Source organism: Mycobacterium sp. (genome assembly GCF_008709575.1).
Lineage (GTDB): Bacteria > Actinomycetota > Actinomycetes > Mycobacteriales > Mycobacteriaceae > Mycobacterium.
In genome coordinates this window covers 1-57,671 of the sequence record NZ_VYIK01000005.1, presented here as the reverse complement: position 1 = coordinate 57,671, position 57,671 = coordinate 1, and the positions used below count along the sequence as shown (strand labels likewise).

At 67.6% G+C, this 57,671-nt stretch carries 53 protein-coding genes, 1 tRNA gene and 1 pseudogene (1 of these 55 running past the window's edge); 18 read left to right on the top strand and 37 right to left on the bottom strand.

Going from position 1 to position 57,671, the window contains the following annotated elements; translation table 11 throughout:
- Positions 1 to 343 carry the final stretch of an oxygenase MpaB family protein gene (locus F6Q13_RS02160; RefSeq protein WP_293051574.1) on the top strand. 695 nt of this gene lie to the left of the window's left edge, so 343 of the gene's 1,038 nt are visible here — the last part of the coding sequence; its start codon lies beyond the left edge, outside the window; the stop codon is at positions 341 to 343.
- A gap of 1 nt (position 344) precedes the next feature.
- Here F6Q13_RS02160 and F6Q13_RS02155 read toward each other — a convergent pair whose 3' ends face one another.
- From F6Q13_RS02155 to infC, 4 genes are all read right to left on the bottom strand, one after another.
- Positions 345 to 1,127 (bottom strand): RNA methyltransferase, encoded by a 783-nt coding sequence (locus F6Q13_RS02155; protein WP_293051572.1) that lies wholly within the window; start codon positions 1,125 to 1,127, stop codon positions 345 to 347.
- 15 nt (positions 1,128 to 1,142) lie between these two features.
- Entirely contained in the window at positions 1,143 to 1,532 is a 390-nt protein-coding gene (gene rplT / locus F6Q13_RS02150; protein WP_293051569.1) for a 50S ribosomal protein L20, read from the bottom strand.
- Between the two features lie 92 nt (positions 1,533 to 1,624).
- Positions 1,625 to 1,819 (bottom strand): 50S ribosomal protein L35, encoded by a 195-nt coding sequence (gene rpmI / locus F6Q13_RS02145; protein WP_293051566.1) that lies wholly within the window; start codon positions 1,817 to 1,819, stop codon positions 1,625 to 1,627.
- A 20-nt stretch (positions 1,820 to 1,839) separates the two neighbouring features.
- Positions 1,840 to 2,436: a translation initiation factor IF-3 gene (gene infC, locus F6Q13_RS02140; RefSeq protein WP_293051637.1), complete on the bottom strand. Its 597-nt coding sequence runs from the start codon at positions 2,434 to 2,436 to the stop codon at positions 1,840 to 1,842.
- A gap of 413 nt (positions 2,437 to 2,849) precedes the next feature.
- Between infC and lysX the strand changes: the two genes are divergently transcribed.
- Positions 2,850 to 6,170, top strand: coding sequence for a bifunctional lysylphosphatidylglycerol synthetase/lysine--tRNA ligase LysX (gene lysX, locus F6Q13_RS02135; protein ID WP_293051563.1), 3,321 nt, complete (start codon positions 2,850 to 2,852; stop codon positions 6,168 to 6,170).
- Between the two features lie 59 nt (positions 6,171 to 6,229).
- Here the strand turns inward: lysX and uvrA are convergent, their stop codons facing one another.
- The gene (gene uvrA / locus F6Q13_RS02130) at positions 6,230 to 9,136 is read right to left on the bottom strand and encodes an excinuclease ABC subunit UvrA (protein WP_293051560.1); all 2,907 of its coding nucleotides are present in this window, start codon (positions 9,134 to 9,136) and stop codon (positions 6,230 to 6,232) included.
- A 64-nt stretch (positions 9,137 to 9,200) separates the two neighbouring features.
- Here uvrA and F6Q13_RS02125 point away from each other — a divergent pair, with 64 nt between their 5' ends.
- Positions 9,201 to 9,881 (top strand): MBL fold metallo-hydrolase, encoded by a 681-nt coding sequence (locus F6Q13_RS02125; RefSeq protein ID WP_293051557.1) that lies wholly within the window; start codon positions 9,201 to 9,203, stop codon positions 9,879 to 9,881.
- 60 nt (positions 9,882 to 9,941) lie between these two features.
- On the opposite strand, the gene F6Q13_RS02120 is transcribed toward F6Q13_RS02125, so the two are convergent.
- On the bottom strand, positions 9,942 to 10,385 hold the full coding sequence (locus F6Q13_RS02120; protein WP_293051554.1) for a universal stress protein: 444 nt from the start codon (positions 10,383 to 10,385) through the stop codon (positions 9,942 to 9,944).
- Between the two features lie 156 nt (positions 10,386 to 10,541).
- Between F6Q13_RS02120 and F6Q13_RS02115 the strand changes: the two genes are divergently transcribed.
- Positions 10,542 to 12,104 (top strand): hypothetical protein, encoded by a 1,563-nt coding sequence (locus tag F6Q13_RS02115; protein WP_293051551.1) that lies wholly within the window; start codon positions 10,542 to 10,544, stop codon positions 12,102 to 12,104.
- A gap of 12 nt (positions 12,105 to 12,116) precedes the next feature.
- On the opposite strand, the gene F6Q13_RS02110 is transcribed toward F6Q13_RS02115, so the two are convergent.
- From F6Q13_RS02110 to F6Q13_RS02100, 3 genes are all read right to left on the bottom strand, one after another.
- Positions 12,117 to 12,986: a hypothetical protein gene (locus F6Q13_RS02110; RefSeq protein WP_293051548.1), complete on the bottom strand. Its 870-nt coding sequence runs from the start codon at positions 12,984 to 12,986 to the stop codon at positions 12,117 to 12,119.
- 82 nt (positions 12,987 to 13,068) lie between these two features.
- Complete coding sequence (gene uvrB / locus F6Q13_RS02105) at positions 13,069 to 15,234, bottom strand: excinuclease ABC subunit UvrB (protein ID WP_293051545.1); 2,166 nt, start codon at positions 15,232 to 15,234, stop codon at positions 13,069 to 13,071.
- Between the two features lie 30 nt (positions 15,235 to 15,264).
- Positions 15,265 to 15,762, bottom strand: a complete 498-nt coding sequence (locus F6Q13_RS02100; RefSeq protein ID WP_293051542.1) for a DinB family protein — start codon at positions 15,760 to 15,762, stop codon at positions 15,265 to 15,267.
- A 121-nt stretch (positions 15,763 to 15,883) separates the two neighbouring features.
- On the opposite strand from F6Q13_RS02100, the gene F6Q13_RS02095 reads away from it, so the two are divergent.
- The gene (locus F6Q13_RS02095; protein WP_293051539.1) at positions 15,884 to 16,324 is read left to right on the top strand and encodes a DUF402 domain-containing protein; all 441 of its coding nucleotides are present in this window, start codon (positions 15,884 to 15,886) and stop codon (positions 16,322 to 16,324) included.
- A gap of 187 nt (positions 16,325 to 16,511) precedes the next feature.
- Positions 16,512 to 16,922: a hypothetical protein gene (locus tag F6Q13_RS02090; RefSeq protein WP_293051536.1), complete on the top strand. Its 411-nt coding sequence runs from the start codon at positions 16,512 to 16,514 to the stop codon at positions 16,920 to 16,922.
- Between the two features lie 49 nt (positions 16,923 to 16,971).
- On the opposite strand, the gene coaE is transcribed toward F6Q13_RS02090, so the two are convergent.
- The 3 genes from coaE to polA form a co-directional block, all read right to left on the bottom strand.
- The gene (gene coaE / locus F6Q13_RS02085) at positions 16,972 to 18,147 is read right to left on the bottom strand and encodes a dephospho-CoA kinase (RefSeq protein WP_293051534.1); all 1,176 of its coding nucleotides are present in this window, start codon (positions 18,145 to 18,147) and stop codon (positions 16,972 to 16,974) included.
- Positions 18,148 to 18,166: 19 nt separating this feature from the next.
- A complete protein-coding gene (gene rpsA / locus F6Q13_RS02080) occupies positions 18,167 to 19,609 on the bottom strand; it encodes a 30S ribosomal protein S1 (protein WP_293051532.1) in 1,443 nt (480 codons plus the stop codon).
- A 179-nt stretch (positions 19,610 to 19,788) separates the two neighbouring features.
- Entirely contained in the window at positions 19,789 to 22,548 is a 2,760-nt protein-coding gene (gene polA, locus F6Q13_RS02075) for a DNA polymerase I (protein WP_293051530.1), read from the bottom strand.
- A gap of 38 nt (positions 22,549 to 22,586) precedes the next feature.
- Here polA and F6Q13_RS02070 point away from each other — a divergent pair, with 38 nt between their 5' ends.
- Positions 22,587 to 23,027 (top strand): OB-fold domain-containing protein, encoded by a 441-nt coding sequence (locus F6Q13_RS02070; RefSeq protein ID WP_293051527.1) that lies wholly within the window; start codon positions 22,587 to 22,589, stop codon positions 23,025 to 23,027.
- A gap of 35 nt (positions 23,028 to 23,062) precedes the next feature.
- The gene (locus tag F6Q13_RS02065; protein ID WP_293051634.1) at positions 23,063 to 24,226 is read left to right on the top strand and encodes a lipid-transfer protein; all 1,164 of its coding nucleotides are present in this window, start codon (positions 23,063 to 23,065) and stop codon (positions 24,224 to 24,226) included.
- Positions 24,227 to 24,317: 91 nt separating this feature from the next.
- Here the strand turns inward: F6Q13_RS02065 and F6Q13_RS02060 are convergent, their stop codons facing one another.
- Complete coding sequence (locus tag F6Q13_RS02060; RefSeq protein WP_293051525.1) at positions 24,318 to 24,938, bottom strand: ANTAR domain-containing response regulator; 621 nt, start codon at positions 24,936 to 24,938, stop codon at positions 24,318 to 24,320.
- A 108-nt stretch (positions 24,939 to 25,046) separates the two neighbouring features.
- Here F6Q13_RS02060 and F6Q13_RS02055 point away from each other — a divergent pair.
- From F6Q13_RS02055 to F6Q13_RS02020, 8 genes are all read left to right on the top strand, one after another.
- A tRNA-Leu gene (locus F6Q13_RS02055) sits at positions 25,047 to 25,120 on the top strand.
- Positions 25,121 to 25,188: 68 nt separating this feature from the next.
- A complete protein-coding gene (locus tag F6Q13_RS02050) occupies positions 25,189 to 26,529 on the top strand; it encodes an adenylate/guanylate cyclase domain-containing protein (RefSeq protein WP_293051523.1) in 1,341 nt (446 codons plus the stop codon).
- 50 nt (positions 26,530 to 26,579) lie between these two features.
- Positions 26,580 to 27,179, top strand: coding sequence for an HdeD family acid-resistance protein (locus F6Q13_RS02045; RefSeq protein ID WP_293051520.1), 600 nt, complete (start codon positions 26,580 to 26,582; stop codon positions 27,177 to 27,179).
- Between the two features lie 113 nt (positions 27,180 to 27,292).
- Positions 27,293 to 28,741, top strand: coding sequence for a cytochrome ubiquinol oxidase subunit I (locus F6Q13_RS02040; RefSeq protein ID WP_293051517.1), 1,449 nt, complete (start codon positions 27,293 to 27,295; stop codon positions 28,739 to 28,741).
- 25 nt (positions 28,742 to 28,766) lie between these two features.
- The gene (gene cydB, locus F6Q13_RS02035; protein ID WP_293051514.1) at positions 28,767 to 29,807 is read left to right on the top strand and encodes a cytochrome d ubiquinol oxidase subunit II; all 1,041 of its coding nucleotides are present in this window, start codon (positions 28,767 to 28,769) and stop codon (positions 29,805 to 29,807) included.
- A 53-nt stretch (positions 29,808 to 29,860) separates the two neighbouring features.
- Positions 29,861 to 31,465: a thiol reductant ABC exporter subunit CydD gene (gene cydD / locus F6Q13_RS02030; protein ID WP_293051631.1), complete on the top strand. Its 1,605-nt coding sequence runs from the start codon at positions 29,861 to 29,863 to the stop codon at positions 31,463 to 31,465.
- Positions 31,458 to 33,113, top strand: coding sequence for a thiol reductant ABC exporter subunit CydC (gene cydC, locus F6Q13_RS02025; RefSeq protein ID WP_293051512.1), 1,656 nt, complete (start codon positions 31,458 to 31,460; stop codon positions 33,111 to 33,113). The genes cydD and cydC overlap by 8 nt, the downstream gene beginning before the upstream one ends.
- A gap of 44 nt (positions 33,114 to 33,157) precedes the next feature.
- Positions 33,158 to 33,661 (top strand): DUF4190 domain-containing protein, encoded by a 504-nt coding sequence (locus F6Q13_RS02020; protein ID WP_293051509.1) that lies wholly within the window; start codon positions 33,158 to 33,160, stop codon positions 33,659 to 33,661.
- Here the strand turns inward: F6Q13_RS02020 and F6Q13_RS02015 are convergent.
- From F6Q13_RS02015 to F6Q13_RS01970, 10 genes are all read right to left on the bottom strand, one after another.
- Positions 33,600 to 35,030, bottom strand: coding sequence for a phosphatidylglycerol lysyltransferase domain-containing protein (locus tag F6Q13_RS02015; RefSeq protein ID WP_293051507.1), 1,431 nt, complete (start codon positions 35,028 to 35,030; stop codon positions 33,600 to 33,602). The genes F6Q13_RS02020 and F6Q13_RS02015 overlap by 62 nt on opposite strands.
- 117 nt (positions 35,031 to 35,147) lie before the next feature.
- Positions 35,148 to 35,990 carry an acyl-CoA thioesterase II gene (locus F6Q13_RS02010; protein ID WP_293051629.1) on the bottom strand — a complete coding sequence of 281 codons (843 nt, stop codon included), beginning with the start codon at positions 35,988 to 35,990 and terminating at the stop codon, positions 35,148 to 35,150.
- A 23-nt stretch (positions 35,991 to 36,013) separates the two neighbouring features.
- A complete protein-coding gene (gene pyk, locus F6Q13_RS02005) occupies positions 36,014 to 37,432 on the bottom strand; it encodes a pyruvate kinase (RefSeq protein ID WP_293051504.1) in 1,419 nt (472 codons plus the stop codon).
- Positions 37,433 to 37,461: 29 nt separating this feature from the next.
- Entirely contained in the window at positions 37,462 to 37,845 is a 384-nt protein-coding gene (locus tag F6Q13_RS02000; protein WP_293051627.1) for a DUF2752 domain-containing protein, read from the bottom strand.
- 82 nt (positions 37,846 to 37,927) lie between these two features.
- Positions 37,928 to 39,046: a prolipoprotein diacylglyceryl transferase gene (gene lgt / locus F6Q13_RS01995; RefSeq protein ID WP_367140843.1), complete on the bottom strand. Its 1,119-nt coding sequence runs from the start codon at positions 39,044 to 39,046 to the stop codon at positions 37,928 to 37,930.
- Positions 39,046 to 39,861: a tryptophan synthase subunit alpha gene (trpA, locus tag F6Q13_RS01990; RefSeq protein ID WP_293051502.1), complete on the bottom strand. Its 816-nt coding sequence runs from the start codon at positions 39,859 to 39,861 to the stop codon at positions 39,046 to 39,048. The genes lgt and trpA overlap by 1 nt, the downstream gene beginning before the upstream one ends.
- Entirely contained in the window at positions 39,858 to 41,120 is a 1,263-nt protein-coding gene (trpB, locus tag F6Q13_RS01985) for a tryptophan synthase subunit beta (protein ID WP_293051500.1), read from the bottom strand. The genes trpA and trpB overlap by 4 nt, the downstream gene beginning before the upstream one ends.
- 22 nt (positions 41,121 to 41,142) lie before the next feature.
- A complete protein-coding gene (gene trpC / locus F6Q13_RS01980) occupies positions 41,143 to 41,961 on the bottom strand; it encodes an indole-3-glycerol phosphate synthase TrpC (RefSeq protein ID WP_293051496.1) in 819 nt (272 codons plus the stop codon).
- Between the two features lie 78 nt (positions 41,962 to 42,039).
- Positions 42,040 to 42,666: a TIGR02234 family membrane protein gene (locus F6Q13_RS01975; RefSeq protein WP_293051493.1), complete on the bottom strand. Its 627-nt coding sequence runs from the start codon at positions 42,664 to 42,666 to the stop codon at positions 42,040 to 42,042.
- Positions 42,663 to 44,195, bottom strand: coding sequence for an anthranilate synthase component I (locus tag F6Q13_RS01970; RefSeq protein WP_293051491.1), 1,533 nt, complete (start codon positions 44,193 to 44,195; stop codon positions 42,663 to 42,665). The genes F6Q13_RS01975 and F6Q13_RS01970 overlap by 4 nt, the downstream gene beginning before the upstream one ends.
- A gap of 55 nt (positions 44,196 to 44,250) precedes the next feature.
- Here F6Q13_RS01970 and F6Q13_RS01965 point away from each other — a divergent pair, with 55 nt between their 5' ends.
- Together F6Q13_RS01965 and F6Q13_RS01960 are read left to right on the top strand one after the other, a co-directional pair.
- Positions 44,251 to 44,715, top strand: a complete 465-nt coding sequence (locus tag F6Q13_RS01965; protein WP_293051489.1) for a peroxiredoxin — start codon at positions 44,251 to 44,253, stop codon at positions 44,713 to 44,715.
- Positions 44,716 to 44,872: 157 nt separating this feature from the next.
- On the top strand, positions 44,873 to 46,036 hold the full coding sequence (locus F6Q13_RS01960) for a histidine phosphatase family protein (protein ID WP_293051487.1): 1,164 nt from the start codon (positions 44,873 to 44,875) through the stop codon (positions 46,034 to 46,036).
- A 14-nt stretch (positions 46,037 to 46,050) separates the two neighbouring features.
- Here the strand turns inward: F6Q13_RS01960 and F6Q13_RS01955 are convergent, their stop codons facing one another.
- The 14 genes and pseudogenes from F6Q13_RS01955 to F6Q13_RS01890 all read right to left on the bottom strand — a co-directional run.
- The gene (locus tag F6Q13_RS01955) at positions 46,051 to 47,157 is read right to left on the bottom strand and encodes a histidine phosphatase family protein (RefSeq protein WP_293051484.1); all 1,107 of its coding nucleotides are present in this window, start codon (positions 47,155 to 47,157) and stop codon (positions 46,051 to 46,053) included.
- A gap of 129 nt (positions 47,158 to 47,286) precedes the next feature.
- Positions 47,287 to 47,445, bottom strand: a pseudogene (locus F6Q13_RS01950) (phosphoribosyl-AMP cyclohydrolase); the annotation flags it as partial.
- A gap of 358 nt (positions 47,446 to 47,803) precedes the next feature.
- A complete protein-coding gene (locus F6Q13_RS01945; RefSeq protein WP_293051481.1) occupies positions 47,804 to 48,004 on the bottom strand; it encodes a hypothetical protein in 201 nt (66 codons plus the stop codon).
- 1,254 nt (positions 48,005 to 49,258) lie between these two features.
- Positions 49,259 to 49,636: a phosphoribosyl-AMP cyclohydrolase gene (gene hisI, locus F6Q13_RS01940; RefSeq protein ID WP_293051478.1), complete on the bottom strand. Its 378-nt coding sequence runs from the start codon at positions 49,634 to 49,636 to the stop codon at positions 49,259 to 49,261.
- The gene (gene hisF, locus F6Q13_RS01935) at positions 49,633 to 50,478 is read right to left on the bottom strand and encodes an imidazole glycerol phosphate synthase subunit HisF (protein WP_293051475.1); all 846 of its coding nucleotides are present in this window, start codon (positions 50,476 to 50,478) and stop codon (positions 49,633 to 49,635) included. Before hisF ends, hisI begins: the two co-directional genes overlap by 4 nt.
- Positions 50,426 to 51,226, bottom strand: coding sequence for an inositol monophosphatase family protein (locus F6Q13_RS01930; protein ID WP_293051472.1), 801 nt, complete (start codon positions 51,224 to 51,226; stop codon positions 50,426 to 50,428). Before F6Q13_RS01930 ends, hisF begins: the two co-directional genes overlap by 53 nt.
- A 7-nt stretch (positions 51,227 to 51,233) precedes the next feature.
- Positions 51,234 to 51,968: a bifunctional 1-(5-phosphoribosyl)-5-((5-phosphoribosylamino)methylideneamino)imidazole-4-carboxamide isomerase/phosphoribosylanthranilate isomerase PriA gene (gene priA, locus F6Q13_RS01925; RefSeq protein ID WP_293051469.1), complete on the bottom strand. Its 735-nt coding sequence runs from the start codon at positions 51,966 to 51,968 to the stop codon at positions 51,234 to 51,236.
- A gap of 2 nt (positions 51,969 to 51,970) precedes the next feature.
- Entirely contained in the window at positions 51,971 to 52,585 is a 615-nt protein-coding gene (gene hisH / locus F6Q13_RS01920; protein WP_293051466.1) for an imidazole glycerol phosphate synthase subunit HisH, read from the bottom strand.
- Positions 52,582 to 53,196: an imidazoleglycerol-phosphate dehydratase HisB gene (hisB, locus tag F6Q13_RS01915; RefSeq protein ID WP_293051463.1), complete on the bottom strand. Its 615-nt coding sequence runs from the start codon at positions 53,194 to 53,196 to the stop codon at positions 52,582 to 52,584. Before hisB ends, hisH begins: the two co-directional genes overlap by 4 nt.
- Positions 53,193 to 54,362, bottom strand: a complete 1,170-nt coding sequence (locus F6Q13_RS01910) for a histidinol-phosphate transaminase (RefSeq protein ID WP_293051460.1) — start codon at positions 54,360 to 54,362, stop codon at positions 53,193 to 53,195. Before F6Q13_RS01910 ends, hisB begins: the two co-directional genes overlap by 4 nt.
- Positions 54,359 to 55,675, bottom strand: a complete 1,317-nt coding sequence (hisD, locus tag F6Q13_RS01905; protein ID WP_293051624.1) for a histidinol dehydrogenase — start codon at positions 55,673 to 55,675, stop codon at positions 54,359 to 54,361. Before hisD ends, F6Q13_RS01910 begins: the two co-directional genes overlap by 4 nt.
- A 164-nt stretch (positions 55,676 to 55,839) precedes the next feature.
- A complete protein-coding gene (locus F6Q13_RS01900; RefSeq protein WP_293051457.1) occupies positions 55,840 to 56,700 on the bottom strand; it encodes an NHL repeat-containing protein in 861 nt (286 codons plus the stop codon).
- A 26-nt stretch (positions 56,701 to 56,726) separates the two neighbouring features.
- Entirely contained in the window at positions 56,727 to 57,383 is a 657-nt protein-coding gene (locus F6Q13_RS01895; RefSeq protein ID WP_293051454.1) for a hypothetical protein, read from the bottom strand.
- 3 nt (positions 57,384 to 57,386) lie between these two features.
- Positions 57,387 to 57,671, bottom strand: a 285-nt coding sequence (locus F6Q13_RS01890) for a hypothetical protein (protein ID WP_293051451.1), incomplete at its 5' end; no start/stop codon positions are given.

Genomic DNA, 57,671 nt, shown 5'->3' with positions numbered 1-57,671 from the left:
AGAAAAGGCAGGACTGCGGTGGACTCCCGGCGACGAGGTGTTACTGCGGCTCTTCGGCAAAGCGGTCGAGCTGGCGTTTTTGGCCGTGCCCGACGAGATCCGGCTGCATCCCCGTGCGCTGGCCGCCTACCGCCGCGCGGCGGGCCGGATTCCGGCCGACGCTCCGTTGGTGGAGGCGCCCCGATTCGTGGCGCCGCCGCGGGACCGCCGTGGGCTGCCGATGCACTACTTTCCGCCCCGCAGAACGATCATCGAACGTGCCGGGTCGCTGGTGCACAATACCTTTGCGCTGGCCGGCCTGAGGCCCGCCGGCAGGCGGCCGGGTCACGGCACGGCAGCGTGAGCTATCCCGGCAACCGTCGTTGTGCCCGCGAACTCTGATATAGACAGATGGCTGCGGCCGCAGTGACGTTGAGGCTTTGCGCCCCGCCCGACATCGGGATCTGGACTCGGTGATCGGCCCGCCCGGCCAGCTCCTCGGGTAGTCCGCGGGATTCGGAGCCGAACAGCCACGCCGTGGCACGGCCCAACTCTGCGTCCTCCAGGCACAGCTCGCCATCCACGGTGGCGGCCAGCACCTGCAACCCGACGGCTTGCAGCGCGCCCACCGTCGCCAAGATCTCAGCCACCACCACGACCGGGACGGCGAAGATGCTGCCCGCGGAGGCGCGCACGCATTTGCCGTTGTAGGGGTCGACACTGTCCCCGTCGAATATCACCGCCCCGGCGCCCATCGCGTCGGCGGTGCGAATCAGGGTGCCCGCGTTGCCGGGTTCGCCGATCGTCGCCGCGACCGCGACCAGTCGGGGTGATCCGGCCAGTACCTCGGCCAAACGGGTCGTGGGCAGGTCGCATACTGCCACCAGGCCGGCCGGGGTCACGGTGTCTGACAATGCTTTCGCGGCTTGCTCGGTCACCAGATGCAGCGGTGCGTTCAGCTCGGCGAGCAGAGGGGCGTAGCGGCGCGACGCCGATTCGGTGACGAACAGATCCCGGATCAGTCCGCGCTCGGCTGCAGCTTCCACAAGATGGGCGCCCTCCACCAGAAACCGTCGGGCGCGCCGACGGCCCACCTGCCGATGCAATTTCACCGCCGCGGCCACCCGGGCCGAGCGCTGAGTGAGCACCGCCGCGAGCCTGGACTAGGCGGCCTCTGGGGAGGGTGCGTTGACGTCCTCGGGCAGTGCGGCCTTGGCGGCTTCGACCAAAGCGGTGAACGCTGCGGGATCGGTCACCGCGATGTCGGCGAGGTTTTTACGGTCGACCTCGACACCGGCCATTTTGAGCCCCTGGATCAACCGGTTGTAAGTGATGTCGTGGGCGCGGGCTGCAGCGTTGATCCGGGAGATCCACAGCCGGCGGAATTCGCCCTTGCGCGCTCGCCGGTCGCGGTAGGCATAGTTGAGCGAATGCAGTTGCTGCTCTTTAGCCTTGCGGTAGAGGCGGGAGCGTTGACCGCGATAGCCTCGCGAGGCTTTCAGGATGGTGCGCCGCTTCTTCTGGGCGTTGACCGCCCGCTTCACGCGTGCCATTGGATGTTCCTATCCTCGCTTGTCCTCGTTTGTCCTCGTTTGTCCCCATGGTGCCGGGTTGCGCCTGACCCGGACCCGGCCCGGGGCTTCGGTCACCCGTTCAGCAGTTTCTTGACCCGCTTGGCGTCGTTGGCCGACACCCCGGTGCGCCCCTCCAGCCGACGCGTGCGGGTGCTCGGCTTGTGCTCGAAGAGGTGCCGGCGATTGGCCTGCTCGCGCACCAGCTTGCCGGTTCCGGTGCGCCGGAACCGCTTAGAGGCTCCGCTGTGAGTCTTGGCTTTGGGCATCTGTCCTCAGTTCTGCGGTGTCACTTCGATGATTGGGTCTCGCCGGCGGGCGCGGGCACGGCCGCCGGACTCCCGGCTTGCTGTGCCGCTCTGGCCCGAGTCTTCGCACCGCGGTGCGGCGCCAACACCATGGTCATGTTGCGGCCGTCCTGCTTGGCCGCGGTCTCGATGAATCCGTAGTCGGCGACGTCGGCGCCCAGGCGCTGCAACAGCCGATAGCCCAACTCGGGCCGCGACTGCTCACGTCCGCGGAACATGATTGTCACCTTGACCTTAGATCCCGCCTCCAAAAACCGGATCACGTGACCCTTTTTCGTCTCGTAGTCGTGATCGTCAATCTTGGGGCGCAGCTTTTGTTCCTTGACAACGGTCTGCTGCTGGTGTTTGCGAGACTCCCGCGCTTTCTGCGCCGCCTCGTATTTGAACTTGCCGTAATCCATGATCTTGCAGACCGGTGGCCTGGCGTTCGGTGCAACTTCAACGAGGTCGAGGTCGGCGTCGGCGGCAACGCGGAGGGCGTCTTCGATACGCACGATGCCTACCTGCTCGCCTCCTGGGCCGATCAGCCGGACTTCAGGTACGCGAATGCGCTCGTTGACGCGGGTCTCAGTGCTGATGGGACCTCCCTGATGTCGGTGGCCCGACTCCTTTGCGGACCGCGGCGCGGCCCGTATCGTCGCCGGGCAGGTTTTTCCGGTCGCGACCGGCCGGGTCGGATCCAGCGGTGATACCACGCCATCAGCAAAAAAGCCCTGCATAAGCAGGGCCCTGTGCCGACCGGTCGCAGCCGAAGCCGCCTGCGCGTGCGCAAAACCGGCACCGCACGGTGCCGGTGACCGGACCGTTGAGGCCTGCGGAAAGGTCCCGCGGCCAACGGTGGGAGTGGGACTCCACTTGCTATCCCTGGCTTTCGCCGGGACGGTCGCACCAATGAGTGTAGCAGTGTTGATGCCGCGGCCAATACCCGGCCGATCTTGTCCCCTGCGTGCTCACGGGCAATTCCCCGATTGAGCGAATATCCTCGCCACCTGTGATAGTTACTACCGGCCGGCCGGCGTCCCGGTACTCCTGGCTGCCTGCGGCCGCCGGTTGGACGGTCGGCGTCATCGCGACCCTGTCGCTGGTCGCCAGCGTGTTGCCGCCGGTTCGGTGGGTCATCAAGGTGCCAAGGGAGTTCATCAACGACTACCTGTTCAACTTCCCCGACACCAGCATCGCCTGGTCGTTCGTGCTGGCGTTGCTGGCCGCGGCGCTGACTGCACGCAAACGCATCGCCTGGTGGCTGTTGACCGGCAACTTGCTCATTGCCGCGGTGCTGAATATCGAAGATCTGGTCGCCAGCGATCGCACCTCGATGGACGTCGTCGGCGGAGTCCTGGGGCTGGCGCTGCACACGGCCGCCATCGCGCTGCTGGTCGTGGGCTACCCGCAATTTTGGGCCAAGGTCCGCCGCGGCGCACCCTACAAGGCAGCGGCGGTCCTCATCGCCGGGTGGGTAGTCGGAATCCTGCTGTCCTGGGGGTTGGTCGAGCTGTTCCCGGGGTCGCTGGAACGGCCGGACCGGCTGCCCTACGTGGCAAACCGGGTGGTGGGCTTCGCCGTCTTCGGCCAAAACTTTTTCGCGGGCCGACCCGAGTTCGTCCTCAACGCGGTCTTCGGGCTCTTCGGTGCGCTCGCGCTGACTGCCGCAGCCATCGTACTGTTTCAATCTCAGCGCGCTGAGAACGCGCTGACCGGAGAGGATGAATCGGCCATCCGTGGCTTGCTCGAGCTGTTCGGGAAAAACGACTCGTTGGGCTACTTCGCCACCCGCCGCGACAAATCGGTGATTTTCGCGCCCAGCGGCCGCGCCGCGATCACCTACCGCGTCGAGGTCGGGGTCTGCCTGGCCAGCGGCGACCCGGTCGGCGACCCGAGAGCGTGGCCGGCGGCCATCGACGCGTGGCTGCGGCTGTGCCAGACCTACGGCTGGGCGCCGGGGGTGATGGGCGCCAGCGCGCAAGCGGCCAAAGCATTTCGGGACGCCGGCTTGAACGCTTTGGAGCTGGGCGACGAGGCCATCCTGCACACCGCTGAATTCAAACTCTCGGGCCCCGACATGCGGGCAGTACGTCAGGCGGTCACCCGGGCCCGCCGCGCCGGGCTGACGATACGTATCCGTCGTCACGGCGAAATTGCTGCCGAGGAGATGGAACAACTGATCACGCTTGCCGATGCCTGGCGAGACACCCAAACCGAGCGGGGCTTCTCGATGGCGCTGGGGCGACTCGGTGACCCGGCTGACGCCGACTGCCTGCTGGTCGAGGCCATAGGTCGGGACAATCAGGTGGCGGCGATGCTGTCCCTGGTGCCCTGGGGTCCTAACGGGGTCTCGCTGGATCTGATGCGCCGATCCCCCGACTCACCCAACGGCACCATCGAGCTCATGGTCAGCGAGCTCGCTTTACAAGCGGAAAAGCTTGGGCTGAGCCGTATTTCACTGAACTTTGCCATGTTCCGCTCTGCGTTCGAGCAGGGCGCCCAGCTCGGCGCCGGACCGATCGCCCGGCTGTGGCGCGGGTTGCTGGTGTTCTTCTCGCGCTGGTGGCAACTGGAGACGCTGTACCGCTCGAACATGAAATACCAGCCCGAATGGCTGCCCCGCTACGCCTGCTACGAGGACGCCCGGCTGATTCCACGGGTAGGGGTCGCGTCGGTGATCGCAGAAGGTTTCCTGGTACTGCCGTTCAGCCGCCGCAACAGACACCACACCGGCCATCACTCGGCCGTGCCGCAAGTGCTGATGAACACCGGACTTTTGCACCCCGACGGCACAGCGCCGGACATCTCCGGACTGGAGCAGGCCCGGCTTTCCGAGGGCGACGTCCCCCGTCGGCTTCCCCAACAAATGCGCGTCCGACTCCACAAGCTGCAGACTCTGCAAAACCACGGTGTTGACGCCTATCCGGTAGGAGTCCCGCCCAGTCACACGATCGCGCAGGCGCTGACGGCCAACGACCAGGTGACTCTGTCGGTGTCCGGCCGCGTGCTGCGCATCCGCGACTTCGGCGGTGTGCTGTTTGCTCAGCTGCGCGATTGGTCCGGGGAACTGCAGGTGTTGCTGGACAATGCGGTGCTCGAACACAGCCGTGCCGCAGATTTCAGGCGCGCCATCGATTTGGGTGACCTGATCGAGGTGACCGGTCAGATGGGATTCAGCAAGCGGGGCACCCGATCGCTGATCGTGCACGGCTGGCGGCTCATTGGTAAGTGTCTGCGGCCCTTGCCCGACAAGTGGAAGGGTTTGGCCGATCCTGAGGCCCGGGTGCGCAGTCGTTACGTCGACCTGGCGATCAACGCCGATTCCCGGCAGCTGATCGTCGCCCGCAGCAGCGTGCTGCGCTCGATTCGCGAGACGCTGACCGCCAAGGGTTTCCTCGAAGTCGAGACGCCGATCCTGCAGCAAGTCCACGGCGGTGCCACGGCACGCCCGTTCGTCACCCACATCAACGCCTACGACCTGGACCTGTACCTGCGGATCGCGCCGGAGCTGTACCTCAAACGACTGTGCGTCGGCGGGGTGGAGCGGATATTCGAGCTGGGCCGCGCGTTTCGCAACGAGGGCGTCGACTTCAGCCACAATCCGGAATTCACTCTGCTGGAGGCCTATCAGGCGCACGCCGACTACCTGAGTTGGATCGACGGTTGCCGGGAACTGATTCAGAATGCCGCGCGAGCGGCCAACGGCGCGGCCGTGGTGATGCGTCCCCGAACGTCGAACGGCCTAACCGACACTGACGCCAACCTGGAACCGGTCGACATCTCGGGGCGCTGGCCGGTGAAAACTGTCCACGACGCGGTCTCCGAGGCGCTCGGCGAGCACGTCGACCCCGGAACGGGCCTGGCCACCTTGCGCAAACTGTGCGACGCCGCGCGAATCCCGTACCCGACCCGGTGGGATACCGGCGCGCTGGTGCTGGAGCTCTACGAGCATCTGGTCGAGGCACGCACCGAACAGCCCACCTTCTACATCGACTTCCCGACATCGGTGTCGCCGCTGACCCGGCCGCACCGCAGTAAGCGCGGCGTGGCCGAACGGTGGGACCTGGTGGCCTGGGGTATCGAGTTGGGCACCGCCTACAGCGAGCTGACCGATCCGGTCGAGCAGCGGCGCCGGCTGCAGGAGCAATCGCTGCTGGCCGCCGGCGGGGACCCGGAGGCCATGGAACTCGACGAGGACTTTCTGCAGGCCATGGACTACGCGATGCCGCCCACCGGCGGTCTCGGGATGGGCGTCGACCGGGTGATCATGCTCATCACCGGTCGCAGCATCCGCGAGACGCTGCCCTTCCCGCTGGCCAAACCGCGATAACCGATCGTCGCCCGGGCCGGCAGGTCAGCACACGTCGCCCGCGGCAGTATCCCCCGCCGTCAGGCGCTGACCCGGCGCCGCGGTCCCGGCGGGACGCTGACCGGCATCCCCAGCGCTTCGGCAAGAAATTTGCCGGTGTAACTTTCCGGCACCGCAGCGATATCCTCCGGCGTGCCGACTGCCACCACGGTTCCGCCCTCGGCGCCCCCCTCGGGTCCCATGTCGATGATCCAGTCCGACGTCTTGATCACGTCCAGGTTGTGTTCGATGACGATCACCGTATTACCTTTGTCGACAAGGCCGTTGATCACATCGAGCAGCCTGCGGATATCGTCGAAATGCAAACCGGTGGTGGGTTCGTCGAGGATGTAGACCGTCCGACCGGTGGAGCGCTTCTGCAATTCCGAGGCCAACTTCACCCGCTGTGCCTCGCCGCCGGACAACGTCGGGGCGGGCTGACCCAGCCGGACATAGCCTAAGCCGACATCGACCAGAGTGCGCAGGTAGCGATGAATCCCGGTGATCGGCGCGAAGAACTCCGCGGCCTCCTCGATCGACATGTCCAGCACTGCGGCGATGGTCTTGCCCTTGTAATGCACTTCGAGGGTTTCCCGGTTGTAGCGGGCGCCGTGGCAGACTTCGCAGGGCACGTAGACGTCGGGCAGGAAGTTCATCTCGATCTTGATGGTTCCGTCACCCGAACACGCCTCGCAGCGACCGCCTTTGACGTTGAACGAAAACCGGCCCGGCCGATAACCGCGGACCTTGGCCTCGGTGGTGGCGGCGAACAGCGTCCGGATCTTGTCGAACACCCCGGTGTAGGTGGCGGGGTTGGATCGCGGGGTGCGTCCGATCGGTGACTGGTCAACCCGCACCAGCTTGTCGACGTGATCGAGACCGGTCACCCGGGTGTGTCGGCCCGGGACGTTGCGGGCGCCGTTGAGTTTGTTGGCCAGCACCGCCGCCAAGATGTCGTTGACCAGCGTCGACTTTCCGGATCCGGACACCCCGGTCACCGCGGTGAGCACGCCGAGCGGGAAGGACACGTCGATATCGCGCAGATTGTGCTCGCGCGCGCCGACGACCGTCAGCTGCCGCCGCGTGTCGACCGGGCGCCGGATCGCCGGTACCTGGATGCTTTGCGCACCCGACAGGTAGGCGCCGGTGATCGAGTTCTTGTTGCGCAGCAGCTCCTCGTAGGTTCCGCTGTGCACGATCCGCCCGCCGTGTTCGCCGGCGGCCGGGCCGATGTCGACGATCCAGTCGGCATGCGCGATGGTGTCCTGGTCGTGTTCTACCACGATCAGAGTGTTTCCCAAATCCCTTAACCGCGTGAGGGTTTCGATGAGTCGGCGGTTGTCACGCTGATGCAGTCCGATGGACGGCTCGTCGAGCACGTACAGCACACCGACCAGCCCCGAGCCGATCTGGGTAGCCAGCCGGATACGTTGCGCCTCACCGCCGGACAGTGTGGCGGCGGCCCGTGACAGCGAGAGGTACTCCAGCCCGACGTCGAGCAGAAACCCCAACCGCGACTGGATCTCTTTGAGCACCTGCCCGGCGATAGCCTGCTCTCGCGGCCCGAGGGTCAGTGAGCTCAGGAAATCCGCGCATTCGGAGATCGACAGCTCGCACACCTCGGCGATCGATTTCTGGCCACGCTCTCCTGCCGCCAGCGTCACAGCCAGGATTTCCGGCCGCAACCGCGTGCCCCCGCACTCCGGGCACGGCACGTCCCGCATGAAGCCCTCGTAGCGCTCCTTCATCATCTCGGACTCGGTCTGGGCCATTTTGCGCTGCAGGAACGCCATCACGCCTTCGAAGTCGGCGTAGTAGGAGCGGGTGCGCCCGTAGCGGTTGCGGTAGCGCACGTGCACCTGCTCGTCGCACCCTTCCAGGATCGCCTTGCGGGCCTTGGCCGGCAGCTTGCGCCACGGGGTGTCGACATCGAAGCCCATCGTCTCGCCGAGGCCGGCCATCATCCGGGTGAAATATTCGGCGGCGTGACCCATCGACCAAGGGGCCACCGCGCCTTCGGCCAGGGTGAGCTCGGGATCGGGCACCACCAGGTCGGGGTCGACCTCTTTGCGGATGCCGAGCCCGCTGCATTCGGGGCAGGCGCCATAGGGCGAGTTGAACGAAAACGACCGCGGCTCCAGATCGTCGACAGCCAGCGAGTGACCGTTGGGACAGGCGAGCTTCTCGGAGAACCGCTGTTCGCGGGGACGGTCGTGCTCGTGGACCCGATCGTCGGGAAACTCCAGCACGACGATGCCGTCGGCCAGGGCCAACGCGGTCTCCACCGAATCGGTGAGCCGCTGTTTGGCGCTGGCCTTCACGGTGAGCCGGTCTACCACGACCTCGATGTCGTGCTTCTCCTGTTTTTTCAGTTTCGGCGGGTCGGTCAACGGGGCCACGACACCGTCGACCCGGACCCGGCTGTAGCCCTGGCTGTTGAGCTTCTCGAACAGGTCGGCGAACTCGCCCTTGCGGGTGCGCACCACCGGGGCCAGCACCTGAAACCGGGTACCCTCCGGCATCGCCAACACCTGGTCGACGATTTGCTGCGGGGTTTGACGGGCGATCCGCTCACCACAGACCGGGCAATGCGGAGTGCCGGCCCTGGCGTAGAGCAACCGCAGATAGTCGTACACCTCGGTGATGGTGCCGACCGTCGAGCGCGGATTGCGGTTGGTCGACTTCTGGTCGATGGACACCGCCGGGGAGAGACCTTCGATGAAATCGACGTCGGGCTTGTCCATCTGGCCCAGGAACTGGCGGGCGTAAGCCGACAGCGACTCCACGTAGCGGCGTTGTCCCTCGGCGAAGATGGTGTCGAATGCCAGCGACGACTTGCCCGAGCCGGACAAGCCGGTGAAGACGATCAACGCATCGCGCGGCAAATCAAGGTCGACGCTGCGCAAATTGTGCTCGCGCGCGCCCCGGACGATCAACCGGTCAGCCACAGTCTTCCCTTCAGCCGACGCAACACTCACCCATGCTAAGTGTCCGAGCAGTAACCTGGTGCTGATGACAACCCGCGTCGACGACAACTACACCGGGCACGTCGAACCCGGCACTGCCGCGCGCCGCACGCTGCCGGGGGCCACCATCATCAAGGCGTCGGTGGGCCCGATGGACAACAACACCTACCTGGTGACGTGTTCGGCGACCGGGGAAACTCTGCTGATCGACGCCGCCAACGACGCCGAGTTCCTCCTCGACCTGGTGCGACGCTACGCTCCGAAGGTCTCGCTGATCGTCACCAGCCACCAGCACTTCGACCACTGGCAGGCGCTGGAAGCCCTGGCCCGGGCCACCGGCGCCCCGACCGCCGCGAACCCGATCGACGCCGGCTCGCTGCCAGTCCGGCCGGACCGTTTGCTCGCCGGTGGTGACACCGTGCAGATCGGCGAGCTCACCTTCGACGTCATCCACCTGCGCGGCCACACGCCGGGCTCGATCGCGCTGGCACTCGACGGACCGGCCACCGGCGGGATCACCCAACTGTTCACCGGGGACTGCCTGTTCCCCGGCGGTGTCGGTAAGACCTGGACGGCCGACGACTTCACGCAACTGCTCGAGGACGTCACCACACGGGTGTTCGATGTCTACCCCGATACCACTGTGGTCTATCCCGGGCACGGCGACGACACCACGTTGGGCGCAGAGCGGCCCAGTCTCGGTGCATGGCGCGAACGCGGCTGGTAACTCGAACCGCGAGGGTGCAAGAAATAGTTCGGCAGCTGCACTCTCGCGGCGAATGGCCGGCTAGGACGTGGTGTGCACGATCAGCACGTCGGTCTTGGCTCGGCGCGACACATTGGCCGGAACCGACCCCAACAACCGACCTGCGATGGTGCTCAAGCCCACGTTCCCGACGACGAGCAGGTCCGCATCGACCTCCTCGGCGAGCCCGACCAGGGCGTCGACCGGGGCGCCGACGACCGACCGTTCTTCGACATTCTTGGCTCCGGCGGCCTTCGCCCGTTCGGCTGCCTCGCGCAAAATGGCGTAGATGGGCGCGCTGCCCGACACCTTGTAGCTTTCGTCCTTCAGGACGTCAGCGGCCCGCGGGTCCTCATGCTGGGGAAGGTAGGCCGTGGCGATGATCAGCTTTGCGTCCGAGCCGGCGATGGTGCCGGCCCGGTCCACTGCCCGCAGCGACGAATCCGAGCCGTCGGTTCCTACCACCACGGTCCGATAGGCGCTCATTTACCCTCCCAGTGTCGGTTGCTACGCCAAACCAAGACACTAACGCTTCGCCGGATGCACGAGGTCCGTTCCGCGCCGAACATCCGATATCGGCGTGACGGACGCCCGGCGATCGATGATCGGGTCCCGGGTAGGGGCCTTACAGTGACAACCATCATGGCCGTCTCGATCGCCGAGGTACCCGCGACCGCAAGTGCGCAAGCCCGCCTGCCCGACCAATCCCGGGGCAGAGTGGTGGATCCGCTCTTAGTGGGTGTGCTGGCCAGCGCCGTCAGCGGCAGTTTCGCCGGCCGGCCGTCGCTGTGGTTCGACGAGGGCGCGACCATTTCTGCCTCGGCCAGCCGCTCATTGCCGCAGCTGTGGCGCCTGCTGGGCCACATCGACGCGGTGCACGGGTTGTATTACCTGCTCATGCACGGCTGGTTCGCCGTGGTCCCGCCGACGGAGTTCTGGTCGCGGGCGCCGAGTGCGCTGGCTGTTGGGGCCGCGGCGGCCGGCGTGGTGATCTTCGCCCGACAGTTCGCGACCCGAACGACCGCGGTGTGCGCGGGCGTTGTCTTCGCGATCCTGCCGCGGGTGACCTGGGCCGGGATCGAAGCCCGCCCCTATGCGCTGGAGGCGGCTGCCGCGGTCTGGCTGACCCTGCTGCTGCTCGCCGCGGTGCGCCACAACCGGTGGGGGCTGTGGCTGCTCTATGCGCTGGCGTTGATGCTGTCCATCCTCCTCAGTGTCAACCTGTCGCTGCTGGTGCCGGTGTACGCGGCGACGCTGGCGGTGCTGCGCCGCGGCACGTTCGTCGTCAGGCGGTGGACAGTCGCCTCGGCGGCCGCGCTGGGCATCATGACACCGTTCATGGTCTTGGCCCATCGCCAGGTCTGGCAGGTCAAGTGGATCTCAACGCTCCGGCGCAGCCTCTTCCTCGACGTCGTGCACCGCCAGTATTTCGATCACAGCGTTCCGTTCGCGATTCTCACCGGCGTCCTGGTGGTGGCCGCGATCGTGGTCCGGCTCACCCGTCGACAGGTCCTGCCGGCGGATACCCGCCGCCTGCTGGCCATCTGCGCTGCCTGGATCGTCATTCCCACCGGTGTCGTCCTCGGCTATTCGGCCATCGGCGAGCCGATGTACTACCCGCGTTACCTGATCCTGACGGCGCCCGCGGCGGCCGTCGTCGTGGCAGTCTGCATCGTCACGATCGCCCGCAAGCCGTGGCCGGTCGCCGCTGTGGTGGTCGTGCTCGCGGCCGCGGCATTCCCGAATTACCTGTTCACCCAGCGCGGTCCGTACGCGAAAGAAGGCTGGGACTACAGCCAGGTAGCCGATGTGATCAGCGCTCACGCCCAACCCGGCGACTGCTTGCTCGTCGATAACACCGTGGGCTGGTTGCCCGGGCCGATCCGGGCGCTGGTGGCGACCCGGCCGGCGGCCTTCGCGCCGCTGGCCGACATCGAACGCGGCGACCGCGGACCCGAGCACGGCCACCTCTGGGACGGGCATGTCGCGATATGGCTGGTGCTGCCCCGGCTCGACAAGTGCACCACGGTGTGGGCCATCTCCAGTCGCGACACCACGCTGCCCGACCGCCAAAGCGGCCGGTCCCTGCCGCCGGGTCCGCTGTTGAGTCGTGCGCCGGCGTACCAATTCGCCGGCGAACTCGGATTCCATATCGTCCGGCGCTGGCAGTTCCACCGCGCCCAGGTCGTCGAGTTGACCCGCTGAGGGCGTCCGCGCCTAGCGGTGCTGGCCGTAGCGCGGGCCGAACACCGCGGCGGGGAACAGCCCGGTAGCTTGCACGGCCGTGCGGATCACCGTGGCCAGCCGGTGCAGCTCATCGGCCTGATCGGCGGACAGCGCCCGCCACGGCGCATAGCCCAGCTCGTCGGTGAGGTCCTCGAGCCGGGACCGCAGCTCGGCGCCGGCGCGGGTCAGCTCGCCGGACGGGTGCAGAATGTCGCGCGCCACCAAGTCCTCGGTGGCGGCGTTCCATTCGTCGTTGCTCCATCCGCGCGAGCGGCGGGCCCACTCGGGGTTGAAGCCGATGCCGGTTGCCGTGTGGGTGATCAGGGCATCCAGCCCGCTGAGCCCGTTGGTCACCAACGCGGCGATGTGCCCGTCGCCGCGGTATTCCCGCAACAACGTTATGGCATGCCACAACTGGACAATCGGGGTATCCGGCCAGGATAGTTCGGCGTGGCCGGCGTATAACGGCCGGCCGTCGGCGTTGGGGATCGACTCTGCGACCCGGCGCAGCAGCGACGCCGCGCGGGCCAGCTCCGCGGAGCCGCTGAGCTCGTCACCCAGTACGCGCGGCAGCGCCGTCGCGACGATCTCGTAACGCACCCGCGTCACCGTCGCCGGCGACGCCGTGTCCCAGGCAGCAGGAATCACGCTCGCCACCAATTTCGGGTTGAAGTTGTAGAAGGTCGCCGCAACGACATTGGCCGACACCGCCCCCATCGGCGCGGACCGGCTGGCGAAATAGTGCGCGATGAAATCCAGGCCCAACTCGCCGAACTTCGCGTTGGCGTCGGGCACGAAGTACACGACGGCGTGCAGCGCGTCCAGGGAGCGGGTCAGCTGACCTGCAGTAAAGGCGTCCACGCCAGGGACACTAGCGGGCGCCGTTACGGCCCGGGCCGGCGCGGTAGGCAACCGGCGCGCGGGCCGACGATCGCGGTGCCGCTCATTTCAGGCCGGCGGCATCCATGCCGCGCAATTCCTTTTTCAGGTCGGCGATCTCGTCGCGGAATCGGGCGGCCAGCTCGAACTGCAGATCCCGCGCGGCGGCCATCATCTGCTCGGTCAGGTCTTTGATCAGATCAGCCAGCTCGGCGCGCGGCATGTGGGCGGTGTCCCGGCCTTCGACGAGGCCGGCGACCGCCCGGCCGGGCTCACCCTGGGCGCGACGGCCGCGCGACGCGTTGCGTCCCGAACCGCCGACCAGGACGGACTCGGAGGCCGCGGTGTCGGCGGCTTCCCGATAGACCTGGTCGAGGATGTCGCCGATCTTCTTGCGCAGCGGCTGCGGGTCGATGCCGTGGGCCTGGTTATAGGCGATCTGCTTGGCGCGGCGCCGCTCGGTTTCGTCGATGGCCGCCTTCATCGACTCGGTGATGGCATCGGCGTACATGTGCACCTCGCCGGAGACGTTGCGGGCGGCGCGGCCGATGGTCTGGATCAAGCTGCGGGACGAGCGCAGGAACCCTTCCTTGTCGGCGTCCAGGATCGCCACCAGCGACACCTCGGGCAGGTCGAGGCCTTCCCGCAGCAGGTTGATACCGACCAGCACGTCGTAGTCACCGAGCCGCAGTTGGCGCAGCAGTTCGACCCGGCGCAGGGTGTCGACCTCGGAGTGCAGGTAACGCACCCGGATGCCCATCTCCAGCAGGTAGTCGGTGAGGTCTTCGGCCATCTTCTTGGTCAACGTGGTCACCAGCACCCGCTGGTCGGCGGCGGCGCGGGCACGGATCTCGCCGATCAGGTCATCGATCTGGCCCTTGGTGGGCTTGACCACGACCTTCGGGTCGACCAGCCCGGTCGGCCGGATCACCTGCTCGACGAACTCCCCGCCCGTCTGGCTGAGCTCATAGGGGCCGGGGGTGGCCGACAGGTACACCGTCTGACCGATACGGGCGGCGAATTCTTCCCAGGTCAGCGGTCGGTTGTCACACGCCGACGGCAACCGGAACCCGTACTCGACCAGGTTGCGCTTGCGGGAGATGTCGCCCTCGTACATTCCGCCGATCTGCGGCACGGTGACGTGCGACTCGTCGATGACCAGCAGGAAGTCCTCCGGGAAGTAGTCCAGCAGCGTCGCCGGCGGTGACCCGGCCGACCTGCCGTCGATATGCCGGGAGTAGTTCTCGATGCCCGAGCAGAACCCGACCTGGCGCATCATCTCGATGTCGTAGTTGGTCCGCATCCGCAGCCGCTGCGCCTCCAGCAGCTTGCCTTGGCCTTCCAGCTCGGCCAGCCGGTCGGCCAGTTCCTGCTCGATCGTCGAGATCGCGTGGGCCATCCGCTCGGGACCGGCCACGTAGTGGGTGGCCGGAAAGATCCGCAGCGAGTCGACCTCGCGGATCACCTCCCCAGTCAGCGGGTGCAGGTAATACAGCGCCTCGATCTCGTCGCCGAAGAACTCGATCCGCACGGCCAGCTCCTCGTACGAGGGGATGATCTCGACGGTGTCGCCACGCACCCGGAACGAGCCCCGGGTGAACGAGAGATCGTTGCGGGTGTACTGCACATCGACCAGCAACCGCAGCAGCCCGTCCCGGGGCACTTCGGTGCCGACCCGCAGCTGCACCGAGCGGTCCAGGTACGACTGCGGCGTCCCCAGACCGTAGATGCACGACACCGACGCCACGACCACCACATCGCGTCGCGACAACAGCGCCGACGTGGCCGAGTGCCGCAGCCGTTCCACGTCGTCGTTGATCGAGCTGTCTTTTTCGATGTAGGTGTCGGTCTGGGCGATGTAGGCCTCCGGCTGGTAGTAGTCGTAATAGGAGACGAAGTACTCGACCGCGTTGTTGGGCAGCATCTCTCGCAGCTCATTGGCCATCTGCGCGGCCAGCGTCTTGTTGGGCTCCATGACCAGGGTGGGTCGCTGGAGACGTTCGATCAGCCAGGCGGTGGTGGCCGACTTCCCGGTGCCGGTGGCGCCGAGCAGCACGACGTCGCGCTCGCCCGCCTTGATCCGCCGTTCCAACTCGTCGATCGCGGCCGGTTGGTCACCGGCCGGCGCATAGGAGCTGACCACCTCGAAGCGGCCGCCGGTGCGCACGACGTCCTCGACCGCGCGGTACTCCGAGTGAGCGACCACGGAATGCTTGGTAGCAAAAGCCATGCGTCCAGACTAAGCGCGGCACGTTCCCGATCAGAGTTGCCGGCGCATATCCAGCAGATGGTGCTGCGCCTCGTGCAGCGTGTGCACCGCAAGCCACCGCAACGAGCGTTCACAGGTTTGCGGATAGTGGTACACGACCGTGCGAGCCCAGTCCGCGGCGGCCAGCCGGGCCACAACGTTGCCGAACAGCTGGGCCGCGTCCGCGAGCTGGCGGGCCACATCGGCGGGCTCCTGCTCGGCATACCCGTCGTGCCCGACCCGTTCCTCACGCCCCATCGGTGGGCAGTCCGGCCGGTCCGCCCGGCGCGCCGCCAGCACCCGCTCGCGCTGCACCAGCAGGATGTCGCGCAGATGGCAGCCGTACTCCAGCGGCGACCACACCTCCGGGTGCCGCCGGGATCGCAGGTCGACGTCGCGGGAGCGCAAGATTGCCAGGGCCTCGGCGATCGGCTGGCCAAGATTGCGCGCGACCGTCGCAGCCTGACGCAAGTCGTAGACGAAGCCGCATTCCGCGCAGCGGTCTGCCATCACACCATCATCGCGCGACCGTGCGGTCGGCGGGCGGTGCTCCTAGACTGAAGCCATCCACCCACCCAAGCACGAGACGTTCGATCTGGTCGCCGGAACCAACACCGATCCCCAGGGCATCGTGCGGGCCGTCGACGAGTACAGCGTGCGACCGTGGGGTCTTTACATGGCGCGCCCCACGCCGGGCCGGGTCCAATTTCACTACCTGGAGTCGTGGCTGCTGCCGTCGTTGGGCCTGCGGGCCAACATCTTCCACTTCTCCCCCGGCCACCGACGTGACTACGACTATTACCTCGACATCGGCGAATACACTCCGGGCGCCGAGGTATGGCGTTCCGAAGACCACTACCTGGATCTCGAGGTGCGCACCGGCACCGGGGTGAGCCTGGGCGACGTCGGAGAACTACTCGACGCCGTTCGCCATGGTCTGCTAGCACCCGGTGTCGCCGAACAAGCCGTGCGCCGCGCCGTCGACGCGGTCGACGGCCTGGCCCGGCACGGCTATGACTTGCGATGCTGGCTGGCAGCTGCGGGGATGGACCTCACCTGGCGCACGGAATGAGGCCTGCTCAACCCGACGACGCGGCGACATCGACTTCGGCACTGCCCGCCAACGTGGTCACGTCCGCGCGACCCCGCGCCTCCAAGGCGACTGGGCCCGACCTTCCCGGCGTCGCGCGATCGTCGCCAAAGCCGATCGCTGGCAAAAGCGTCGACCGGGTGCAGCGTTGGGCGTAATCTTTGCAGACATGAGCTCCCCCAAGCACAGCTGGCTGACGCTTTTCATCTTGGCGAGCGCCGCAGTCAGCTCCCAGCTAACTCCGCCGGCCGCTCACGCAGAACTGCACAACATCACCTACATCGCCCAGGCCGACGGGGTGGCCCCGGGTGCACAGGTCACCTTTCTCATCCACGACAACGAGACCGGCACCGCCACCCTGGGCGCAATTCCGGGCACACCCTTCGAAGCTCACACTGTGCTGACCGATCCCGACAAGGCCGGCATGCAAGTGTCGATCCCGTGGCCGTATTCGGCGACCGTGCGCTGCGAGATCGACGTCGACGACGCCGTCGCCACCCAGGTCGATCGGTTCGTCAAACCCGGTAGCAACGACCCGGACAGCGGCGTGTTAGCTTGCGGCGCTCCGCTTCCCACCTAGTCGCGTGTTGCGCATCGACTGTGAGTCCTGGGCGACGGAATCAAAGCGCCTACGGCCGCCAGTCAGTGCGGTCAGCCCAGTGCCAGGCGCGCCGGTACGCGTCGTGCAGCCACTGCTCGTCTGCATGTGCGTGCAACGCGGTCTGATACGCGTCGCGCTCAGCCGGATCAGCCGTCAGCCAGTCCGCGACCAGCAGGGCGTATTGCTGATTGGGCCAGCCGTCGACCCGGACGTGCACATAGGTCGGCCGGCCCGGATCGGCGGAGCCGTAAACCCGCTTTCGCCACAAACCGGGATCGCTGCGGTGGTCGAAGCCTGCGCGGGTGCTGCGGGCATCGGCGACTTCGGCGTCCTCGGTGACGTCGGCGATGCGCGGATAACCCGCCGCCAGCAGTCCTGCGTCCAGGTCCTCGGCGACCGCCAGTGAATCCACCGTGACCTGGACGTCGATGACGTCCCTGGCCGCCAGACCGGGCACCGCGGTCGGGCCGACGTGGTCGACTCGCACCGCCCGCGCACCGCACGCAGCCTTGATGCGGGCAACGATGCGCGCCGCCTGAGCGGCCCAGGCAGGGTCGGCCGGGATCACCCGCGATGCTGGTGCGACGACCCGGCGAGTGCGCAGATTGCGCGCGAACGGTTCGATCCGGTTGATCCACACCTGGCGGGCGCACTCGGCCAACGCTTCTGGCGTACCCGAATTGTCCAGCCAGATGTCGGCGGCGGCACGGCGCTGCGCGTCGGTGGCCTGTGCGGCGACGCGGGCCCGGGCGTCGGTTTCGGCCATACCGCGGTGTTCGACCAGCCGCGCGACCCGCACTTCGGCATCGGCGTCGACGACGACCACCAACGGGAAAAACGGCGCCATCGACGACTCCACCAGCAAGGGAATGTCCTCTACCACCACGGCATCCGCGGGCACGTCGGCGAGCAGTTCGGCACGCCGTCGGGCCACCAGCGGGTGAACGATGGCATTCAGAGTGGCGCGGTTGTCATCGCTGCTGAATGCCTTGGCGGCCAACGCTTGCCGATCCAACCAACCGTCCGGGCGCACGATATCGTCGCCGAATGCCCTGACCAGCGCCGCCAATCCTTCAGTACCCGGCTCGACAACCTCGCGGGCGAGCACATCGCTATCCACGACGATCGCCCCGCACTCGGCGAAAGTGGCCGCCACCGAGGACTTACCGGCGCCGATCCCGCCGGTCAGCCCGATCCGCAGCATCGGAAGAATATCGGAGGAATTAGGCGCTGCCGGCCAGTTTCTCCCTTAGCGCGGCAAGTTGAGCGTCACTGGCCAACGCGCCACCCTGTTGAGGTTCGCCGGGTGCGCCGCCGGCCGACGAATCCTGCTTCGCGGCACCTTCCGCCCCGGCGGCCGCGAACTTCTCCATCTGCGCCGTGTGCATCTTGTGGCGGCGCTCGGCCTCGGCGTAGCGCGCCTCCCACTCGGCGCGCTGCTTGTCGAAACCCTCCAGCCACTCGTTGGTCTCGGGGTCGAAGCCCTCCGGGAAAATGTAGTTGCCCTGCTCGTCGTAGCTGTCGGCCATACCGTACTTGGCCGGGTCGAACTCTTCGGTGTAGTCCTCGTTGGCCTGCTTGAGCGACAGCGAAATACGGCGACGTTCCAGGTCGATGTCGATGACCTTGACCATCGCATCGTCGCCGACGGCCACCACCTGGTCGGGCACCTCGACGTGCCGCTCCGACAACTCCGAGATGTGCACCAGACCCTCGATGCCCTCCTCGACGCGGACGAACGCCCCGAACGGCACCAGCTTGGTCACCTTGCCGGGCACGATCTGACCGATCGCGTGGGTGCGGGCGAAGTGCCGCCACGGGTCTTCCTGGGTAGCTTTGAGCGACAACGACACCCGCTCGCGGTCCATGTCGACGTCGAGCACCTCGACAGTGACCTCGTCGCCGACCTGCACCACCTCGGACGGGTGGTCGATGTGCTTCCAGCTGAGCTCGGAGACGTGCACCAGGCCGTCGACGCCGCCGAGGTCGACGAACGCGCCGAAGTTGACGATCGAGGACACCACACCCTTGCGGATAGCGCCCTTTTGCAGCTGGTTGAGAAACTCGCTGCGCACCTCGGACTGGGTCTGCTCCAGCCAAGCCCGCCGCGACAGCACCACGTTGTTGCGGTTCTTGTCCAGCTCGATGATCTTGGCCTCGATCTCTTTGCCGATGTAGGGCTGCAGGTCACGAACCCGGCGCATCTCGACCAGCGACGCCGGCAGGAAGCCGCGCAGCCCGATATCGAGGATCAGGCCGCCCTTGACGACCTCGATGACAGTGCCCTTGACGGCCTCGTCCTTCTCTTTGAGCTCCTCGATCCTGCCCCAGGCGCGCTCGTACTGGGCGCGCTTTTTAGACAAGATCAGCCGGCCGTCCTTGTCCTCCTTGGTCAAAACCAGGGCCTCGACCTTGTCCCCGACCGACACCACCTCGTGGGGGTCGACGTCGTGTTTGATGGACAGTTCGCGAGACGGGATGACCCCCTCGGTCTTGTAGCCGATATCGAGCAAGACCTCGTCCCGGTCAACCTTGACGATTGTCCCTTCGACGATGTCGCCATCGTTGAAGTACTTGATCGTTTTATCGATGGCGGCGAGAAAATCCTCGGAGGAGCCGATATCGTTGACGGCTACTTGGGGCGAGGTGATGGTGGGACTCGGCATATTGTTGGGTTGCTCCGGACAGCTTGGGTCGTAGGGACAAAGCAGGTTTACCCGTCGAGGCTACTCGACTGCGCGTTCGGTGGACAAACGCCAACCGCTCACGTCGAGTCTGCACCCGGTGCGAGAAAAACGTCGGCAAATGATAGCAGGCTGCCGATCCGGCGGGTGGACGCCAGCCTCTAGTGTGCGGCCGCGTCCCAGCTGTGACCGTAACCTACCGAGACCTCCAGGGGAACGTCGAGCGGGTAGGCGCTGCCCATCTTGTCGCGCACCAACGCCTCAACCTGCTCCCGCTCGCCCGGGGCGATCTCCAGCAACAATTCGTCGTGCACCTGCAGCAACATCCGGGACCCTAACCGCGACTCGCGCAGCGCCTTGTCCACCTCGATCATCGCCACCTTGATGATGTCGGCGGCGCTGCCCTGGATCGGCGCGTTGAGGGCGGCCCGCTCGGCGGCCTCCCGCACCTGGCGATTGCTGCTGTCCAGCTCGGGCAGGTAGCGGCGTCGGCCCAGCACCGTCGAGGTGTAGCCGTCCTTGCGGGCCTGCTCGACGACGGCGTGCAGGTAGTCGCGCACGCCACCGAAGCGGGTGAAGTACTGCTCCATCTGGACCTTGGCGTCCTCGGTGGAGATCTTCAGCTGCTGGGCCAGCCCGTAGGCACTCAGGCCGTAGGCCAGCCCGTAGGACATCGCCTTGACCCGGCGCCGCAGCTCCGGTGTGACCTCCTCGATCGGCACGCCGAACGCCCGGGCGGCGACGAAGGTGTGCAGGTCCTCACCGGTGCGGAACGCCTCGATGAGTCCGGCGTCACCGGACAGGTGGGCCATGATCCGCATCTCGATCTGGCTGTAGTCGGCCGTCATCAGCTCGGCATAGCGCGCACCGACGACGAACGCCGCCCGGATCTGCCGGCCGGCGTCGGTGCGGATGGGGATGTTCTGCAGGTTGGGTTCGGTCGAGGACAGCCTGCCGGTCGCCGTGATCGTCTGGTTGAACGTGGTGTGGATCCGCCCGTCGGCGGCAACCGAGTTGAGTAATCCGTCGACGGTGACTTTCAGCCGGGTGGCGTCGCGGTGCGCCAGCAGGTGCGCCAGGAACGGATGCCCGGTTTTGTCGAACAGCGACTGAAGCGCGTCGGCGTCGGTGGTGTATCCGGTCTTGGTGCGCTTGGTCTTGGGCATCTCCAGCTCATCGAAGAGCACCGCCTGCAGCTGCTTGGGCGAGCCGAGGTTGATCTGTTTGCCGATCACCGCGTAGGCGGCCTCGGCGGCGTCCCGGATCTGGTCGCCGAACTGGCTCTGCAGCCCGGCCAGCAGGTCCATGTCGACGGCGATGCCCGCGGCTTCCATGCCGGCCAGCACCCGTTGGACCGGCAGTTCCATGTTCGCCAGCAGCGCAGCGGAATCGATGCGGGCCAACTCGCGCTCCAGCACGTCGGCCAGGTCGGCGACGGCGCGGGCCCGCACGATCGCCGTCTGGACCGTCTGCCGGTCGGTGCCATCGGCGTCGTCGAGCAGAGACAGTTGCTGCTGCTCTGTCTGTTCCGCGCGCAGCTCGCGGCGCAAGTAGCGCAGCGACAGGTCGTCGAGGCTGAAGCTGCGCTGTCCGGGCCGGACCAAATAGGCGGCCAGCGCAGTGTCGGAAGTGACCCCGCTCAGGGCCCATCCGCGTCCGGCCAGGGCGTGGATGGCCAGCTTTGCTTCGTGCAGCGCCTTGGGTTTGTCCGGGTCGGCCAGCCAAGCGGCCAGCGCGGCGTCGTCGTCGGGGGTCAGCGCGGTGGTGTCGAGGTAGCCGGCCTCGCCGTCGCCGGCGGCGACCGCCAGCGCGGAGGTGTCGCCGTCGTAGGCGAGGTAGGTGCCGATCACCGCGAGACCGGCTCGGCGCCCGTCTCCGGCATGGACCTCCAGCCATCGCCCGACCGTGCCGGGTTCCAACACGCCGCCGCGCACGTCGAAGCCCTCGTCGACGTCCGACACGCCCGTTCCGGCGGCGGCCAGGGTGTCGAACAGCCGGTCGCGCAACACCCGAAACTCCAACTGGTCGAACAGTTGGTGGATCTTGTCGCGGTCCCAGGGCTGCATGCGCAGCGTGTCGGGGGACTGCGCCAGCGGCACGTCACGCACCAGCTCGGTGAGTTCGCGGTTGCGGATGACGCCGGCCACATGCGCGCGCAGCGCGTCACCCACTTTGCCGGGCACCGCGTCGGCGTGATCGACCAGTGATTCCAGCGAACCGTACTGCGCGATCCATTTCGCCGCGGTCTTCTCCCCCACGCCGGGGATACCGGGCAGGTTGTCGCTGGGATCGCCGCGCAGCGCGGCGAAATCCGGATACTGCCGGGGTGTCAGCCCATACTTTTCGATGACGGCTTGGGGGGTGAAACGGGTCAACTCGCTGACCCCCTTGCGCGGATAGAGCACCGTCACGTTGTCGCTGACCAGTTGCAACGCGTCCCGGTCGCCGGTGACCACCAGCACGCGGAAACCCTCGTTTTCGGCCCGGGTGGCCAGCGTGGCGATCACGTCGTCGGCTTCGAAACCCGGCTCGGAGAGCACGGTGATCCCCAGCGCGGACAAGACGTCCTTGGTGATGTCGATCTGGCCGGCGAACTCGTCGGGGGTGGCCGAGCGGGTCGCCTTGTACTGCGGATAGCGGTCGGAGCGAAAGGTCTGTCGCGACACGTCGAACGCCGCCGCCACATGCGTCGGGGATTCGTCGCGCAGCAGGTTGATCAGCATCGCGGTAAAGCCGTACACCGCGTTCGTGGTCAGCCCGCCGGCAGTTTTGAAGTTGTCCGCCGGCAGCGCATAGAACGCCCGGTAGGCCAGCGAATTGCCGTCCAGCAGCAGCAACGTAGGCCTGCCGGCAGCGGCCTGGCCGGTGTCCGTCGTGGGGCTCGCGGTCCGCGCTGGGCTCACGGCCTTAACTCTAGGCACCGGCGCCGATACCAAAAGCACCTCGGTAGGCTGGTCGGGTGCCATCAGCCACCCGCCGAGCACCGGCGATCGAGGGATGGTTCGCTTCCGACGACTCCGGGCGGCCCCACCTGATCGGCGCGAAATGCCCGCAGTGCGGCACCTACGTGTTTCCGCCCCGCGCCGCGCATTGCCCCAACCCGGCGTGCGACGGCGACCGGCTGGATGCGGTTGCGTTGTCCCGGCGCGGCACGCTGTGGAGCTACACCGAGAACCGATATGCCCCGCCGCCGCCATATCCGGCCCCCGACCCGTTCGAGCCGTTCGCGATCGCCGCGGTCGAACTGGCCCACGAAGGGCTGATCGTGCTGGGCAAGGTGGCCGAGGGCAGGCTGGCCGCCGACTTGACCGTCGGCATGGAGATGGAGCTGACCACGATGCCGCTGTTCACCGACGAGGACGGCGTGGAGCGGATAGTCCACGCGTGGCGGATCGCGTGAGCACGCCCGACCCGGTCTACATCTTGGGTGCCGGCATGCATCCGTGGGGCAAATGGGGAACCGACTTCACCGACTACGGAGTCGTCGCCGCGCGGGCCGCGCTGGCCGAGGCGGGCCTGGATTGGCGGCAGATCCAGCTGGTCGCCGGGGCGAACACCATCCGCAACGGCTACCCGGGGTTTGTCGCCGGTGCGACGTTCGCCCAGAAGCTCGGCTGGACCGGGGTGCCGGTCAGTTCCAGCTACGCGGCCTGCGCCAGCGGCTCGCAGGCGCTGCAGGACGCCCGCGCCCAGATTCTGGCGGGGTTCTGCGACGTCGCGTTGGTGGTGGGCGCCGACACCACGCCGAAGGGCTTTTTCGCGCCGGTGGGCGGGGAACGGAAAACCGACCCGGATTGGCAGCGGTTCCATGTGATCGGTGCGACCAACCCGGTCTACTTCGCGCTGTTGGCGCGCCGGCGGATGGATCTCTACGGCGCTACTGCCGAAGACTTCGCCGCGGTGAAAGTCAAAAACGCCCGCCATGGCCTGGCGAACCCGAACGCGCGGTTCCGCAAGGAGACCTCGGTCGAGGAGGTGCTGGCCAGCCCGGTAGTGGCCGATCCGCTTCGGCTGCTGGACATCTGTGCCACCTCCGATGGCGCGGCCGCGCTGGTCGTGGCCAGCGCCGCGTTCGCCCGCCAACACCTCGGGTCGCTCAAGGGTGTGCCGTCGGTGCGGGCGGTCAGCATCCGCACCCCGCGCTATCCGCAGCACCTACCCGAATTACCGGATATCGCGACGGATTCCACCGCGGCGGTGCCGGCGCCCGAGCGGGTGTTCAAGGATCAGATCCTCGACGCGGCCTACGCCGAGGCCGGTATCGGGCCCGAGGACCTCAGCCTGGCCGAGGTCTATGACCTGTCCACCGCGCTGGAGTTGGACTGGTATGAGCATCTCGGCTTGTGCGCCAAGGGTGCGGCCGAGGGGCTGCTGCGCAGCGGCGCGACGAGGATCGGCGGCACGATCCCGGTCAACCCGTCGGGCGGGCTGGCCTGCTTCGGCGAGGCGATCCCCGCGCAGGCGATCGCGCAGGTCTGCGAGCTCACCTGGCAGCTGCGCGGCCAGGCAACCGGGCGGCAAGTCGAAGGCGCCGCGGTCGGCATCACCGCCAACCAGGGCCTGTTCGGGCACGGCTCCTCGGTGATCGTGGCGCGCTAACCCGCTGTCCCGCCCGTCCCGCCGAGTGTGCGTGTCGCCGGGCGACACGCCGCGTGTCGGCGCGCAACAGCGCACGCTCACGATCCGGGAGTCAGGGGTGATCTTTGGGGGTGTCGAGGGAGTCCAGCACGACTTCGGCGACCCGCTTCATCGTGGTCCGTCGGTCCATCGCGGCCCGCTGAATCCACTTGAACGCCTCCGGCTCGGTCATGCCTTGCTTGGTCTGCAGCAGGCCTTTAGCGCGCTCGATAAGCTTGCGGGTCTCCAGCCGGTCGGACAACGTCGCCACCTCGCGCTCCAGCTCGATCAGTTCATCGAACCGGGACAACGCCAGTTCGATCGCCGGCACCAGGTCGCTGACGGTGAACGGCTTCACCAGATAGGCCATCGCCCCGGCATCGCGGGCACGTTCGACCAGGTCGCGCTGGCTGAACGCGGTGAGCATGACGATCGGCGCGATCCGTTTGCCGGCGATCTCCGAGGCAGCGTCGATGCCGTCACGCCGCGGCATCTTCACGTCCATGATCACCAGCTCGGGTCTGAGCTGCTCGGCCAGTTCGACCGCCTTCTGGCCGTCGTCGGCCTGCCCGACGATGTCGTAGCCCTCTTCGCGCAGCATCTCGATCAGGTCGAGCCGGATGAGCGCCTCGTCCTCGGCGACCAGAACTCGGCGTGGGGCGACTGCGTCGTCGCCCGGCACAGCGGCAGTCATGACGCCATTGTGTCCCGGGCGGGCGCGGTCCACGACCCCGGGGTTGTCACGCCGCGCGACCACCCCGATCCTCTATGGTGGGAGGCCTCAGCAGCCTGAGGAAGCCGAGCCCTCGTATCCCAACTGGCAGAGGAAACGGACTCAAAACCCGTACAGTGTGGGTTCGAATCCCACCGAGGGCACCCCGCAGGATCGCCGAGCAGCCTTGACCGGCACCCAAAAGCCCAGCTCACTCGCTAGGCTTTGGGCCATGGCGGCAAAAAAGGACGCCCCGCTGACCCGGCTGTGGACCGATGGTGCGCCGCCGAGACTCGACTGCGTCGCGGCTGTGCGGACAGATTCGCGTGCCCGTAGTCGCCACTACAGCGAACGCCTCGCACGGCGCCAGCGCGTGCTGACCATCACTGCGTCACTGGCGGGGATGGTCAGCGCGAGCTTCGCGATCGTGACATTCCTGACCGGCACCACAGCAGCAAACTGGCGGCTCGGGTCGATCAACGTCGCCGCCGCGGTGATCTTCGCTGTCGTGCCGCTGCTCAACCGCTTCGGCGAGCTGATAGCACCGCTCACCTTCACCGGCACGGCGTACATCTCGGTGTTCATCAACGCCTGGGACGCGGGCACCGCCGCGGGCTCTCAGTTCTTTCTCCTGGTCGGCGCATGTTTGGTGGTGCTGCTGCTGGGCATCGAGCACATCGCGCTGGCGGTGGTGCTGGCCGCCGTCGCCGCGGGGCTGGTGATCGCGCTGGAGTTCTTCGTCCCACGCAGCACCGGGCTTGCACCGGATTGGGTGCTGTCGCTGGATTTCGTGCTGACCACGGTGTCGGCCTGCGTGATAGCGGTCGCGACGATGTGGTACGCGCTGCGCGAAGTCCGCCGGGCCGAGGCGGTCATGGAAGTCGAGTACGACCGATCCGAGGCGCTGCTGGCCAACATGCTGCCGGCCAGCATTGCGGCCCGACTCAAGGATCCGGTCTCCGGTGTCATCGCCGACAAGTACGACGACGCCTCGGTGCTGTTCGCGGACATCGCGGGGTTCACCGAGCGGGTCAGCGACACGCCGCCGGACGAGCTCATCCGTTTTCTGGACCGGCTCTACACCGCGTTCGACACGCTGGTGGACCGATACGGGCTGGAGAAGATCAAGGTCAGCGGTGATTCCTACATGGTGGTCAGCGGGGTGCCCCGGCCGCGTCCCGACCACGTCGAGGCGCTGGCGGACCTGGCGCTGGACATCGCCGCCACCGCGGCCGGGCTGACCGATCCGCACGGTAACCCCGTGCCGCTGCGGATCGGGCTTGCCAGCGGACCGGTGGTGGCCGGTGTGGTGGGCTCCCGCCGGTTCTTCTACGACGTGTGGGGGGACGCGGTCAACCTGGCATCGCGGATGGAGTCCACCGATGCCGTCGGGCGGATCCAAGTGCCCGAGACCGTATACGAGCGTCTGAAGAGCGATTTCGTGTTGGAGGAGCGCGGCGAGGTCAACGTCAAGGGCAAGGGCCTGGTGCGCACCTGGTATCTGGTCGGGCGCAAGCCCGACACCGGCGCCGGGGAAGTCACTGCCGCGACGCCTCGGCAGGCCATCCTCTGAGACCACCGGTAATTGCTGCACCGCGATCGCGGGTATGCAAGACTGCGCGCATGCAACCCACCACCATTCCCAGTCTGTTGCCGCACCTGTGGAAGTCCACGCTGGTCTCGGGTCTCCTGGCGCTGGCTCTTGGCATCCTGACCCTGGTATGGCCGGGACTGACCATCTTGGTCGCCGCCATCGTGTTCGGGGTGTATCTGCTGATAATCGGTGTCACGCAGGTCGTTTTCGCATTCAGTCTGCACGTCTCGACGGGCGGACGGGTGCTGCTGTTCATCAGCGGGGCGGCGGCGCTGATTTTGGCGCTGCTGGCGTTCCGGCACTTCGGCAGAGATCCGTTCACCGCGATCCTGCTGCTGGCCATCTGGATTGGCGTCGGCTTCCTGTTCCGCGGCGTGGCAACGACGATCTCGGCCATCAGCGATCCCACCCTGCCGGGCCGGTGGTGGTCGGTGTTTCTCGGTGTGATCAGCCTGTTGGCCGGCATTGTGATGATCGCATCGCCGTTCGAATCCATCGACATCCTGGCGTTCGTCGTCGGTGTCTGGCTCGTCGTGATCGGCGTGCTGGAAATTGTGACGTCGTTCGGTGTGCGCAGCGCCGCCAAGAAACTGTTCACGGCGCCGGGCGACAGTCCGGCTCGGTCGTGACCAACCGGCATGCACAGCAGGGCCGCGGCATCGGCCCCCTTGGGTACTACACTATGTCGTAGTAGGTTCGTTATAGGCCGTGGCCCCAGGCCGCGCAATCGGGGAGATGACACATGGACGTCGTCGACATTTCACGGTGGCAGTTCGGCATCACCACCGTCTACCACTTCATTCTGGTGCCGCTCACCATGGGCTTGGCACCGTTGGTCGCGGCGATGCAGACGGTCTGGGCGATCACCGGCAACGTCGCCTGGTATCGGCTCACGAAGTTCTTCGGCAAGTTGTTCTTGATCAACTTCGTGCTCGGGGTGGCCACCGGGATCGTTCAGGAATTCCAGTTCGGGATGAACTGGAGCGAGTACTCCCGGTTCGTCGGCGACGTCTTCGGCGCTCCGCTGGCCATGGAGGGTCTGGCCGCGTTCTTCTTCGAATCGACCTTCCTCGGATTGTGGATCTTCGGGTGGGACCGGCTGCCGCGGGCGGTGCATTTGGCCTGCATCTGGCTCGTCGCGATCGGGGTCGAGATGTCCGCGTTCTTCATCATCGCGGCGAACGCCTTCATGCAGCATCCGGTCGGCGCGCGCTACAACCCGATCACGCGGCGGGCCGAGCTGACCAGCATCTGGGCATTACTCACCAATAACACTGCGCAGCAAGCGTTTTTGCACACCTTCACCGCCGGGCTGCTGACCGGGGGGACGTTCGTCGCCGCGATCTCCGCCTGGTGGATGGTTCGCGGCAAAACCGCCGACGACGCCCGCACGATGTATCGGCCGGCCACCATCGTGGGATGTCTTGTCGTGCTGGTCGCCGCGGTCGCGTTGTTCTTCACCGGGGATGCCCAGGGCAAGCTGATGTTTCGCCAGCAGCCGATGAAGATGGCGTCGGCGGAGTCGTTGTGCCACACCGAGACCGATCCGGACTTGTCTTTGCTGACCATCGGCACGCACAACAATTGCGACAGTGTCACCGAGGTGGTCAAACTGCATTACGCGCTGCCGTTTTTGGCCGAGGGCCGATTCAGCGGCGTCACATTGCAAGGAGTCAAGGACCTGCAGCGCGAATACCAGCAGCGGTTCGGGCCGGGGAATTACCAGCCGAATCTCTTCGTGACCTACTGGTCGTTCCGGGCGATGATCGGATTGTTGCTCATCCCGGTGGCCTTCGCGCTGGCCGCGTTGTGGCTGACCCGTGGTGGGCGAATCCCCACGCAGTCGTGGTTCTCCCGGTTCGCGCTGCTGGCTATACCCACTCCATTTCTGGCCAGCATCGCCGGTTGGATATTCACCGAGATGGGCCGCCAGCCCTGGGTGGTGGCCCCCAATCCGACCGGTGACCAGATGATCCGGATCACCGTCCAGCAAGGCGTCTCACACCATGGCTCAGCGATGGTGCTCACCTCCCTGGTGATGTTCACCGTGGTGTACGGGATACTCGCGGTGATCTGGTTTTGGCTGCTCAAGCGCTACACCATCGAAGGGCCGCAGGAACACGACGCGCAACCGATCGCCCCCGCTCCGGCCGGTGCGGACGAGGTGGCTCCGCTGTCGTTCGCTTATTGAGTGCCTGACAGAAGGGAGTCGATCGGTGGGCCTTCAAGAACTGTGGTTCGGCATCCTCGCGGCGCTGTTCCTTGCTTTCTTCGTCCTCGAGGGCTTCGACTTCGGGGTGGGCATGCTGATGGAACCGTTGGCCCGGGTCGGCAACGACGATCCGGAGAGGCGCCGTCGCGCAGCACTCAACACCATCGGCCCGGTATGGGACGGCAACGAGGTGTGGGTGATCACCGCGGGCGCGGCGATGTTCGCTGCTTTTCCCGGCTGGTACGCCACCGTGTTCTCGACGCTCTACCTGCCGCTGCTGGCGATCCTGTTCGGCATGATCGTGCGCGCGGTCGCCATCGAATGGCGCGGAAAGGTCGACGACCCGAAGTGGCGCGGCTGGGCCGACTTCGCGATCGCCGCCGGATCCTGGCTGCCCGCGCTGCTGTGGGGTGTGGCGTTCGCGGTGCTGGTCCGCGGCCTGCCGGTGGACGCCGAGCATCACGTGGCGCTGTCCATCGGCGACGTGCTCAACGCCTATACGCTGCTGGGTGGTCTGGCTACCCTTGGGCTGTTCCTGTTCTACGGCGCGGTGTTCCTCGCGCTAAAAACGGCCGGTGCCATCCGCGACGACGCCCTGCGGTTCGCGGGGTGGTTGTCGCTGCCGGTGACGCTGCTGGTCGCCGGCTTCGGAATCTGGACTCAGCTCGCCTACGGCAAGCCCTGGACGTGGCCGGTGCTGGCCGTTGCGGTCGTCGCGCAGTTGGCGGCGGTGACGGTGGTGTTCGGCCGGAAACGAGAGGGCTGGGCGTTCCTGTCGGCCGGCGTGGTCGTTGCCGCCGTCGTGGTGCTGCTGTTCGGAGCGCTGTACCCGAACCTGATACCCTCCACCCTGAACCCGCAGTGGAGTCTGACCATCGCCAATGCGTCGTCTACGCCCTACACGTTGAAAGTCATGACGGTGGTGGCGGGACTGCTGACTCCGTTGGTGATGATGTACCAAGGCTGGGCATATTGGGTTTTCCGGCAACGTATTTCGGTTGAAAGGATACCGCCGTCCGCCGGCCTGGCCACACACCCGTCCTGAGCACGAGCAGTCGCGCGCCGCTGGATCCTCGACTGTGGCGGTCATCTGCGCCGCTGCGGCGCTTGCTGACCGCGACGGTGGTCTGCGGTGTGATGATCTCGGGCTGCGCAGTCGGTTCGGCGATCGTGCTGGCGCACATCGTGTCCGGGGTCATCGAACACCCCGCCGCGGGCGGCTTGCACCAGTGGGCAGCGGAATTGTCGGTCCTGTCGGCGCTATGGGCGGTTCGTACCGTCGTGTCCTGGCTTCAAGCACGGCTGGGCCAGCGGGGTGCCAGCGCGGTGATCGCCGACCTCGCCGGGCAAGTGCTGACCGCGGTCACCGCCCGTGACCCGCGCCACCTGACGACCCAGCAGGATGCCGCCGCGGCGGTGGTCACCCGGGGGCTCGACGGGCTGCGACCGTATTTCACCGCCTACCTGCCGGCGCTGTTCCTGGCGGCGGTCCTGACCCCGGCCAGCGTTGTCGTCATCGGGGCCTACGATCTGCAATCGGCGGTGATCGTGCTGATCACGCTGCCGCTCATCCCGATCTTCATGGTGTTGATCGGGGTGGCGACCGCTGAGCGGTCCGCCGCGACCCTGGCCGCGATGACCACCCTGCAGGCCCGGCTGCTGGACCTGGTCGCCGGCATTCCGACGCTGCGCGCGCTCGGCCGTGCTGTCGGTCCCGAGCGCCGCATCGCCGAACTGGCCGCCGCGCACCGGCGGTCGGCCATGGCCACGTTGCGGATCGCCTTTCTCTCGGCGCTGGTGCTCGAATTGCTGGCCATGCTGGGCGTGGCCGTCGTCGCGGTCGACATCGGCTTGCGTTTGCTGTCCGGACAGATCGGCCTGACCGCCGGTCTGGCAGTGCTGCTGCTGGCGCCCGACGTGTACGCGCCGATGCGCCGCGTTGGCGTGGAATTCCATGCCGCCCAGGACGGCCGGGCCGCAGCCGATCGGGCGTTCACCCTGATCGGCGGCGCCGTGCCGGCGACGCGGGGTGCGCAGACGGTGGTCGCGCGCGGGGCGGTGATCCACCTCGAGCAGCTCAGTGTGGCCGGCCGTGACGGGCTGGCGCCCCGCGAGCTGAGCGCGGTCGTCGAACCCGGTCAGGTGACCGTATTCACCGGAGCCAACGGCGCGGGCAAGAGCACCGTGTTGCAGGTGATCGCCGGCCTCATCGCGCCGACATCGGGTCGCGTCACCGTCGCCGGGGCCGACATCGCCGACCTGGAACCGACCGCATGGTGGCGACAGATCGCGTGGCTGCCGCAGTACCCGGCACTGGTGCCGGGCACCATCGCCGACAACCTGACGCTGTTCGGGCCGCTGACAGACCCCGCAGCCGCGTGCGCGGCGTCCGGCTTCGACGCGGTCCTCGATCAGCTGCCCCAGGGAGCGCAGACCGTCATCGGGCGCGGCGGCGTCGGGCTGTCCCTGGGTCAGCGCCAACGCCTCGGGTTGGCGCGGGCCTTCGGGTCGACGGCCCCGGTGCTGTTGCTGGACGAACCCACGGCACACCTGGACGCGGCCACCGAGAACACCGTGCTGCGTTCCCTAGTCGAGAGAGCCCGCGCCGGCGCGACGGTGGTGATCGTCGGGCACCGCGAACCGGTCCTGGCCATCGGGGACCGGGTCGTCGAGGTCTGCGCGGAGCATCCTGCCCATGTGTGACCCGCTGCGGGCCGCGCTGCAGTTGCTCCGGCCGCGACTGACCCGTCTGCTGCTGGCCGTCGCGCTCGGCGTGCTGTCGCTGAGCAGTGCGCTGGCGCTGGCCGGGACGTCGGCGTGGCTGATCACCCGGGCCTGGCAAATGCCGCCGGTGCTCGATCTTTCGGTCGCGGTGGTGGCGGTACGGACCTTCGCGATTTCCCGCGGCGTGCTGCGCTACTGCGAACGGCTGGCCAGTCACGACGCCGCGCTGCGCGCCGCCGGCACCGCCCGCGCGCAACTGTATTCCCGGCTGGCGCACGGGCCGGCCGACATCGCGACCCGGTTGCACAGCGGTGAACTGGTAGCCCGCGTCGGCGCGGACGTCGACCAGCTGGCTGATGTGCTGGTGCGCGCCCTGCTGCCGATCGGTGTCGCGGCGGTGCTGGCCGTCGCCGCCACCGCGGTCGTCGCCGTCATCTCCGTGTCGGCCGCGGCGGTCATGGGAACCTGCCTGCTGGTGGCCGGTGTGGCCGCACCGTGGTTGGCCGCGCGCGCTGCCGCGGCACAGGAGGCCCTCGCGCGGCGGCATCGGGGCGAACGTGACGTAGCGGCGATGTTGGCGCTCGAGCATGCGCCACAGCTGCGGGTCGGCGGCACGCTTCCCGCCGTCGTCGCCGAATCGCAGCGACAACAACGTGACTGGGGGCACGCCATCGATGCCGCCGCGCGGCCGGCCGCAGTCGCCGAAGCCGTGCCCACCGCCGCGATCGGAGTCAGCGTGCTGGGCGCCGTCGTCGCGGGCATCGCGATCGCACCGACGGTCGCGCCCACCACACTGGCCGTGCTGATGTTGTTGCCGTTGTCGGCCTTCGAGGCCACCACTGCCCTGCCGGCCGCCGCGATCCAGCTGACCCGGTCACGACTGGCGGCGCGGCGGCTGATGGATCTGGCGCCCGCCGGCCCGCCACGACCGGTGCAGCCCGGCGCCGCACTGCCCCGCACGACGGCGGCCGCCCGGCTGCGCGCGCAGAACCTGCTCACCGGGTACCGGGGCGCACGGCCAGTCACCGTCGACCTGCCGCCGGGCGCCCGACTGGCAGTCACCGGGCCCAGCGGTGCCGGTAAGACCACGCTGCTGATGACCCTGGCGGGTCTGGTGCCGCCCACGGGCGGCCAGGTCACGCTCGACGGCACCCCGGTCGATCTGCTCGACGAACACGAATTACGGCGCGCGGTCGGATTCTTCGCCGAGGACGCCCACGTGTTCGCCACCACGATCCGGGACAACCTGCTGGTGGCGCGCGGTGACTGCCCCGACGAGGAGCTGACGTCGGCGCTGCGCCGGGTTGGTCTGGGCGGCTGGCTGGCCGGTCTGCCGGACGGGTTGACGACCGTGCTGGCCGGCGGGGCGCGCGCGCTGTCGGCGGGGCAACGCCGGCGGCTGCTGCTGGCGCGGTCATTGATCTCGCCGGCACGGATCGTGCTGCTCGACGAACCGACCGAGCATCTCGACGCCGCCGACGCCGAGCCTCTGCTGCGCAGCCTGCTCGATCCGGGCGGCCCGCTGCTCAGTGCAGCGCGCACGGTGGTGGTGGCGACCCACCACCTGCCCAGCGGCCTTCGTTGCGCTGAGCTGCGCCTGGGCTCCCTTGAGTATTCTGACGGCTGATCGCCTACTGTGCCCGATCTGCGGCCCGATCCGAAGAGCGCACCGTGTCGAACCGCTACTGCGACCCGTACCCACCGGGCACCCACCCCGGTTATCCGCCGCCGTCCTATCCCGGCTACCGGCCGGTCGGGCCGCGCAACGGTCTCGGTGTCGCGTCCCTGGTGCTCGCCGTCGCGGGGTTGTTGTCGGTGTGGTCCGTGGTCGGGGGGATCGTCCTCGGTGTCGTCGGCGCGGTGCTCGGCCTCGTCGGGTGGCAACGGGCCAGGCGCGGCGAGGCCAACAACGCTGCGATCGCGATCGCCGGGATCGCGCTGGGCGTGCTGGCTGTCCTCGTCGGGTTGGCCTTTGCCGGCATCTGGATCGCCTTCTGGCGGCAAGCCGGCGGCAACGACTACATTGCCTGCCTGCGGAAAGCCGGACCCGACCACGCGCTGCAGCAGCGATGCGCCGATCAGTTCCGCGACAAGGTGCAGGACCAGTTCGGCGTCACCCTGACGCCCGGGTCGATGCCATCGCCGGCCGTGAGAGACGCCGGCGGCGCGGCATGAACTCCAGCGACATCACGACGTAGAGCAAGGCGGGCAGCTGGGTCAATCGCACCAGGACATAGCGGCGCTCACCCAGCGAGTGGAACTTACGCAGGTAGCGGTACAGCGACTCCAACGCGATCAGCGGATCCCCGAGGTGGATAAGCCGGTAGCAGACCGCTTGCACGCGGCCGCGATGCTTTTCGTCGAAGATGTCCGGGAACGCCGCGAACGCCAGCGACACACGCTGCGCCCCGGCCTCTTTGGCGGCCATCACCATGTCGACACTGAGCCGCTCGTCGATCCCGTTCGGCGCTCCGCGCCGGCGCCACGGCACGTCGAGTGACAGTTCGCTTCCGCCGCCGGCGGTCGCGTACCGGTGAAAGCCCTGAACCCGGCCCGCGGCATCGCGGGCGATGATCAGCTGGATCCCCGGATAGCGGCGCTCCAGCGCCCCGTCCAGGGCCATCGAGAATCCGCGCTCGGTGTGCGCGCCGCTCGGTGACGCCCGCAGGACCTCGATGAGCTCGGCGCGCCGTTCGTCGTCGAGGTCCTGCTCGGCGACGATCTCGGTGGTGACACCGCAATTGTGGGTGCGCTGGACGGCCTGGCGCAGATTGCGGAATTTGCGGCCGCTCATCGCGAAATTGCCGACGTCGATGACGACGTCGCGCCCGACCGGCACGGCGCGCAGCGGCTGGCCGATCACCGCCGGGTCGCTCCACAACGCCAGCCGGCGCTCGCTGCAGCACAGCACGACGATGCGCCAGCCGCGGGCGCGGCACATCGCCGCGAAGTCGGCGATCAGCTGCCGAAATTGCGTTTCGTCACCGATCGGGTCGCCGCTGACCACGGCATAGCCGATGCGGGTACGGTAAGCCAGGGCTGCGCCGCCGTCAGCGCTGAAGTGGTAGCACTTGCGCACCTGCATGGCGAACGGGGCCAGCGGGTCCCCGCGGGTGGCGTTGACCAGCGCCCACACCCGCGGCAAGTCGTCGGGGCGCGGGCGCGCCGTCGTCGGCGCCATCAACGCCAGCCCCGATCCGGCGATGAGCAGGTCACCGACCAGGTCGAAGGCCAGCATGTGCGCGGCGAGCCCGAGGAGCACGGCGAGGGCGGCGGCGGCCGCGTGTTTGATGGTCACCGGACGCCCCAGGAAAATGCCCCGCGCGATCAGCGCGACCACCGCGAGCATGGTCAGCGACCACTCCAGCCGGCTGGCCTGCCAATCGGTGCGGCGGTGATCGTGAACGACCAGAGCGATCAGCCACGTCCCGGCGCTGAGCACCGCGGCCGCGCCGATCAGCCGCGCCGCGGCGGAATCAACGTGAACGACGACCCGTTCGCTGGCGCCCAGTCCGGGTGCGACGTCGACCGATGACTCGCGCACGCCCACCTCCGGTTTGCTCTGCTTGCCCCGGGCGATTACCCCAAACGGTACGCTTCGATACCGGTCGCGGGGGTGCCGCGGCGCGTGTTGCTGCCGGATCGTTGCCCGGCGGCCGCCTCAGCGACGTGAAGCGGGGAAGTATTTCACGACGCCTTCCTGCACCACGGTGGCGACCAGCTGCCCGCCGCGGTCGAAGAAGTGCCCGCTGCCCAGCCCGCGGGAATCTGCGGCCACCGGCGACGACGTGGCGTAGAGCACCCAGTCGTTGAGATTGACAGGGCGGTGAAACCACATCGTGTGGTTGACGGTGAGGGCAAAGATCCGGTCGAAACCCCAGGACAGGCCATGTGTGGTGATGATGGAGTCCAGCACGGTGGTGTCCGACGAGTAGACCAGCGTCGCGGCGTGCAGCACCGGATCGTCGGGTATGACACCGTCGGCTTTGACCCAGACGCGGTTGTAGGCCAACCGGTCGCCCTTGTCGCGCATCACCCACGCCGGGTCGTTGGTGTAGCGCCATTCGATGGGCCACGGCGCGTTGAGGAACTGCGGCACGGTTTTTTCGTAACCGCGCAGCAACGCATCCAGTTTCGGCAGGCCATCCGGGTCGGCGACCGGCGGGGCGGCGACATTGTGCTCAAGTCCCTGCCCACCCGACAGGTGGGACACCATGGCTGTGGCCAACAGCGTGTCGCCTTGCATCGCATCCACCCGCCGATTGGCGAAGCGGCGCTCGTCGCGCAGCCGCGCCACCCGGAATTCGATGTCCTTGGCCGGGTTGCCGCCGTTGATGAAGTGCACCGACAGCGCATTAGGCGGCAGGTCGTGGCGCTGGGTGCGGCTGGCCGCCACGAACGCCTGCGCCATCACCTGGCCGCCGAAGGTGCGCGTCGGGTTTTTGCTGGGGTGCGATCCGATGAAGATGTCCTCGCCGAGGCGACCCAGATCCAGAACGGCCATCAGCTCGTCGAAGTCGGACACGGTCACACGTCGTCCTCGCCGATGCGATGCACGTGGATCAGGTTGGTCGACCCGACGGTGCCCGGGGGTGCGCCCGCGACGATCACCACCAGGTCTCCCCGCCGGTAGCGGCCCAGTTCCAGCAGCGACCTGTCGACCTGCCGAATCATGCCGTCGGTGCTCGACAGATGGGGCACGATGAACGTCTCGGTGCCCCACGTCATCGCCAGTTGGCTGCGCACCTCCGGAAGCTCGGTGAACGCCAGCAGCGGCAGCGGGGTGTGCAGGCGGGCCAGCCGGCGCACGGTGTCGCCGGACTGGGTGAAGGCGACCAGCGCCTTGGCGTCGAGGCGTTCGCCGATGTCGCGGGCAGCGTAGGAGATCACCCCGCGTTTGGTGCGCGGCACGTGGGTGAGCGGCGGGGCGGCGGTCGAATTCTCCTCGACTGCACAGATGATCCGCGACATCGTCTGCACCGCTGCGATCGGGTACTTGCCGACGGCGGTTTCCCCGGACAGCATCAGCGCGTCGGCGCCGTCGAGGACCGCGTTGGCGACGTCGGAGGCCTCGGCCCGGGTCGGGCGTGAGTTCTCGATCATCGAGTCGAGCATCTGGGTGGCCACGATGACGGGTTTCGCGTTCTCCCGGGCCATTTGAATGGCCCGCTTTTGCACCAGCGGAACTTCTTCGAGCGGCAACTCCACCCCGAGATCGCCGCGGGCCACCATGACAGCGTCGAAGGCCAGCACGACGGCTTCGAGATTGTCGATGGCTTCAGGCTTTTCGAGCTTGGCCACCACCGGTATCCGGCGCCCGGCCCGGTCCATCACCTCGTGGACCAATTCGACATCCGACGGTGAACGCACGAACGACAGCGCCACCATGTCGACTCCGAGGTCCAGCGCGAACCTGAGGTCCTCGATGTCCTTTTCCGACAGTGGCGGGGCCGACACGTTCATCCCGGGCAGCGACATCCCCTTGTTGTCGCTGACCGGGCCGCCCTCGGTGACCGTGCAGACCACGTCGTCGCCGTCGATTTCCTCGACCACCAGGCTGATCTTGCCGTCGTCGATCAAAACGCGGTCACCGGGCGCGGCGTCGTTGGCCAACTGCTTGTAGGTGGTTGACACCCGGTCGTGACTGCCTGCGCAGGCCGCGACGGTGATCCGCACGGTTTCGCCGTTGGCCCAGAAGGTCGGACCGTCCGCGAAGCGTCCCAGTCTTATCTTCGGGCCCTGCAAGTCGGCGAGCACCCCGACCGCCCGGCCGGTCGCGTCGGAGGCCGCCCGCACCCGTTCGTAGGCCGATTTGTGTTCGCTGTAGTCGCCGTGGCTGAAATTCATTCTGGCGAAGTCCATTCCGGCCTCGACCAGGTCCCTGACCGTTTCGTCGGTGTTGCTGGCCGGGCCGAGGGTGCAGACGATCTTGCCGCGCCTCGCCATGGCTACACAGCATAGTCCCGGCAGCTGAATTATCCGGGAAGCACAGTCGGCGCTAAGGGAAACGCGGGCAGATTACGCAGCACCGTCCACACAACTGTGACGAGCACCACCGCGACGATGGCCGCTATCGGCGGCGCTGCGTCACGGCGTCGCGCCAGCATCCACAGCGCCAGCAGCGGGATGCCGGCGAGCAGGAACGCGTTGTCGGTGACGGCGGCGCCCAGGTCACCGTGCAGTAGGTCGTGGACCATCCGCAGACCGCCGCACGCGGGGCAGTTCCAGCCGGTCAGCCTCCGGAAAAGGCACGGCGGGAACACCGTGTGCGGGTTGTGCGGGTCCACCAGGCCGACGTAGCCGAGCACGCCCACCAGCAGGGCCCCGGCGCCCAGGATGCGGCCGCGGCTGGAGATGATGCCACGGTGGCCGCCAGGTGAGGACGAAGCGTTCACGCCCGCCAGCATGCCAGGCCGCTCTCCCGCCCGAGGATTATTGCGGCTATCCCCGCCTGAGCCCGCTTAACCACGGGCGCCACCGTCTCGACCCAGACCGGGTCGGCTCCTGTGCAGCAGACTCTGCAGCTTCAGGCCGTGCGGCCTCGGGCTCGTCGGCCGGTTCGGCGGCCTCGGATCCGTCGCCTGAGGTGTCGGGAACCACCACTTCGTCAGCCGCCGACCGATCCGGTTGCCCCGTCACCGCCGTGGTCGGCGCGCCCACGGTTACCGGCTCGGGCGTGGGTTCGTCGATCCGGGTGCCGCCGATGGATGCCGGGTCTTCGCGGCCTTTCGGCGCCAGGATTAGATAGACCACCGCGCCGATGAAGACGAACGTGGAGGTGAAGGAGTTGATCCGGATGCCGGCGATGTGGGTAGCGGCATCGTCACGCAGCAACTCGATGCAAAACCGCCCGACGCAGTAGCCGGCGACATACAGCGCGAACAGCCGCCCATGGCCGATTCTGAACCGTCGGTCTACATACAGCAGCATCGCGAAAACCACAAGATCCCAGAGCAATTCGTAGAGAAACGTCGGCTGCACGACCATCGCAACCTGTCCGGTCGACACCCCGTCGAGCGAATGCACGTCGACGAACCCGGCCGGATCGCGCCGGTAGAAGATCTCCAGACCCCACGGCATGGTGGTTTCCCGGCCGAAAAGCTCCTGGTTGAAGTAGTTTCCGAGCCGCCCAATCGCCTGAGCAAGCACAATCCCGGGCGCGACCGCGTCGGCGAAGGCGGGCAGCGGGATCCCGTGGCGCCGGCCGCCGATCCACGCCCCGACGCCGCCCAGTGCGACCGCTCCCCAGATACCCAGGCCGCCGTCCCAGATCCGCAGCGCCGCGCTCAGACCCGCGCCGCCCGCGCCGAAATACGTGCGCCAATCGGTGGCCAGGTGATAGAGCCGCCCGCCGACCAAGCCGAACGGCACTGCCCACAAAGCGATGTCGTAGATCACACCCCGTGCGCCGCCCCGAGCTTGCCAGCGCCGGTCGCCGAGCAGGAGCGCGGCAACGATTCCCGTGATGATGAACAGCGCGTAGGCGCGGATCGGCACTGGCCCGAGCCGCCACACTCCCCGCGGCGGGCTGGGAAAGTAGGCCAGCACCGTCGTTGTCATCACGCAGAAACCCCGGAAATCCGCTGCCGCACACCGGCAGCAAGTTCTTCGGTCAGTCCGCGTAGGGCGGGAATGCCCTGGGCCAACGTCGACACCAGCGCCGAGCCGACGATGACGCCGTCGGCGTAGCCAGCGATCTGCGCCGCCTGTTGACCCGAACGCACCCCCAGACCCACCCCTACCGGGATGTCCGAAATCGCCCTTATCCGACGCACCAACTCCGGTGCGGCCTGTGAGACGACATCGCGGGCACCGGTAACCCCCATGATCGACGCCGCGTAGGCGAATCCGCGGGACGCCTCGAGGGTGCTCGCCAGGCGCTGCGGGGTCGACGACGGCGCGACCAGGAAGATGCGGTCCAGACGGTAGTGGTCGGAGGCCGCCAACCACTGATCGGCTTCGTCGGGGATGAGATCCGGGGTGATCAGGCCCTGTCCGCCGGCGGCTGCGAGATCTCGGGCGAACGCGTCGACCCCGTAGCGCAGCACGGGATTCCAGTAGGTCATCACCACGGCCCGGCCACCGGCTGCGCTGATCGCCTCCACCGCTGACAAGGTATCGCGGATCCGCACACCGCCGCGTAGCGCGATCTCCGACGCCTTCGCGATCGTCGGGCCGTCCATGCCCGGATCCGAGTACGGCACACCGACTTCCACCAGATCGCAGCCGGCATCGACCAGCGCGGTCATCGCGGTCAGCGAGGTGGGCACATCGGGATAGCCAGTGGGCAAATAGCCGATCAGGGCTGCCCGGTTACCCACACGGCACACACTGAACAGCTCGCCCAAACGGCTTTCACCCTGCGCCACAATCACGAGTCGTCCCGGCTGTCGAGAAGACCGAACCAGGTCGCCGCGGTTTCGACGTCCTTGTCGCCGCGACCGGACAGGTTGACCACGATGAGCGCCCCGCGACCCAGGTCGGCGCCCAGCTGCAGCGCCCCGGCTACCGCGTGGGCGGATTCGATCGCCGGGATGATGCCTTCGGTGCGGCATAACAGCCGAAACGCTTCCATAGCCTGAGCATCGGTGATGGGCCGGTACTCGGCGCGCCCGGTGTCTTTGAGCCAGGCGTGCTCCGGACCCACGCCGGGATAATCCAGCCCCGCCGAAATCGAATGCGACTCGATGGTCTGACCGTCCTCGTCCTGCAGGAGATAGGAATACGATCCCTGGAACGCACCCGGCGAACCGCCGGTGAACGTCGCGGCGTGCCGACCGGTTTCCACCCCGTCGCCGGCCGCCTCGAAGCCGATCAACCGCACCCCGGGGTCGTCGAGGAAGGCGTGAAAGATGCCGATCGCGTTGGACCCGCCGCCGACGCATGCGGTGACGGCGTCGGGAAGCCGCCCGGCCTGAGCCATGATCTGCGCGCGCGTCTCCAGGCCGATGACCCGCTGGAAGTCACGCACCATGGCCGGAAACGGATGCGGTCCCGCCGCGGTGCCGAAGCAGTAGTAGGTGGTGGCGGCGTTGGTGACCCAATCCCGGAATGCCTCGGTGATCGCGTCTTTGAGGGTCTGCGAACCGGATTCGACGGAAACGACCTCGGCGCCCAGTAGCCGCATCCGGGCCACGTTGAGCGCTTGGCGCGCGGTGTCGACCGCTCCCATGTAGATAACACAGTCCAAGCCCAGCAGCGCGCAGGCCGTGGCGGTCGCGACGCCGTGCTGGCCCGCCCCGGTCTCGGCGATCACCCGGGTCTTGCCCATTCGCCGGGCCAGCAGCGCCTGGCCGAGCACATTGTTGATTTTGTGAGAACCGGTGTGGTTCAGGTCTTCCCGTTTGAGGAAAATCCGCGCCCCGCCGGCATGCTCCCCCAGGCGCACCGCCTCATACAGCGGCGACGGCCGGCCCGTGTAGTTGGCCTGCAACGCGTCCAGCGTGTCCAGGAAAGCCTGGTCGGTGCGGGCTTTCGCATAGGCGGCGCTGACCTCCTCGATCACCGCCATCAGCGCCTCGGCGACGAAGCGGCCCCCGTAGACACCGAAATGGCCCCGCGAATCGGGCTCGTGACGAGTCGGTTCGGCGATGGCCGCGCTGGACCGCGGAAGTTGCGGGGGAAAGTCTGCCATCATTAAGAGTGCACTTGCACGCCTAGCGGACCGGTTTCGGACAGGACGGGTGCTTGCCCGCGGTGACCAGGTCGGCAACGGCCGCGCGGGGGTCACCGCTGGCGACGAGACCCTCGCCGACCAGCACCGCGTCGGCGCCCGCGCCGGCGTAGGCCAGCAGGTCCGCGGTGCCCCGCACCCCGGATTCAGCGATCCTGATCACGTCGCTGGGCAGCCCGGGTGCGATGCGCGCGAAGCAATCTCGGTCAACTTCCAGCGTCTTGAGATCGCGGGCGTTGACCCCGATCACCCGGGCCCCGGCCTTGAGTGCCCGGTCGGCTTCGTCCTCGGTGTGCACCTCGACCAAGGCTGTCATGCCCAGTGACTCGGTGCGCTCCAGCATCGACACCAGGGTGTGCTGGTCGAGTGCGGCGACGATCAGCAGCAGCATGTCGGCGCCGTGCGCGCGCGCCTCGTGGATCTGGTAGGGCCCCACCACAAAATCCTTGCGCAACACCGGCACCGAGACCGCCGCGCGCACCGCGTCGAGGTCGTCGAGCGAGCCGCGAAAGTGGCGCTGTTCGGTCAGCACGCTGATGATCCGCGCGCCGCCGTCCTCGTAGGCCCGCGCCAGTTTGTCCGGCTCACCGATCGACGCGAGGTGCCCCGCCGACGGGCTGGCACGTTTGACCTCGGCGATGACGCCGATACCCGGCTCGCGCAGCGCCGCCAACACGTCGCGCGGCGGCGGGGCCGCCTTGGCGGCCGCTTTGATCTCGGAGAAGCTCACGACGGCTTCGCGGGCGGCAACGTCGGCGCGAACTCCCTCGATGATGGAGTCAAGCACGGTTGCCGAACTCATACGTGTCGGTCCTTCCCCGCGGGTGCGGCAGATTCGAAGACGTTCATCGAAGGGTAGCGGCCGTTGGCGCAGGGTGTGTCACCGCCCCTCGGTGTCGTCGTCTTTCGTTTCGGTGGGGTCGCGGCCCGCGTCGAGCGCGTCCCAGATCAGCCGCTCGGACACGGCCTCACCCTCGCGCCGGGCCAGCGACCGGCGGACCGCGGGTGCGGCGTAGCGCGACGTCGAGCCCAGGGCCGAACCCGCCCGCATCAGCAGCACGGCAGCGGCCAGGATGCCCACAGCGGTGGTCAGCGCGATCCCCGCGCCGGCGTAATAGCGCCGGCTTCCGATCACCGTCAGCAGCGCGACGTGCGCGAGATCGGCTGCGCGCACCGCCACATCGGGAAGCACCCACTGGCAGATCGCCAGGTAGCCGATCGCCAGGCTGACCGCCGCCATCAGCATCGCCAGCACCCGCAGCAGCCAGCCGCGCACCGCCACCGCCGCAACCGCCGTCGCCAGTGCCAGCAGCGCCAACGGCAACAATGCGCTCGACCACGAGGCGCCGGAGACGGTGACGGTCCTCGGTTGCCCCAGACCGTCGAAGGATTCGACGGCGACCCACGGCAACCGCGAGGCCGCCCACAAGCCCGCTGCGGCGAGCACCAGCAGCGCCTGGGCGATCCGCGCGGCCAGCCGGGCCCGGCGATCAGCATCGGCGGTCACGGCGTGCCGATGTCGGGCGCGGTCAGGTTTTCCGCGGCGGCGATGGCGTTGAGCACCGCGCGGGCCTTGTTCGTCGCTTCGGTGTATTCGTAGGGGCCATTGGAATCGGCCACCACTCCTCCCCCGGCTTGCACGTAGGCGGTACCGTCGCGCATCAACGCGGTGCGGATGGCGATTGCGAAATCGGCGTTGCCGGCGAAGTCCAGGTAGCCGATGACGCCGCCGTAGAGGCCGCGGCGGGTCTTTTCGACCTCTTCGATCAGCTCCATCGCCCGCACTTTCGGAGCGCCGGACAGTGTGCCCGCCGGGAAGCAGGCGATCACCGCGTCCAGCGCGGTGCGGCCCTCGGCGAGCATCCCGGTCACCGTGGACACCAGGTGCATGACGTGGCTGTAGCGCTCGATGTGGCTGTAGTCGTCCACCCGCACCGTGCCCGGCACGCACACCCGGCCCAGGTCGTTGCGGCCCAGATCGACCAGCATCAGATGTTCGGCGAGTTCCTTGTCGTCTGTCAGCAGCTCCTTTTCCAACAGCTGGTCTTCTTCCTCGGTCCGCCCGCGCCAGCGGGTCCCGGCGATGGGATGGGTCGTGGCCCACCGGTCGTGCACGGTGACCAGCGCCTCAGGACTGGACCCGACAATCGAAAAAGCCGTGCCGCCAGCGTCATTGGGGACGTGCATCAGATACATGTAGGGGCTCGGGTTGGACACCCGCAGCATCCGGTAGACGTCGATCGGATCGGCATCGGTGTCCATCTCGAAACGCTGCGACGGCACCACCTGAAACGCCTCCCCGGCCTCGATCTGGTGAACCAGATGCTCGACGATCGCCCCGTACTCGGCGACGCTGCGCTGGGTACGGTGGTTGGGTTCAGGGCGGCTGAAGGTCGCCACGGTCGACGGCAGCGGCTGGCTCAGCGCCGCGGTCATCACGTCGAGCCGCTCGACCGCGTCGTTATAGGCCTCGTCGACCCGCTCGTCGGTGCCGTTCCAGTTCACTGCGTTGGCGATGAGGGTGATCGTGCCCTCGTGGTGGTCGACCGCGGCCACATCGGTGGCCAGCAGCAGCAGCATGTCCGGCAGGCCCAGGTCGTCGACGGTCAGTTCGGGCAGCCGCTCCAGCCGTCGCACCAGGTCGTAGGCGAAGAAGCCCACCATGCCGCCCGACAGCGGCGGCAGCCCGGGCACCGGTGCGGTAGCCAGCAGTGCGAGCGTGGCACGCAGAGCCTGCAGCGGATCCCCGCCGACGGGGGCGTCCTGCGGCACCGCGCCCAGCCACACCGCCTCGCCGTCGCGCACGGTCAGCGCGGACGGCGCGCCGGCTCCGATGAAAGACCAGCGCGACCAGGATCTCCCGTTTTCGGCAGATTCCAGCAGGAAGGTGCCGGGCCGGTTCGCGGCCAGCTTGCGATACGCCGACAGCGGGGTCTCGGCGTCGGCCAACACTTTGCGCGTGACCGGGACCACCCGGTGTCCGGCGGCGAGAAAGCGAAAGTCCTCGCGGGAGGTCGTGGCGAGCTCAGCGGTCACCCACTTATTCTCCAGCCGTCTTCCCCGGCTCCGCACGGGCCCGTAGCCTGAGGCCATGAAACCCGGTGACAAGGCGCCCGACTTCGAACTTCCCGACCAGACCGGAACACCGCGCACGCTCAGCGCGCTGCTGGCCCGCGGACCCGTGGTGTTGTTTTTCTACCCCGCGGCGATGACACCCGGCTGCACGAAGGAGGCCTGCCACTTTCGTGACGTGGCCGCCGAGTTCGACGCCGTCGGCGCGCAGCGCGTCGGTATCAGCACGGACCCGGTGGCCAAGCAGGCCAGGTTCGCCGACGCGCACAGCTTCGACTACCCGCTGCTGTCGGACTCCGAGGGAACGGTCGCCGCGCAGTTCGGGGTCAAACGCGGGCTGCTCGGCAAGCTGATGCCCGTCAAGCGCACGACGTTCGTCATCGACACCGACCGCACCGTGCTCGATGTGATCTCCAGCGAGTTCAACATGGATACCCACGCCGACAAGGCGTTGGCGACGCTACGGGCCCGCTCGTCGGCGTAGCGGTCTCGCGCAGCCGTTCGCTACGCATCCAGCCCTCGCCGAAAGTGAAACTGTCGCGACAATCGACCCGATTTTTCGTAAGAGTTTCAATTTCGGTGACCTGGTGCCCGGACGGCGCTACGCTCACCCCAACCTGAAGGAGAGGTGAGAGTTTCACATGCTGCGTCGACTGGCCGCCCTCGCCCTGATCAGCGCTGCCGTCATGGCCCCGGCGGGAGCGCAGTCACCCCGGGTCTACCTGGGCGATATCCGGCTCAGCGCCGGCAGCGAGCCGGATATCGTCATCGACTTCGTCGAACACGGCGTGGTCACCAACCAGGTCTTGCCCGACCAGGTCGGAGGAACTCTCGGGATCTCTGGGCTGCCGCCCGGGACCGCGCTCAACGCGGTAGGCGAGCAGGAGGCACAGGCCGTCGGGCAACAATTATTCGACGAGCTCGGCGGCCCGAAGGGCGTCGCCGGCATCTTTGCCGGCGTGGACATCAGGATGCCGGAGACCATGGCGCCATTTGCAGCGCTGGAAGACATGACCACGCAGATGTTGACCGGGCTCGACGAAATGGATGGCGGTATCTACGCGGGCAATTCGATATTGTCGCCTGCCGGCGTCCTGTTCTACCTGACGCTGCTTGCGTGGTCCTTCGGCTTGGACTCCGTGCCGATGCCGGGCTCCGTCGACGTCAACGGCGCGGCGTTCGAAGACATGTTCACCAACGCTGTGGACACGATGTACAACGACGCACTGGCGAACCCGGTCGTCAGCGCCAACGGTGAGATCACCGTCGTGGCGGGCTCCGGTGAGGCGGCAATCAGCACCTGGGTGCTGGGAAACGTCACAAACCCCGATCTGGCCTTTTTCGCGCCCCGGTTTTTAGAGTCGTTGATCACCGGAGATGCGGGCGGATTGTTCCTGCCCAACGGCGATGTCGTCGACGTCACGGGTAATCCCACCGACGGCTGGACGCTGGTCAGCTGGGCCGGAGAGGCCATTCCGCAGAATCCGGGATTGCTCACCGAGCTGGCCGTCGATGTCCGCAACCTCGTCGCGCCGCCACAGATAGCGGCATATAACTTCGCGCAAGCCGTGCTCAGCGCCGACCCGGCAGCCATGGCGGACGCCGCGCAAACCGGCCTGCACAACGTCGGCGCGGCGATAGCCGCGTTCCCCGGAGCGGTGCTCACCGACACCGTGGACGAGCTGGCCAACCTCGTCCGCGACCTCGCGGCAGGCGAGACGTTCAGTGCGGCCTTCGGCTCGACGATCGTGGGACTCACTCCGCAGATCGCCGCCGACCTGGGTGGCGCACTGGCGTCGCTGTGATTAGTGGATTTAGCCTAGGGCAGGCCCAGGACCAACGACCCGAACGCGTCGGCGAGTGTGGCCGCCGAATCCCCGGCTGCCACGTCGGCGCCGAGGGTTTGCACCACGGAGGCGATGTCGTCGATCACCGATACCGGGTACTGAACTAGGGCTGCGCCGACGCTCTGCACGCCGGCGGTAAGCGCATCCCGGATCGTCGTCGGGTCACCGGTGAGGGCGGCCTCGACCAGGTTGTAGGCGGCCGTCTGCGGCGGGGTGATCAGATCCCGGAAATCGACGATCAGCTGCGTCAGCAACCCCGGATCCTGCGGAATGGCCTGCCCGTCGAAGCTGACCAGCGTCCAGCCCTGGGTGGGATTGCCTTCCAGTTCCACCACGCCGGCGTTGAACAGGAACGGGTGTTCTTCCGGGCTGAGCACCGCTTCGACGAAGCGCGGCAAGAAGATGGCCAGATCGGGGTTTTTGGCGTTGAGCAATGTCCAGGTGCTGATCGCCGCTTCGCCGGAAAACGCCACGTCGGTGACCTGGCCCGTCGCGCTGACGATCGGGTTGGCCAACGCGTCGGCATACATCGTGGCAACGGCGTTGCTGAAGTAGTCCTCGAACGCGATCCCGTTGAAGTCCAATGAGCCCGGCATCGGCACGAATTCGTATCCAAACGCCCACGTGAGCAGCGTCAGGTCGTAGAGGATGCCGCCGGGGCCGGAATACGGGTCGCCCGCGTAAATACCGCCGCCGATCTCGTTGAGCCCGGAAAATACTTGCGGGGTCTCCTGCTCGAGTGCGACGAACGGCGCTGCGGTCTCGGCCATCCTGATGTTTTGCCCCTCGAAGATGCCGGCCACCGCGTCGGGGCTGCCGAGCTGGCTGGCCAGTTGGTGCCCGACCTCGGTGGCCTCTTGCTGGCCGAGCGCGCTAAGCGGCGATCCGGGCAGAAAATTGCCGGCGACAACACCTGTTGACACCGTTTTTCCGTGGCGCACCAGGTCGAGGACGATGTCCTCCTCGCCCGCGGTGAGCACGACGTCAGCTCCGCGGGCATCCGAGAACGACGAGGTGGCCGGGATGACGGCGATGACGCCGGCGCCGACGAGGGCAAGACCGACAGCAACGCTCGCCAATAACTTACTGTGCTGTTGGCATAGATTCGGCATCGTCTTACACCTTTAACAGGCTATGCTTATGATTAGCCGACTATAGCACGGCGCGAAGCAGCTGTGGTCCCGCTGTTGCACGCCCGCGGGACCGAGAAAAAAGGTCGCCTCGCGGATTTTTAGGGCGCGGGCCAGCGCGTCGTCGTCCATCCGGGCCACCATCGACACGTCGTCCCTGCCGCGCTCCTGGACGACGAACAGTCCGCTGGCGTTGCGCTTCAGTCGGGCCGCAATGGCCGGGTCGAGATTTGTCACCGCACCAATGGAGGAAGCTGTGCAACCAGGCCTGCACAGCGTCGACGCGGCGATAGCTGCGTCCTCCGGATCGGTGCTCGGCGACACCGCTGCCGAGCCAGCCACCCTCGTCGACGACCTCGCGACAGGCGAGACGTTCAGTGCGGCATTCGGGTCGACGAACGTGGGGCTGACTCCGCAGATAGCTGCCGGCTCGAGTGGCGCATTGGAGTCGTTGTGCTGGTCGCGTAATTTTTTCCAACTCAGCCTAAGACGGGTTTGAGTCAACCAAAGTTCCGGTCCAGCAAGGGATGGCGAGACCGAATCCCCCGCGGCCACGTCGGCAAGGTGTGCCGACGGCTCGTTGGCCAAGCCGGTATTAATCAAAGGTCAGTCCACGCCTGCGCATCTCGGTGTCGATGGCCCGCAGCTGGTCCTCCCAATACCACACAAACGGCTGCTGAATTAGCAGGATCGGGTCATCGATGGCTTCAAGCGTCTTCTTGCGGATCTCGATTAGCCGGTTGTCGTCCACGTCCTCGATACTCGGCCAGTGCCCCTCTAAATCGTCAAGCCACACGGAGTCCTCCTCCGGACCATGATTTCTTTGCAGGGGTATCGCTGAATTGGTGGCGTGATGTGTTGCTAGCATGAGTCATGGTTGCTGCGACGCTGCCGGATTCTGACGGGTCGGGTCGGAGTTGGTTATGGCGAGCTCTTCGGCGAAGATAAGAAGCTCACCGAAATACTGCCCTAACGTTGATGCGTAGCACTCCCCGAACGCCTTTTCAGTGATCCCGGATCGCTCGCGGCACCGAATTGACCGGGGAAGAATCGACGGTTGAGGTCAGCGCTGCCACTCAGTGCCATGCTCCCGTGCATGTCCATAGCACTGAAATGCTGGTTTTTTAGCTCCGCGATCGTGAAATCCGGCCGAATAATCTGCTTGAGCGAGCACTTCTGCGAGGTTTTTCAAAGGTGTGGTCGATATCTAACCGCCCGTCCGGGGTAGCGACTTGGTTTCTCGGGAAGCTTCGCTGATCTTTGCTCGTGCCTTCGTCAGGCATGGTCTCCTCATACCGCTACTCCGGTATACATGTCAAAGATATCCCGGTAGGATCAGTGCTCTGAAAAGACAAACACGTGATACCGCCTCCGGACGTCTCAGTCTGAAACGTGATTGACAGATCACCGCTGGTCGGTCCGTCAAATCGGGTCTTCAACCTTAAATTGGGCATTCGGCATGAAATCTCGGTTGCGACCTGTCGTTTGCGGAGACACTGGAATCGAATCCGGCGGGCAGAATGCTACGGTTTCTGAATCCGCAGCCGGCGCATTTGTCCTGTTCGCGCAGCCCTCGGCGCGGGCGTTGGTGATGCCGGCGGTCGGGAGGACATTGATCGCGGGCTAGCACGTCCCCGTCAACCCCGCACGGTCGACAGCAGGGTCCGCAACTCCTCTTTGGCAATCCAGGTCGACAGGATCTGCGCGACAGGATCGGCGCGAATCTGATTCCACGTCTTGACAAAGCTTTTGTTTGACAAGCGTTTCCGGGTGGTCGACAGACGGCATCGGTTGGCTCACCGCAGATCGGTCCTGTGGTCGATGCCAACGGCGACTTGTTGACAACGTTTTCCCGTACCGCACGACGTCGATGACGATGTCCTACGCGTCGGCGGTGAGTCCGATGTCCGGCACGTGGGCGCTCGGTAGCGGCTCAAACATGTGTTGGCCGAAGCGCTGGCGCAGGCAACACCGGCGCCACGAATTCATTGCGGAGCGGGTAGTCTCGGCCAGACCTGCTCGCCGCCGGGCATCGCTTCGACCCCGCCGCTCAAGTCCGCCGTCTCTTCGGCGTGGAACCGTCCTGTGGCGATAACAGCACATCGGCGTCGAAGCAGCTGTGCTCCCCGGTGTGGCACGCCCCGCCGACCTGGTCGACCACCAGCAGCACCGCGTCGCCGTCGCAGTCCAGCCGCACCGAGTGCACCCGCTGGGTGTGACCGGAGGTGGCACCCTTGATCCACTGCCGACCGCGAGATCGCGAAAAATACGTCGCCTCACGGGTTTCCAGGGTGCGGGCCAGCGCGTCGTCGTCCATCCAGGCCACCATCAACACCTCGCCGCTGCCGCGTTCCTGGACGACGGCAACGAACAGTCCGTCGGCGTTGCGCTTCAGTCGCGCCGCGATGGCCGGATCGAGTGCACTCACCGCACCACGATCCCTTCGGCGGCCATCGCGGCTTTCACCTGCTTGATGGTCAGTTGCCGGAAGTGAAACACGCTGGCCGCCAAGACCGCATCGGCGCCGGCGAACACCGCGGGCGCGAAATGGTCGGCCGCGCCGGCGCCGCCGCTGGCGATCACCGGAACGCTCACCGCGGCGCGCACCGCGCGCAGCATCGGCAGGTCGAAGCCGGCCCGGGTGCCGTCGGCGTCCATCGAATTCAGCAGGATCTCCCCCACCCCGAGTGCGGCCCCGCGCGAGGCCCATTCCACGGCGTCGATGCCGGTTCCCCGTCGCCCGCCGTGGGTGGTGATTTCCCAGCCCGACGGCGTGGGCGGCGAACCCGCCGCAACGGTGCGCGCATCCACCGACAACACGATGCACTGGGAACCGAACTCACGCGCCAACTCGGACACCAACTGGGGCCGGGCGATCGCCGCGGTGTTGACCGACACCTTGTCGGCACCGGCCCGCAACAGCGCGTCGACGTCGGCCACACTGCGCACCCCACCGCCCACGGTGAGCGGGATGAACACCTGCTCGGCGGTGCGGCGCACCACCTCGAGCATGGTGGCGCGTCCCGACGACGACGCGGTGACGTCCAGAAACGTCAACTCGTCGGCACCCTCGGCGTCGTAGGCCGCCGCAAGCTCTACCGGATCGCCGGCATCGCGCAGGTTTTCGAAGTTGACGCCCTTGACCACCCGGCCGTCGTCGACGTCCAGGCACGGGATCACCCGCACCGCAAGACCGGAAACAGCTGCGCCGCGCACCTCAGTAGTCCTCCGGTCTGCCCACCCGACGCACGATGTCGAAGATCTGAGCATGCACGCCCGGTGCGGCGGCCAGCGCCGACCGCGATTGGGGGGTCCACTGCTCGCCGGCGAGATTGGTCACGATACCGCCGGCGGCCCGCACCAGCGCCACCCCCGCGGCGTGGTCCCACACGTGGTCGCCGAAACTGATTGCGCCGCCGAGGATGCCGTCGGCGACGTAGGCCAGGTCGATGCCGGTGGCGCCGTGCATGCGCAGCCGTGACGACACCCGGCTGAGATTCTCCAGCACGGCCAGCCGGTAACGCCCCGGGAACGCACCGCGCGAGTCCACGTTGAACGTGCCGATCCCGATGATCGATTCGGCGAGCCCGGCGGGCTCCAGCGGTGGGCGGGGCGCACCGTTTTTGACCAACGGCCCGCCGGCCACGGCGGTATAGCGCTCCCCGGTGAACGGCAACCAGGTCAGCCCCGCGACCGGATCGCCGTCGTGCATGAGTCCCAGCAGAATCGCCGCCATCGGGGACCCGGCGGCGTAGTTGAACGTCCCGTCGATCGGATCGAGCACCCACACCCACGGCGAGTCGAGGGCTGCGCCGCCGAACTCCTCGCCGTGCACCTCGATGCCGGTCGCCACCACCAGCGCGTCGACGACCTGATGCTCGATGGCCAGGTCGACTTTGGTGGCGAAGTCGTCCCCCTTCTTGGCCACCGCGGAAGCGGCGCGGTGCCCGGCGACGAACAGCTCGCTGGCGGCGTCGAGGATCACCGATGCCTTGGCCACCAGTGCGTCGAGATCCATGCCGGCCCTATCCCGCCACCGCCGCCAGCGCCTGCGGCAGGCTGAACCGCCCGGCGTAGAGGGCCTTACCGACGATGACGCCCTCCACGCCGGCATCGACCAAGGTGGCGATGGCGCGCAGGTCCTCCAGGTTCGACACCCCGCCGGAGGCGATCACCGGGGCGCCGGTGCGTTCGGTGACCGCGCGCAGCAGATCGAGGTTCGGGCCGGTAAGGGTGCCGTCCTTGGTGACGTCGGTGACGACATAGCGTGAACACCCTTGCTGGTCAAGGCGTTCCAGCACCTCCCACAGGTCGCCGCCGTCGGTTTCCCAGCCGCGGCCGCGCAGCCGGTGCGCGCCGTCGAGGATCTGGACGTCCAGGCCGACGGCGACCCGCTCACCGTGTTCGGCGATCACCCGGGCGCACCACTGCGGGTTCTCCAGCGCCGCGGTCCCCAGGTTGACCCGCGCGCATCCGGTCGCCAGCGCGGCCTGCAGCGAGTCGTCGTCGCGGATGCCGCCGGACAGTTCCACGTGCACGTCGAGCTTGCCGATCACCTCGGCGAGCAGCTCCCGGTTGGATCCGCGGCCGAACGCCGCATCGATGTCGACCAGATGCACCCATTCGGCGCCGTCGCGCTGCCAGCCCAGCGCCGCCTCCAGCGCCGAGCCGTACTCGGTTTCGCTGCCAGCGCGGCCCTGCACCAGACGCACCGCCTGCCCGTCGACCACGTCCACGGCGGGCAACACCATCAACGGCATCGCTACAGCCCTTCGACCCAGTTGCTCAGCACGGCCGCTCCGGCGTCGCCGCTTTTCTCCGGATGGAACTGGGTGGCGGCCAGCGCCCCGTCCTCGACCGCGGCCAGAAACGGCACCCCGTGGGTGGTCCAGGTCAGCAGCGCCGCAGAGCTGCCCTCCCACCGCTGGGCGGCATAGGAGTGCACGAAATAAAACCGGGCGTCCTCGGGCAGGCCCTTGAACAGCGCCGTGCCCGGCGCCGCGGCCACCACATTCCAGCCCATGTGCGGCACCACCGGGGCGTCGAGCCGGGTCACCGCGCCGGGCCACTGCCCGCAACCCGCCGACTCCACCCCGAACTCCACCCCCCGGGTGAACAGGATCTGCATCCCCACGCACACCCCCAGCACCGGTCGCCCGGCGGCGACCCGCTCGGCGATCACCTGCTCGCCGCCGATGGCGCGCAGCCCGCTCATGCAGGCCTGGAACGCACCGACGCCGGGCACCAGCAGCCCGTCGGCCGCCGCCGCGGCCGCACGATCGGCGGTCACTTCCACCGAGGCGCCCACCCGCTGCAGCGCGCGCTGCGCCGAGCGCAGGTTGCCCGAGCCGTAGTCGAGCACCACCACCGACTTCATAGGGCGCCTTTGGTGGACGGCACCCCCGACACCCGCGGGTCGGGTTCGACGGCGTGGCGCAGCGCGCGGGCGACGGCTTTGTACTGCGCCTCGGTGATGTGGTGCGGGTCGCGGCCGTAGAGGACCCGCACGTGCAGCGCGATGCGCGCGTTGGACGCCAGCGTCTCGAACACGTGCCGGTTGACGACGGTGTGATAGGGCACTCCGCTTCCGGTGATCGTGACGTGCCGCAGGTGGTCCGGCTCCCCGGTGTGCACACAGTAGGGCCGGCCGGACAGGTCGACCGCGGCGTGCGCCAACGTCTCGTCCATCGGGACGAAGGCGTCTCCGAAGCGCCGGATGCCCGTTTTGTCGCCGAGCGCGCGGTCCAGCGCCTGGCCGAGCGTGATCGCGGTGTCCTCGATGGTGTGGTGGCCCTCGATCTCGACGTCGCCGGTGGCGCGGACGGCCAGATCGAAGCGGGCGTGGGTACCCAGCGCGGTCAACATGTGGTCGTAGAAGCCGATTCCGGTGTCGACGTGCACCTGCCCGGTGCCGTCGAGGTCCAATTCGACGACGACGCTGGATTCGGCGGTGCTGCGTTCCACGCGCGCGCGGCGGCCTGTGGTCATGACGCTCCCAGTGATCCTTGTGGTGCCGAGCCATCGCGCCCGGCGTTGGTCCCTTGTGGCTGGGCCAACTCGGTGGCGGCGATGCGCGCGCTGACGTCTAAGAACACGGTGTTCTCTTCGGCCAGGCCGATGGTGGCGCGCAGATAACCGGGGATGCCGACGTCGCGGATCAACACCCCGTCCTCCAGGTAGCGCTGCCAGGCGGCGGGCGCGTCGGCGAATCGCCCGAACAGCACGAAGTTGGCGTCGCTGGGCACGACCAGGAAACCCAGGCCGCTCAGCGCCGCGCTGACGCGTCGGCGCTCGGCGATCAGCCTCGCCACGCTGGCCAGGGTCTCATCGGCGTGGCGCAGGGCGGCCCGGGCGGCGGCCTGGGTGATGCACGACAGGTGATAGGGCAGCCGCACCAGCAGCATCGCATCGATCACCGCGGGCGTGGCAATCAGGTAGCCCAGCCGGCCGCCGGCGAACGCGAACGCCTTGCTCATGGTGCGGGTGACGATGAGCTTGCTCGGGTATTCGGCGATCAGCGTCACGGCGCTGGGTGGTGTCGCGAATTCGCCGTAGGCCTCGTCGACGATCACGATCCCCGGCGCCACGTCGAGCAGCCGCCGCAGCTCGTCCAGCGAGATACTCTGCCCGGTCGGGTTATTGGGGCTGGTGATGAAGACCACATCGGGGTGGTGTTCGGCGACGGCGGCGACGGCGGCCTCGATGTCGATGCTGAAATCCTCGGCGCGGGTAGCCTGGATCCATTCCGTGTGCGTGCCGTCGGCGATGATCGGGTGCATCGAATAGGACGGGACGAAACCGATCGCGCTGCGGCCGGGACCGCCGAATGCCTGCAGCAGTTGGTGCAGAATCTCGTTGGACCCGTTGGCCGCCCAGAGGTTGTCCACACCCAGCGGCACACCGGTCTGCGCGCTGACATATGCGGCCAGGTCGGCGCGCAGCGCCACCGCGTCGCGGTCGGGATAGCGGTGCAGCCCGGCCGCCGCCTGCTGCACCGATCGCGCGACCTCCTCGACCAGCGCCGCGGTGGGCGGGTGCGGATTCTCGTTGGTGTTCAACCGCACCGGGACAGCCAATTGCGGTGCGCCGTAGGGGGTTTTGACCCGCAGATCCTCGCGCAGCGGCAAGTCGGCAAGCGTCGGTCGGTCGGTCATCGCTCGAACCGCCGGCGTATCGCCTCGCCGTGGGCGGGCAGGTCTTCGGCCGCGGCCAGCGTGATCACGTGCCCGGACACGTCTTTGAGCGCCGCCTCGGTGTAGTCGACGACCTGCATCCCGCGCAGGAACGTCTGCACCGACAGGCCGCCGGAATACCGCGCACTGCCCGCGGTCGGCAGCACGTGGTTGGACCCGGCGCAGTAGTCGCCCAGGCTCACCGGCGAATACGGGCCGAGGAAGATCGCGCCCGCCGACCGGATCCGGGCCGCGACATCGGCAGCGTCGGCGGTGTGGATCTCCAGATGCTCGGCGGCGTAGGCGTTGACCACGCGGATGCCGGCGTCGAGGTCGTCGACGAGGATGATCGCCGACTGGGCTCCCGACAGGGCCGTGCTCACCCGCCGGCCGTGCACAGTGGTTTCCAGCTGGGCGGCCAGCTGCTCTTCGACCGCGTCGGCCAACCCCGGGCTGAAAGTCACCAGCACGCTGGCGGCCATCTCGTCGTGTTCGGCCTGGCTGATCAGATCCGCGGCCACCTGCGCGGGGTCGGCGGTGTGATCGGCCAGGACGGCGATCTCGGTGGGCCCGGCTTCGGCGTCGATACCGACCCTGCAGCGGCAGAGCCGCTTGGCCGCGGTGACGTAGATGTTGCCGGGCCCGGTGATCATGTCCACCGGCGCCAGCTCGGCGCCGTCGGTGTCGGTACCGCCGTAGGCCAGCAACGCCACCGCCTGCGCCCCGCCGACCGCCCAGACCTCCTCGACGCCCAGCAGCCGGGCCGCGGCCAGGATGCTCGGGTGCGGCAGGCCGTCGAAGGCCGCCTGCGGCGGGCTGGCCACCACCAGGGAACCCACCCCGGCGATCTGTGCGGGCACCACGTTCATCACCACGCTCGACGGGTAGACGGCGTTGCCGCCGGGCACGTACAAGCCCACACGCGCGACCGGAACCCAGCGCTGGGTGACCGTCGCGCCAGGCCCCAGTGACGTCGTCACGTCGGCGCGGCGCTGGGCGGCGTGCACGGCGCGGGTACGCTCGATCGCCACCTGCAGCGCGTCGCGAACATCGGCGTCGAGCCCGGCCAGCGCGGAATCCAGCTCGGTTGCCCGCACCCGCACCACCGCCGGGCGCACCCGGTCGAATGACTCACCGAAGTCCAGTGCGGCCACCGCCCCGCGCTCGGCGACCGCCTCGACGATCGGCCGCACCGTGGGCAGGGCGCCGTCGACGTCGACGCCGCCGCGCGGTAATACCGCCCGCAGCCGCGCCGCCGACAGCTCGGCGCCGCGCAGGTCGATGCGGGCCATCACGGTCATGCTGACGATTGTCCCCGATCGGCGCAACGGGCTGTGCTCGCGGGGCGGCGCACGACGGGCCCGGCGGGTGGCCAGCACAATCCGGGTCGATCAAACCGGTCAATTCTGCCGGCTTGATACCCTCAAGCCCGTCGCGCCACCGGTACCGGCCCGGCCCATCACCACAGCCCCGCCACGTCTTCGGGTTCGGCGCCGCTGGGCAAGGAGATGGTGGCAGTGACTTTGTTGGTGAACCCGTTGATCACCGACACTTGATCAGTCCCGTAGTCGGTGACATAGACGGTATCGGTGTTCGGATCGACCGTCACTGCACCCGGGTCGCTGCCGCTGGGCAGCGAGATGTTGGTGATACCGGTCGAGTCGAAAACCGACACTTGGTTGGTCCCGGAATCGGCGACGTAAACATAATTGGTGTTCGGATCGACGGCCACGCCAACTGGTTCGTCATACTCGGATAGTCCGATCTGAGTGATATTTCCGACGGTGGTGGTGGAGGTGCCGCATCCGCAGCCGACATAGACCGTATCCGACGACGGATTAACCGCCACCCCATATGGCCCATATGGCTGGTTCAACTGGTAGGTGGAGACGCTGGCCCCGTTAATGGACGCCACGTCACCCGTCCCAGACTCGGTGACATAGACATAGCCGGTACTCGGATCAACCGCCACCCCATACGGCATCGTGGTGCCGCCTAAGCTGATGTTGGAATGGATCGTGTTATCGCCGCCGTCGATCACCGACACCTCACCGGGTCCTGAGTCGGCGACATAGACTGTATTGGTGTCCGGATTCACGGCCACCCCATACGGGTCACTATCCGCGAAGCCATTATCGAGGGGGAGGGCGATCGTGGCGGTGACGGTGTTATTGGCCCCGTCGATCACGGAGACCTCGCCGCTGAGGAAGTCGGTGACGTAGATAGTGCCGGTGTCCGGATTGACCGCCACCCCGAACGGATCACTCCCACTGGGTAGGGCGATGGTGGCGACGATCGCGTTCGTGTTCGCGTTAATCACCGACACTTCATTCGTTCCGTAATCGGTTACGTAAAGGGTGGGTATCCATGCTCCTCCTGCACCGCCAGCGCCACCGCTACCTCCTGGCCCACCTGCACCGCCCAAGAAGCCGTAAGGTGATGCCCCGGGTTGCCCGGCCTGACCGGCAGCGCCAGATATTCCAGTCCCGCCGTTGGCGCTTGCCCCACCCGTGCCACCAGTGCCACCAGCACCCCCATCACCGCCAGCGCCACCAACACCGGCAGCGCCGGCCTGGAACCCGGTAGCCAGCGCCTTACCCCCAGCACCCCCATCACCACCAGCACCCCCGGCACCCCCATCACCACCATTACCGCCGTTACCGCCGGCCGCCCCCGCTGTGGTCGCATCAACCCCATCAGCCCCAGTACCGCCAGCACCCCCATTGCCGCCCTGCCCCCCGGCACCCCCATTACCGCCGTCACCGGCATCGATCCCCCCATTACCGCCAGCACCCCCATTACCGCCATTACCCCCAGCAGTCCCAGTACCGCCATCCCCGCCCGGCGTGCTCGCATCAGCCCCATTAACACCGGCCAGCCCAACACCCCCAGCACCCCCTGTACCGCCGTCACCGTAATCCCCACCATCACCGCCAGCACCCCCATTACCCCCAGTCGGATGCGCCGCCGTCCCGGCAGCACCAGCCCCCCCAGCACCCCCATTGCTCAACACCGTCGAGTCAGCACCCGCGCTGCCACTGGCCCCGGTGGTCGACCCCTCCCCACCGGCACCGCCGGCACCGCCGACCCCATCATCACCACCGTCGCCGCCGGCACCACCCGTGCCATCCCCACCATCGGCAAACGAGCCCGCCGCCCCGCTACCGCCGTGGGCGCCCGCAGCACCACCAGCACCCCCATTACCACCAGCGCCACCAACACCGGCAGCGCCGGCCTGGAACCCGGTAGCCAGCGCCTTACCCCCAGCACCCCCATCACCACCAGCACCCC

Bases quoted from the DNA above. Each gene is read 5' to 3' on its own strand.
- rplT (WP_293051569.1), bottom strand. From the start codon at position 1,532: ATGGCACGCGTGAAGCGGGCGGTCAACGCCCAGAAGAAGCGGCGCACC.
- rpmI (WP_293051566.1), bottom strand. From the start codon at position 1,819: ATGCCCAAAGCCAAGACTCACAGCGGAGCCTCTAAGCGGTTCCGGCGC.
- F6Q13_RS02125 (WP_293051557.1), top strand. From the start codon at position 9,201: ATGACAACCCGCGTCGACGACAACTACACCGGGCACGTCGAACCCGGC.
- F6Q13_RS02120 (WP_293051554.1), bottom strand. From the start codon at position 10,385: ATGAGCGCCTATCGGACCGTGGTGGTAGGAACCGACGGCTCGGATTCG.
- F6Q13_RS02115 (WP_293051551.1), top strand. From the start codon at position 10,542: ATGGCCGTCTCGATCGCCGAGGTACCCGCGACCGCAAGTGCGCAAGCC.
- uvrB (WP_293051545.1), bottom strand. From the start codon at position 15,234: ATGGCTTTTGCTACCAAGCATTCCGTGGTCGCTCACTCGGAGTACCGC.
- F6Q13_RS02100 (WP_293051542.1), bottom strand. From the start codon at position 15,762: ATGGCAGACCGCTGCGCGGAATGCGGCTTCGTCTACGACTTGCGTCAG.
- F6Q13_RS02090 (WP_293051536.1), top strand. From the start codon at position 16,512: ATGAGCTCCCCCAAGCACAGCTGGCTGACGCTTTTCATCTTGGCGAGC.
- coaE (WP_293051534.1), bottom strand. From the start codon at position 18,147: ATGCTGCGGATCGGGCTGACCGGCGGGATCGGCGCCGGTAAGTCCTCG.
- rpsA (WP_293051532.1), bottom strand. From the start codon at position 19,609: ATGCCGAGTCCCACCATCACCTCGCCCCAAGTAGCCGTCAACGATATC.
- F6Q13_RS02065 (WP_293051634.1), top strand. From the start codon at position 23,063: ATGCATCCGTGGGGCAAATGGGGAACCGACTTCACCGACTACGGAGTC.
- F6Q13_RS02060 (WP_293051525.1), bottom strand. From the start codon at position 24,938: ATGACTGCCGCTGTGCCGGGCGACGACGCAGTCGCCCCACGCCGAGTT.
- F6Q13_RS02050 (WP_293051523.1), top strand. From the start codon at position 25,189: ATGGCGGCAAAAAAGGACGCCCCGCTGACCCGGCTGTGGACCGATGGT.
- F6Q13_RS02045 (WP_293051520.1), top strand. From the start codon at position 26,580: ATGCAACCCACCACCATTCCCAGTCTGTTGCCGCACCTGTGGAAGTCC.
- F6Q13_RS02040 (WP_293051517.1), top strand. From the start codon at position 27,293: ATGGACGTCGTCGACATTTCACGGTGGCAGTTCGGCATCACCACCGTC.
- cydC (WP_293051512.1), top strand. From the start codon at position 31,458: ATGTGTGACCCGCTGCGGGCCGCGCTGCAGTTGCTCCGGCCGCGACTG.
- F6Q13_RS02010 (WP_293051629.1), bottom strand. From the start codon at position 35,990: ATGGCCGTTCTGGATCTGGGTCGCCTCGGCGAGGACATCTTCATCGGA.
- pyk (WP_293051504.1), bottom strand. From the start codon at position 37,432: ATGGCGAGGCGCGGCAAGATCGTCTGCACCCTCGGCCCGGCCAGCAAC.
- lgt (WP_367140843.1), bottom strand. From the start codon at position 39,046: ATGACAACGACGGTGCTGGCCTACTTTCCCAGCCCGCCGCGGGGAGTG.
- trpB (WP_293051500.1), bottom strand. From the start codon at position 41,120: ATGGCAGACTTTCCCCCGCAACTTCCGCGGTCCAGCGCGGCCATCGCC.
- trpC (WP_293051496.1), bottom strand. From the start codon at position 41,961: ATGAGTTCGGCAACCGTGCTTGACTCCATCATCGAGGGAGTTCGCGCC.
- F6Q13_RS01965 (WP_293051489.1), top strand. From the start codon at position 44,251: ATGAAACCCGGTGACAAGGCGCCCGACTTCGAACTTCCCGACCAGACC.
- F6Q13_RS01960 (WP_293051487.1), top strand. From the start codon at position 44,873: ATGCTGCGTCGACTGGCCGCCCTCGCCCTGATCAGCGCTGCCGTCATG.
- hisF (WP_293051475.1), bottom strand. From the start codon at position 50,478: ATGCTCAGATCTTCGACATCGTGCGTCGGGTGGGCAGACCGGAGGACT.
- F6Q13_RS01930 (WP_293051472.1), bottom strand. From the start codon at position 51,226: ATGGATCTCGACGCACTGGTGGCCAAGGCATCGGTGATCCTCGACGCC.
- priA (WP_293051469.1), bottom strand. From the start codon at position 51,968: ATGCCGTTGATGGTGTTGCCCGCCGTGGACGTGGTCGACGGGCAGGCG.
- hisH (WP_293051466.1), bottom strand. From the start codon at position 52,585: ATGAAGTCGGTGGTGGTGCTCGACTACGGCTCGGGCAACCTGCGCTCG.
- hisB (WP_293051463.1), bottom strand. From the start codon at position 53,196: ATGACCACAGGCCGCCGCGCGCGCGTGGAACGCAGCACCGCCGAATCC.
- F6Q13_RS01910 (WP_293051460.1), bottom strand. From the start codon at position 54,362: ATGACCGACCGACCGACGCTTGCCGACTTGCCGCTGCGCGAGGATCTG.
- F6Q13_RS01895 (WP_293051454.1), bottom strand. From the start codon at position 57,383: ATGGGGGTGCTGGGGGGGCTGGTGCTGCCGGGACGGCGGCGCATCCGA.